This window comes from Deinococcus aquaedulcis (genome assembly GCF_019693445.1).
GTDB lineage: Bacteria > Deinococcota > Deinococci > Deinococcales > Deinococcaceae > Deinococcus > Deinococcus aquaedulcis.
On the sequence record NZ_JAHRBL010000011.1, the window covers coordinates 54,919 to 110,753 of the forward strand.

Annotated in this window: 51 protein-coding genes (2 of these 51 only partly in view); 20 read left to right on the plus strand and 31 right to left on the minus strand. The window is 68.8% G+C overall.

Going from position 1 to position 55,835, the window contains the following annotated elements; translation table 11 throughout:
• The 4 genes from KMW22_RS13165 to KMW22_RS13180 all read left to right on the plus strand — a co-directional run.
• On the plus strand, positions 1–583 hold the 3' portion of the coding sequence (locus tag KMW22_RS13165) for a nucleotidyltransferase family protein (RefSeq protein ID WP_221090503.1). 221 nt of this gene lie to the left of the window's left edge; the window shows 583 of its 804 coding nt (coding positions 222–804); the start codon falls outside the window, past its left edge; its stop codon occupies positions 581–583.
• Between the two features lie 119 nt (positions 584–702).
• A complete protein-coding gene (locus KMW22_RS13170) occupies positions 703–939 on the plus strand; it encodes a ferredoxin (RefSeq protein ID WP_084050657.1) in 237 nt (78 codons plus the stop codon).
• Positions 940–1,290: 351 nt separating this feature from the next.
• Positions 1,291–2,226, plus strand: a complete 936-nt coding sequence (locus KMW22_RS13175) for a magnesium transporter CorA family protein (RefSeq protein WP_221090504.1) — start codon at positions 1,291–1,293, stop codon at positions 2,224–2,226.
• Between the two features lie 32 nt (positions 2,227–2,258).
• Positions 2,259–2,672, plus strand: a complete 414-nt coding sequence (locus tag KMW22_RS13180; RefSeq protein WP_221090505.1) for a DUF4262 domain-containing protein — start codon at positions 2,259–2,261, stop codon at positions 2,670–2,672.
• Between the two features lie 46 nt (positions 2,673–2,718).
• On the opposite strand, the gene KMW22_RS13185 is transcribed toward KMW22_RS13180, so the two are convergent.
• From KMW22_RS13185 to KMW22_RS13205, 5 genes are all read right to left on the minus strand, one after another.
• The gene (locus KMW22_RS13185) at positions 2,719–3,078 is read right to left on the minus strand and encodes a DoxX family protein (protein ID WP_221090506.1); all 360 of its coding nucleotides are present in this window, start codon (positions 3,076–3,078) and stop codon (positions 2,719–2,721) included.
• A 59-nt stretch (positions 3,079–3,137) separates the two neighbouring features.
• A complete protein-coding gene (rph, locus tag KMW22_RS13190; RefSeq protein WP_221090507.1) occupies positions 3,138–3,887 on the minus strand; it encodes a ribonuclease PH in 750 nt (249 codons plus the stop codon).
• Positions 3,884–4,720, minus strand: a complete 837-nt coding sequence (murI, locus tag KMW22_RS13195) for a glutamate racemase (RefSeq protein WP_221090508.1) — start codon at positions 4,718–4,720, stop codon at positions 3,884–3,886. Before murI ends, rph begins: the two co-directional genes overlap by 4 nt.
• Before the next feature lie 207 nt (positions 4,721–4,927).
• Positions 4,928–5,263 carry a nucleoside triphosphate pyrophosphohydrolase family protein gene (locus KMW22_RS13200; RefSeq protein ID WP_221090509.1) on the minus strand — a complete coding sequence of 112 codons (336 nt, stop codon included), beginning with the start codon at positions 5,261–5,263 and terminating at the stop codon, positions 4,928–4,930.
• The gene (locus KMW22_RS13205) at positions 5,260–6,474 is read right to left on the minus strand and encodes an aminotransferase-like domain-containing protein (protein WP_221090510.1); all 1,215 of its coding nucleotides are present in this window, start codon (positions 6,472–6,474) and stop codon (positions 5,260–5,262) included. The genes KMW22_RS13200 and KMW22_RS13205 overlap by 4 nt, the downstream gene beginning before the upstream one ends.
• Before the next feature lie 221 nt (positions 6,475–6,695).
• On the opposite strand from KMW22_RS13205, the gene fba reads away from it, so the two are divergent.
• The 4 genes from fba (at position 6,696) to KMW22_RS13225 (ending at position 11,808) form a co-directional block, all read left to right on the plus strand.
• A complete protein-coding gene (gene fba / locus KMW22_RS13210; protein ID WP_221090511.1) occupies positions 6,696–7,613 on the plus strand; it encodes a class II fructose-1,6-bisphosphate aldolase in 918 nt (305 codons plus the stop codon).
• A 159-nt stretch (positions 7,614–7,772) separates the two neighbouring features.
• The gene (locus KMW22_RS13215) at positions 7,773–8,507 is read left to right on the plus strand and encodes a hypothetical protein (RefSeq protein WP_221090512.1); all 735 of its coding nucleotides are present in this window, start codon (positions 7,773–7,775) and stop codon (positions 8,505–8,507) included.
• Positions 8,508–8,609: 102 nt separating this feature from the next.
• Entirely contained in the window at positions 8,610–11,153 is a 2,544-nt protein-coding gene (locus tag KMW22_RS13220) for a S8 family peptidase (RefSeq protein ID WP_221090513.1), read from the plus strand.
• 238 nt (positions 11,154–11,391) lie between these two features.
• Positions 11,392–11,808, plus strand: coding sequence for a CBS domain-containing protein (locus KMW22_RS13225; RefSeq protein ID WP_221090514.1), 417 nt, complete (start codon positions 11,392–11,394; stop codon positions 11,806–11,808).
• Positions 11,809–12,001: 193 nt separating this feature from the next.
• On the opposite strand, the gene KMW22_RS13230 is transcribed toward KMW22_RS13225, so the two are convergent.
• From KMW22_RS13230 to KMW22_RS13255, 6 genes are all read right to left on the minus strand, one after another.
• The gene (locus tag KMW22_RS13230) at positions 12,002–12,916 is read right to left on the minus strand and encodes a DnaJ C-terminal domain-containing protein (RefSeq protein WP_221090515.1); all 915 of its coding nucleotides are present in this window, start codon (positions 12,914–12,916) and stop codon (positions 12,002–12,004) included.
• 49 nt (positions 12,917–12,965) lie between these two features.
• Entirely contained in the window at positions 12,966–13,697 is a 732-nt protein-coding gene (locus KMW22_RS13235; protein ID WP_221090516.1) for a VF530 family DNA-binding protein, read from the minus strand.
• A gap of 15 nt (positions 13,698–13,712) precedes the next feature.
• Positions 13,713–14,360 carry a nucleotide exchange factor GrpE gene (locus KMW22_RS13240; RefSeq protein WP_407928446.1) on the minus strand — a complete coding sequence of 216 codons (648 nt, stop codon included), beginning with the start codon at positions 14,358–14,360 and terminating at the stop codon, positions 13,713–13,715.
• A 169-nt stretch (positions 14,361–14,529) separates the two neighbouring features.
• The gene (gene dnaK / locus KMW22_RS13245) at positions 14,530–16,428 is read right to left on the minus strand and encodes a molecular chaperone DnaK (protein WP_221090517.1); all 1,899 of its coding nucleotides are present in this window, start codon (positions 16,426–16,428) and stop codon (positions 14,530–14,532) included.
• Between the two features lie 260 nt (positions 16,429–16,688).
• Positions 16,689–16,844, minus strand: coding sequence for a hypothetical protein (locus tag KMW22_RS13250; RefSeq protein ID WP_221090518.1), 156 nt, complete (start codon positions 16,842–16,844; stop codon positions 16,689–16,691).
• 99 nt (positions 16,845–16,943) lie between these two features.
• Positions 16,944–17,507, minus strand: a complete 564-nt coding sequence (locus tag KMW22_RS13255) for a PAS domain-containing protein (protein ID WP_221090519.1) — start codon at positions 17,505–17,507, stop codon at positions 16,944–16,946.
• Between the two features lie 336 nt (positions 17,508–17,843).
• On the opposite strand from KMW22_RS13255, the gene KMW22_RS13260 reads away from it, so the two are divergent.
• The 4 genes from KMW22_RS13260 (at position 17,844) to KMW22_RS13275 (ending at position 25,177) form a co-directional block, all read left to right on the plus strand.
• A complete protein-coding gene (locus KMW22_RS13260; protein ID WP_221090520.1) occupies positions 17,844–18,464 on the plus strand; it encodes a hypothetical protein in 621 nt (206 codons plus the stop codon).
• Positions 18,461–19,351 carry a hypothetical protein gene (locus KMW22_RS13265; RefSeq protein ID WP_221090521.1) on the plus strand — a complete coding sequence of 297 codons (891 nt, stop codon included), beginning with the start codon at positions 18,461–18,463 and terminating at the stop codon, positions 19,349–19,351. Before KMW22_RS13260 ends, KMW22_RS13265 begins: the two co-directional genes overlap by 4 nt.
• 57 nt (positions 19,352–19,408) lie before the next feature.
• On the plus strand, positions 19,409–24,715 hold the full coding sequence (gene dnaE, locus KMW22_RS13270; protein WP_221090522.1) for a DNA polymerase III subunit alpha: 5,307 nt from the start codon (positions 19,409–19,411) through the stop codon (positions 24,713–24,715).
• A 102-nt stretch (positions 24,716–24,817) separates the two neighbouring features.
• Positions 24,818–25,177, plus strand: coding sequence for an endonuclease domain-containing protein (locus KMW22_RS13275; RefSeq protein WP_221090523.1), 360 nt, complete (start codon positions 24,818–24,820; stop codon positions 25,175–25,177).
• A gap of 11 nt (positions 25,178–25,188) precedes the next feature.
• Here KMW22_RS13275 and KMW22_RS13280 read toward each other — a convergent pair whose 3' ends face one another.
• From KMW22_RS13280 to KMW22_RS13305, 6 genes are all read right to left on the minus strand, one after another.
• The gene (locus KMW22_RS13280; protein WP_221090524.1) at positions 25,189–25,668 is read right to left on the minus strand and encodes a DUF488 domain-containing protein; all 480 of its coding nucleotides are present in this window, start codon (positions 25,666–25,668) and stop codon (positions 25,189–25,191) included.
• Between the two features lie 128 nt (positions 25,669–25,796).
• Positions 25,797–26,873 carry a PilT/PilU family type 4a pilus ATPase gene (locus KMW22_RS13285; RefSeq protein ID WP_221090525.1) on the minus strand — a complete coding sequence of 359 codons (1,077 nt, stop codon included), beginning with the start codon at positions 26,871–26,873 and terminating at the stop codon, positions 25,797–25,799.
• Positions 26,874–26,900: 27 nt separating this feature from the next.
• Positions 26,901–27,521: a DinB family protein gene (locus KMW22_RS13290; protein WP_221090526.1), complete on the minus strand. Its 621-nt coding sequence runs from the start codon at positions 27,519–27,521 to the stop codon at positions 26,901–26,903.
• A gap of 33 nt (positions 27,522–27,554) precedes the next feature.
• On the minus strand, positions 27,555–28,115 hold the full coding sequence (locus KMW22_RS13295) for a 5-formyltetrahydrofolate cyclo-ligase (protein WP_221090527.1): 561 nt from the start codon (positions 28,113–28,115) through the stop codon (positions 27,555–27,557).
• Between the two features lie 78 nt (positions 28,116–28,193).
• Positions 28,194–28,397, minus strand: a complete 204-nt coding sequence (locus tag KMW22_RS13300) for a DUF2171 domain-containing protein (protein ID WP_221090528.1) — start codon at positions 28,395–28,397, stop codon at positions 28,194–28,196.
• Between the two features lie 190 nt (positions 28,398–28,587).
• Positions 28,588–29,082, minus strand: coding sequence for a YciE/YciF ferroxidase family protein (locus KMW22_RS13305; RefSeq protein ID WP_235692933.1), 495 nt, complete (start codon positions 29,080–29,082; stop codon positions 28,588–28,590).
• A 183-nt stretch (positions 29,083–29,265) separates the two neighbouring features.
• Between KMW22_RS13305 and KMW22_RS13310 the strand changes: the two genes are divergently transcribed.
• From KMW22_RS13310 to KMW22_RS13320, 3 genes are all read left to right on the plus strand, one after another.
• A complete protein-coding gene (locus KMW22_RS13310; protein WP_224607264.1) occupies positions 29,266–30,018 on the plus strand; it encodes a metallophosphoesterase family protein in 753 nt (250 codons plus the stop codon).
• A 26-nt stretch (positions 30,019–30,044) separates the two neighbouring features.
• A complete protein-coding gene (locus KMW22_RS13315) occupies positions 30,045–30,980 on the plus strand; it encodes a DNA polymerase III subunit delta' (RefSeq protein ID WP_221090530.1) in 936 nt (311 codons plus the stop codon).
• Between the two features lie 172 nt (positions 30,981–31,152).
• Positions 31,153–31,806 (plus strand): MBL fold metallo-hydrolase, encoded by a 654-nt coding sequence (locus tag KMW22_RS13320; protein ID WP_221090531.1) that lies wholly within the window; start codon positions 31,153–31,155, stop codon positions 31,804–31,806.
• A 242-nt stretch (positions 31,807–32,048) separates the two neighbouring features.
• Here the strand turns inward: KMW22_RS13320 and KMW22_RS13325 are convergent, their stop codons facing one another.
• The gene (locus tag KMW22_RS13325; RefSeq protein ID WP_221090532.1) at positions 32,049–33,416 is read right to left on the minus strand and encodes a S8 family peptidase; all 1,368 of its coding nucleotides are present in this window, start codon (positions 33,414–33,416) and stop codon (positions 32,049–32,051) included.
• Positions 33,417–33,655: 239 nt separating this feature from the next.
• Here KMW22_RS13325 and KMW22_RS13330 point away from each other — a divergent pair, with 239 nt between their 5' ends.
• Positions 33,656–34,330: a DUF2270 domain-containing protein gene (locus tag KMW22_RS13330; RefSeq protein ID WP_221090533.1), complete on the plus strand. Its 675-nt coding sequence runs from the start codon at positions 33,656–33,658 to the stop codon at positions 34,328–34,330.
• A gap of 122 nt (positions 34,331–34,452) precedes the next feature.
• Here the strand turns inward: KMW22_RS13330 and KMW22_RS13335 are convergent, their stop codons facing one another.
• The 4 genes from KMW22_RS13335 to KMW22_RS13350 form a co-directional block, all read right to left on the minus strand.
• Positions 34,453–35,169, minus strand: a complete 717-nt coding sequence (locus KMW22_RS13335) for a CDP-alcohol phosphatidyltransferase family protein (protein ID WP_328774701.1) — start codon at positions 35,167–35,169, stop codon at positions 34,453–34,455.
• Between the two features lie 86 nt (positions 35,170–35,255).
• On the minus strand, positions 35,256–35,618 hold the full coding sequence (locus KMW22_RS13340; RefSeq protein ID WP_221090534.1) for a hypothetical protein: 363 nt from the start codon (positions 35,616–35,618) through the stop codon (positions 35,256–35,258).
• Positions 35,615–36,508 carry a hypothetical protein gene (locus KMW22_RS13345; RefSeq protein WP_221090535.1) on the minus strand — a complete coding sequence of 298 codons (894 nt, stop codon included), beginning with the start codon at positions 36,506–36,508 and terminating at the stop codon, positions 35,615–35,617. The genes KMW22_RS13340 and KMW22_RS13345 overlap by 4 nt, the downstream gene beginning before the upstream one ends.
• A 191-nt stretch (positions 36,509–36,699) precedes the next feature.
• A complete protein-coding gene (locus tag KMW22_RS13350) occupies positions 36,700–37,407 on the minus strand; it encodes a YqhA family protein (protein ID WP_221090536.1) in 708 nt (235 codons plus the stop codon).
• A 109-nt stretch (positions 37,408–37,516) separates the two neighbouring features.
• Here KMW22_RS13350 and KMW22_RS13355 point away from each other — a divergent pair, with 109 nt between their 5' ends.
• Complete coding sequence (locus KMW22_RS13355) at positions 37,517–38,296, plus strand: APH(3') family aminoglycoside O-phosphotransferase (RefSeq protein ID WP_407928447.1); 780 nt, start codon at positions 37,517–37,519, stop codon at positions 38,294–38,296.
• 33 nt (positions 38,297–38,329) lie between these two features.
• On the opposite strand, the gene KMW22_RS13360 is transcribed toward KMW22_RS13355, so the two are convergent.
• The gene (locus tag KMW22_RS13360) at positions 38,330–38,719 is read right to left on the minus strand and encodes a hypothetical protein (RefSeq protein WP_221090537.1); all 390 of its coding nucleotides are present in this window, start codon (positions 38,717–38,719) and stop codon (positions 38,330–38,332) included.
• 180 nt (positions 38,720–38,899) lie between these two features.
• Positions 38,900–39,277: a helix-turn-helix domain-containing protein gene (locus tag KMW22_RS13365; protein WP_221090538.1), complete on the minus strand. Its 378-nt coding sequence runs from the start codon at positions 39,275–39,277 to the stop codon at positions 38,900–38,902.
• Positions 39,278–39,421: 144 nt separating this feature from the next.
• Here KMW22_RS13365 and KMW22_RS13370 point away from each other — a divergent pair, with 144 nt between their 5' ends.
• Positions 39,422–41,644 carry an MMPL family transporter gene (locus KMW22_RS13370; protein WP_221090539.1) on the plus strand — a complete coding sequence of 741 codons (2,223 nt, stop codon included), beginning with the start codon at positions 39,422–39,424 and terminating at the stop codon, positions 41,642–41,644.
• A gap of 82 nt (positions 41,645–41,726) precedes the next feature.
• Here KMW22_RS13370 and KMW22_RS13375 read toward each other — a convergent pair whose 3' ends face one another.
• The gene (locus tag KMW22_RS13375) at positions 41,727–42,335 is read right to left on the minus strand and encodes a DedA family protein (RefSeq protein WP_221090540.1); all 609 of its coding nucleotides are present in this window, start codon (positions 42,333–42,335) and stop codon (positions 41,727–41,729) included.
• Between the two features lie 86 nt (positions 42,336–42,421).
• Between KMW22_RS13375 and KMW22_RS13380 the strand changes: the two genes are divergently transcribed.
• Complete coding sequence (locus KMW22_RS13380; RefSeq protein WP_221090541.1) at positions 42,422–43,078, plus strand: HAD-IA family hydrolase; 657 nt, start codon at positions 42,422–42,424, stop codon at positions 43,076–43,078.
• 52 nt (positions 43,079–43,130) lie between these two features.
• Here KMW22_RS13380 and KMW22_RS13385 read toward each other — a convergent pair whose 3' ends face one another.
• The 6 genes from KMW22_RS13385 to KMW22_RS13410 form a co-directional block, all read right to left on the minus strand.
• Positions 43,131–44,315, minus strand: coding sequence for a sugar ABC transporter substrate-binding protein (locus tag KMW22_RS13385; RefSeq protein ID WP_221090542.1), 1,185 nt, complete (start codon positions 44,313–44,315; stop codon positions 43,131–43,133).
• Between the two features lie 301 nt (positions 44,316–44,616).
• Positions 44,617–46,020 (minus strand): RtcB family protein, encoded by a 1,404-nt coding sequence (locus KMW22_RS13390; RefSeq protein WP_221090543.1) that lies wholly within the window; start codon positions 46,018–46,020, stop codon positions 44,617–44,619.
• Between the two features lie 789 nt (positions 46,021–46,809).
• Positions 46,810–47,403 (minus strand): hypothetical protein, encoded by a 594-nt coding sequence (locus tag KMW22_RS13395; protein ID WP_235692934.1) that lies wholly within the window; start codon positions 47,401–47,403, stop codon positions 46,810–46,812.
• A complete protein-coding gene (locus KMW22_RS13400) occupies positions 47,397–48,335 on the minus strand; it encodes a CapA family protein (protein WP_221090544.1) in 939 nt (312 codons plus the stop codon). Before KMW22_RS13400 ends, KMW22_RS13395 begins: the two co-directional genes overlap by 7 nt.
• Positions 48,336–48,459: 124 nt before the next feature.
• On the minus strand, positions 48,460–50,508 hold the full coding sequence (locus KMW22_RS13405) for a DUF3160 domain-containing protein (RefSeq protein WP_221090545.1): 2,049 nt from the start codon (positions 50,506–50,508) through the stop codon (positions 48,460–48,462).
• Between the two features lie 59 nt (positions 50,509–50,567).
• Entirely contained in the window at positions 50,568–52,022 is a 1,455-nt protein-coding gene (locus KMW22_RS13410) for a UDP-N-acetylmuramoyl-L-alanyl-D-glutamate--2,6-diaminopimelate ligase (protein WP_221090546.1), read from the minus strand.
• 686 nt (positions 52,023–52,708) lie between these two features.
• Here KMW22_RS13410 and KMW22_RS13415 point away from each other — a divergent pair.
• Positions 52,709–55,835, plus strand: the 5' portion of a protein-coding gene (locus KMW22_RS13415; protein WP_221090547.1) for an AAA family ATPase. It continues 155 nt past the right edge of the window; only the first 3,127 of its 3,282 coding nucleotides appear in the window; it begins with the start codon at positions 52,709–52,711; its stop codon lies off the right edge, out of view.

A 55,835-nucleotide genomic window follows, 5' to 3' on the forward strand; every position in this document is an offset into this window, starting at 1 on the left:
CGAGCGGGTCACCGACCACGGCACCCTGCTGAGCAACCTTGAGGCCGGTGTGGAGGCCCTGCGCGCCGCTGGGCTGCAGCCCGGCGAGCGGGTGCTGGTGGTCACCGCCGACATTCCGCTGCTGAGCGCTGAACAGGTGCGCGACGTGCTGCGCGCGGCCCCGGACGCCGCGCTGGTGTACCCAGTGGTGCGCCGCGAGGCCTGTGAGGCGGCCTTTCCCGGCGTAAAACGCACCTACGCCCGCCTCAAAGACGGCGTGTTCACGGGCGGCAACCTCTTTCTGCTGGACCCGGCCCTGATCGGACAGTTCCTGCCCCGGCTGCGCGAGGTGCTGGCCGCCCGCAAGGCCCCGCTGCGACTGGCCGCCCTGATTGGCCCCGGCATTCTGTTGCGGCTGGTCACCGGGCGCCTGAGCGTGGCGGCGCTGGAAGCGAAAGTTTCGGCGCTGCTGGGGGTCACGGCGCGCGCCCTGGTCACGCCGCACGCGGCGGTGGGCACCGATGTGGACAAGGACAGCGACCTTGAACTGGTGGCCCGGCACCTGACCGGGGCGGCCAGCGATCCTGCCCCGCCGCCGGCCTGAACCGCGTTCCAATCCTGACCCAGGGGGTCGGTTTTGCGCGCCTGAACGTGAAAAACGTCCAGGCATCCTCTGGGGTTTCGCCCTTGCAGCGGCCCCGTGCCGTGTGCATACTGTCCCCCATGCCTCACGTGATCGTCAGCCCCTGCATCGGTGTCAAGGACCAGGCTTGCACCGAGGTCTGCCCGGTGGAATGCATTTACGACGGTGGTGACCAGTTTGTCATTCACCCCGACGAATGCATTGACTGCGGCGCGTGCGTGCCCGCCTGCCCGGTGAGCGCCATCTTCCCCGAAGAGGACGTGCCCGGCGGCGAGGAAGAGTTTATCGTCAAGAACCGCGCTCACTTCGGGCTCTAAGGCCCCCCGCCACCTGCTGGCCCTCTCCACCCGCTGGGGAGGGCCTTCGCCTTGGCCCTTGCCGCCCTGCGCCCGGCGGGGCTAGCATGGCAGCGCTGCGCCGGAAGTCGGCGCTGAAGCTTGTGACGAACAAGGGAGGTGATGACGTGACCCCAGACCCCTTTACCCTGGACGGCGAACCGCCCAGTTTGGCCCGGCCCCTGCGAGTCTTTCTTCTGTGTCCGGAGGTCGCGTCATGCGCCGTTCCCTGTTGTGCTGCACCCTAAAGCCTTTCAATTGCCCCCGCAGTTTCCGGCCCCCTCTCACCCGTCAGGGCCGCCGTAACGGCCCTCTGTCGCTCCGGAGGCCCGCATGCTGACGTACTACCGCAGCATCGGCGGGAAGCTCACCACGCTGGACCAGTACGTGGACGGCTGCTGGATCAACGCCGCCGACCCCACCCCCGAGGAACTGGCCCGCGTCAGCCGCGAAACCGGGCTGGAGCTGGATTACCTGAGTTACCCCCTGGACCCGGATGAGCGCTCCCGCTTTGAGCGCGAAGATGGGCAACTCCTGATCATCATGCAGACGAGTTACCGCCTGCCCGAAGACAGCGATATCCCCTACGACACGGTGCCGCTGGGCATTCTGCATACCGACCACTGCCTGGTCACGGTGTGCGCCCTGCCGGAAAATCCGGTGGTCAAGGACGTGCTCAGCGGGCTGGTGCGCCGGGTGAGCACCGTCAAGAAAAACCGCCTGACGCTGCAGCTGTTTCTGCGCAACGCCCAGCGCTTCCTGATTGACGTGCGGCAGATCAACAAGCGCGTGGACACCATTGAGGACAAGCTGGAAAACAGCCAGCAGAACCGCGAACTGCTGAACCTGCTGAAACTGGAAAAGAGCCTCGTGTACTTCCTGACCGGCCTGAAGGCCAACGAGGCCATGATGGAACGGGTCAAGCGCGACCGGATTTTCGAGATGTACGAAGAAGACAGTGACCTGCTGGACGACGTGCTGATCGAGAACCTGCAGGCCATTGAAATGGCCAGTATCGCCAGCAACATTCTGACCAGCATGGCGGGCGCCTTTGCCAGCGTGATTTCCAACAACGTGAATCAGGTGGTGAAGGTGCTGACGGTGACGACCATTCTGGTGGCGATTCCCACGCTGGTGACCAGCGTTTTCGGGATGAACGTGCCCATTCCCTTCGCCGAAAATCCCAATGGCATCTGGATTGTGCTGGCCCTGGCAGTGGCCCTGGCCGGAACGCTGGCCGGCATTTTCTACCGCCTGCGCGTGCTGTGAGCGGCACGGAGGCTGATCCGGTCTGGGCCAGGATGCTGGCCGATGTCCGCGCCTGTGGCTGGCATGTCGTCATGGTGCCCGAGGACGCTGAGGGCCCAGCCTTGGCCTACACGGTCGGCTTGACGCAGACGTTCCGCCATCCAGAGTTGATTCTTTTCGGACTGCCGCTGCCCACCATGCAGGCCATCCTGAATCTGGCAGCGGCGCTGATTCGAGAAGGGCAGCGCTTTCCGGCCGGAACCCATTCAAAGCAACTGTTGGAGCAGACCGAAGTGCGGTTTGAGCAGGTCAATGCGCGGCACCATGATGAGTTTCTAGGGATGGCCCGGCGCTCTACGGGGAAGGTGCCGTTCGCCGCGCTGCAGATCATCTGGCCCAATCGGGCTGGACAGTTCCCCGGCCCCGGTCTGCCCGTTTCGGTGACCCGTCAACCGCTGCTTCAATGAAACGAACCAGAGGCTCCTGCCCCTGGCTCGCGGTGGACCGAGCGACTCAGTCCTGACTGGTGACCATCAGCAGCGCGCCCAGCAAGGCCAGATTCTTCAGAAACTGCGTCTGCTGCTGCTGGCGCTCCTTGCCGGACTTGTCCCAGAAGGGGTGGCCGATGACGCTGGTGGGGATCAGGCTGGCGGCCAGGGCGGTGGCGCTGACGCGGGGGGCCAGCCCCAGGGCCAGCAGGGCGCCCGCCCCCACCATGACGCCGCTGTTGACCTTGACGGCCAGTTCGGGTTCGGGCACCTCGGCGCCGCGCGCGGCGCGCACGATGGGTTCGGGGTGCTGCAGGTGGTCCAGGCCGCTCTTGATGAAGATGCTTGCGAGCAGCGCCCGCCCGATGAATCTCGTCACGCTCATGCCTTCTGCCCTCCTTTGAACTGCCCCGGAGTGTAGCGCAGCCCGCCCCCGGGCGGTCTTCAGAGCCCCTGAATCACCGCCAGCTGCCGGGTGATCTCGCGCATCACGTCCTGCACGGCGGCGGTGCCGGTGGACAGCAGGCGCACATATTCCTCGTGCGTCAGGGCGCCTTCCTCGGCGCCGCCCTGCACCTCCACGATCAGCCCCGCGTCGGTGGCGACCACGTTCAGGTCGGCGCGCGCGGCCTTGTCCTCGGCGTAGTCCAGGTCCACGCGCACCTCGTCGCCCAGCAGCCCCACGCTGATGGCCCCCACATTGCGCGCAATGGGCCAGTCGGTGAGTTGGCCTTTCTGAATCAGGCGGTCGCAGAAGTCGTGCAGGGCGGCGTGGCCGGCCAGAATGCTGGCCACGCGGGTGCCGCCGTCAGCCACCAGCACGTCGCAGTCCACGTACAGCGTCTGGTTGCGGAAAAACCGCAGGTCCATCCCGGCGCGCAGGGCGCGGCCCAGCAGGCGCTGAATCTCGTAGCGGCGCCCGTTTTGCAGGTTGCGCTCTCGGGCCTGCCGGTCCGTGGTGGCGCGCGGCAGCATGGAGTATTCCGCCGTCAGCCAGCCCTCTTTCTTGCCGCGCATGTGCGGCGCAGGCTTTTCTTCCAGGGTCACGGTGGCCAGGATTTCGGTGCGCCCCATGATCAGGTGCGCGCTGCCCGGCGCGTGCGGGTTCACGCCGCGCTTGACGGTCACGGGCCGGGGGGTAAGGGGGTCGCGGCCCTCGCGGGCGGGAAACTTGCTGGATTGGGGGGCAGTCATGTGTGCAGGCGCTCGATTCTGGGCGCGTGGGCCCGGTGAAGTTCTTCCCCATTGTGCATGGTTTCGGCCAGCAGCGCGGCGAAGACTGGGGCAGAGCGCGCCGGGTCGCCCGTCACGGCGTAGCGCACCGTACCGGCCGTGGTGTCGGGGGCAAGCAGCCCGGCGCCCTCCAGCACGCGGCGGGTGTGCCGCGCCACGGCCGCGCCGCTGTCCAGCAGGGCGAAGGTGTCGCCAAATTCTGCGCGGATGCTGGCGGCCAGAAAGGGGTAATGGGTGCAGCCCAGCACCAGCTGATCGGCCCCCGCCTGGGCCACCGGGGCCAGGATGTCGCGCAGCACCGCCCGCGTCTCTGCATGGTCGGCCTTGCCCGCTTCCACCAGCGGCACCAGTTCGGTGCTCACTGCCCTGAGCACCTGCACGCCCGCCGGCTCGGCCCACTCGCGGATCACATCGGCCAGCAGGGTGCCGCGCAGGGTGCCGGGCGTGGCCAGCACGCCCACCACGCCGCTGCGGGTGGCCTGCACGGCGGGTTTCACCGCCGGGACCAGCCCAATGATGGGCATGTCGAACCGTTCGCGCAGGTGCGCGAGGCTGAAGGCGGACGCTGTATTGCACGCCACCACCACGGCCCCCACCCCCTGCGCGTGCAGCGCCGTCACGGCGCGTTCGGTCAGGGCGCGGATCTCGTCGTCGGGGCGCGCCCCGTAGGGCACGTGGGCGGTGTCGGCCAGATACAGCATGTCCTGGCCGGGCAGCGTGCGGCGCAGGTCGGCCAGGACACTCAGGCCGCCCACGCCGGTATCGAACACGCCCAGGGGCGGGGGAGGGGTCATGGCTGCCAGTGTAGAAGGGCCGCCCCTCTCGCCCAAGGGGTGAGGGCTCATGCAGGGGTTTGCAAGGGGCTCGACCCCGCCTCAGCGACCCTGGGCGTGACCTCAGGGCCACTCTGGTGGGAAAGAGGAGAAGGCTCGCGGGAAACAGTGGCCCCGCCAGTTCACCTGCGCCGCCTGTGGAGTCCGGGGTGGCCCAGTCTGCCGGTCTCAGACTGGGCTGGGCGCCGCTGTCGCCTGGGCCTCCAGCGCCTGTTCGGCCCTCGCCCGCTGGCGGTCCAGGCTTTCCACCGCCGACACCGCCACCGCTGCCACCTGAATCAGTTCGGCGCGGTAGTCGTCCAGGCTGCGCGCGCCGCGCACGCTGGCCTGCTTGTCGCAGTGGGTCATCAGGGCTTCCAGGGCCGCGTTGTTCGCTTCACCCACCTCTTCCCCCAGCACCATCAGCCACACGGCGGGCTCCAGATTCTGCTCGCCCCACTTGGCCTCCTGGCGCTGGCGTTCGCGCCCCACCTCGGCCAGCACCCCCGGCGTGGCCTGGGTCATGCGCCCAGCTCCTCGCGCAGCAGCCCACCCAGGGCGCGCATGCCGGTGTCAATCTGCCCGGGCGTGGCATTGGAGTAACTCAGGCGCATGGTGTTCTCGCCGCCGCCCAGCGCGTAGAAGGGGCTGCCGGGCACGTAGGCTACTTTGCGCTCCACGGCACGCGGCAGCAGGGCCCCCGTGTCCACGCCCGCCGGCAGCGTGAGCCACAGGAACATGCCGCCCTGCGGGGTGGTGTGCTCCACCTCGGCTGGAAAGTGCTCCCCAATGGCCGTCAGCATCAGCCCGGCGCGCTCGCCGTAGGCCTGGCGCACCCGCTCGATCTGGCGGGGCAGCACCTCGTGGACCAGTTCGGCCATGATCATCTGGTTTAGCGTGGGCGTGTGCAGGTCCGAGCCCTGCTTGGCCTGAATCAGCTTGGCGATGATCGGCGCGGCGGCCTGCACCCAGGCGTCACGCAGGCCCGGGGCCAGGGTTTTGGAAAACGAGCTGGAATACACCACGTGGTTGCGGTCCGGGTCGCCGTGCAGGCGCAGGCCCAGTTCGTAGAGGCTGGGCGCCGGCTCGCCAGAAAAGCGCAGCTGGCCGTAGGGATCGTCTTCAATGACCAGCACGCCGTACTGCGCGGTCAGTTCGACGAGCCGTTGGCGGCGCTCGGCGCTGAGGGTGCGGCCCGTGGGGTTCTGGAAGTTGGGCACGGCGTACAGCAGTTTCGCCCGGCTGGTCTTCAGCACCTCTTCCAGCGCGTCCACGTCAATGCCGCCCTCATCGGTGGGCAGCTGCACGTAGCGCGGCAGGTAAGGCTGAAAAGACTGCAGCGCGCCCAGGTAGGTCGGGGCTTCGACCAGCACCACGTCGCTTTCGTCCAGCAGCACCTTGCCCAGCAGGTCCAGGCCCTGCTGGCTGCCGGTCACGATCTGCACGTTGGCGGCCGGAATGCCCGCCTGCGCACCAATCCACTCGCGCAGCGGCGGGTGGCCTTCGGTGGTGGAGTACTGCAGCGCCGCCGCGCCGGCGCGGTCCAGCACCGCGTTCGTGGCCGCGCGCACCTCTTCTATGGGAAACAGCTCGGGCGCCGGCAAGCCGCCCGCGAACGAGATCACGTCCGGGCGCTGGGTGATTTTCAGAATCTCGCGGATGGCGCTGGCGTTCATGGTGCGGGCCCGGCGCGACAGGGCGCTGGCCGGATCAAACGCGGCGGGGGAGCGGCTCATGGGGCCCATGCTACGCCGCCCGGCCGGCTTCCTGCCCAGTCGTGTGGACGCCCTGGCGGCACCCGGCCCCGCGAGCCGGTAAAGTGGGGTCGCTCACAGTGACCTGTGGGGCCGCTGGCCTCGCCTGCGCCCGCCCTGGCCACTGCTGAACACGCGCACGCTCTGCCCGGTTCCGGCGGCCCCCACGGCCGCCCCCCCCGCGCCCCCAAGGAGGCACTCACATGCTCGTCACTGGTAACGACATTCTGGTTCCCGCCCGCGCTGGCAAATACGGCGTGGCCTCGTTCAACACGAACAACATGGAGATCACGCAGGCGATCATTCACACCGCTGAAAAACTGCGCAGCCCCGTGATGGTGCAGATGAGCGAAGGCGCCATCAAGTACGGTGGTCAGGATCTGGCCAACATCGTCATTGATATTGCCCAGCGTGCCACAGTGCCGGTGGCGCTGCACCTGGATCACGGCTCCTCCTATGCGTCGGCGCTGAAGGCGATCAAGATGGGCTTTACCAGCGTGATGATTGACGCCTCGCACCACCCCTTCGAGGAAAACGTCAAGGAAACCCGGCGCGTGGTGGAAGCCGCGCACGCCATGGGCATCAGCGTGGAGTCCGAGCTGGGGCGCCTGGGCGGCATTGAAGAGCACATCGTGGTGGACGAGAAAGACGCCTTCCTGACCGATCCTGAGGAAGCCGTGCAGTTTATCGAGCAGACCGGCACCGATTACCTCGCCATTGCCATCGGCACCAGCCACGGCGCCTACAAGGGCAAGGGCCGGCCCTTCATTGACCACGCCCGCATCGAGAAAATTGCGCAGCTGACCAGCATTCCCCTGGTGGCACACGGCTCCAGCGGCGTGCCCGCCGAGATCGTGGAGCGCTTCCGCACGGGCGGCGGCGTGATCGGCGACGCGGCCGGCATTGCCGACGAGGACCTGCAGCGCGCCACCGGCCACGGCATCGCCAAGGTGAACGTGGACACCGACCTGCGTCTGGCCAGCACCGTGGCCATCCGCGAGGCGCTGAACGCCAACCCCAAGGAGTTCGACCCCCGCAAGATCTTTGGCCCCGCCCGCGACCTGATGAGCCAGATCGTGGAGCACAAACTGACCGTGCTGGGCAGCGTAGGCAAGGCCTGAGCCGCACCTTCTGAACCCCCCCTGGGCGCGCCCGCTTCCTTGACAGGGAGGCGGGCGCGCCCGGCTACCAACCACCTGACGGCCACCTGATGGGGGATTCATCTTTCTGCCGCCCGGCAGCGGTGAATTCTCACCCTGGGGGTCTATGCTCGCCAGTGCATGACGCTGGCCCGGCTCCTCTGTGCAACTGCTCTTGTGTCTGGCCTGCTGGTGGCCGGCCACGGCTTTGGGGCGTCCTCGGCGCCCAGCCCGGCGTCGCTGTCCCCCGCGCTGCTGACCAAGCTGAGCGCGTTGCTGCCGCAAACCGCGCAGCCTGTAACCCTGCTGGAGCGGCGCGCCAGTATTTCCACGGTGCAGCTGGAGGTGCAGGTGGCCAGCGCGGGCGGCGACCCGGCGGTGCTGCGCCAGATCGCCGTGAGCGCGGCGCGCGGCATCAAGCCTGTGTACGACGAGCGCCTGAACATCTCGCGCGAGGAATTCAAGAAGTACGTGGTGTTCCAGGAAACCCTGGCCTCCACGGGCAAGAGCTTCCGGCTCGCAGTCACGCGCGACGCCACCCGCGTGACCTTTGGCGACGGCCCTTCCATGAACGGCGTGCTGCGCGGGGTCAGCATTGACCTGAAAACTGGCGAGATGCGCTCCCCGGAGGGCTTTGGCGCCCGCCCCGTGCCCGTGCCGCCCAACACCGACCCTAGCCGGGGCCTGGAGGTCAGGGCTGGCTTTCAGTGGCGGGTGTTTGGCACCAACGTCGCCCAGGGCCGGGGCTTGAACGGCACCCTGAGCCTGCTGCAACTCAGCAGCGGGCGCATCGTGCTGGCCTACAACCGCATCAGCATGATGGACAACAAGGTGGGGGACCGCGCCGAGTTGATCGTGGACTACACCCGCCCCTGAGGGCGAGGCCCGGGGCGGCCCTGATGCCCGGCTGACCGCAGGTCAAGGTCTCCTCACCTTCTCTTCAGGGCACGTCACGGCCCGCCCCCTACCCTGGGCGACATGAAGAGGAATCTGCTGATGCTGGGCGCGGCCCTGACCCTGGGGGGCCTGTCTCAGGCCCACGCCGGCCGCCTGTCGCCCACCCTGCTGCAGCGCGCGCAGCAGGGCGACCAGACGCCCGTGGGCGTGATCGTGCGCTTTCAGTTCGCCAACGACGAGCGTGGTCGGGCGCAGTTCAAGAACCTGCGCAGCCAACTCAATACCCGTCTGGCGCAGCTGGGCCCGGCCGCTGGCTTTATCAACCAGGCCATCAGCTCGGGCCGGGCCACGCAGCTGTGGCTGGACCAGAGCATCTACCTGCCCATGACCCCGGTGCAGGCCCGCGCGCTGGCGCTGCTGCCCTTCGTGTCGGACGTGTTCGAGAACTTCAAGGTGCAGATTCCCAAACCGCAGCGCGCCGTGGCCCTGAGCGCCGCTGCCGCCGCGCCGGGCGAGGCGTGGCACCTCGCCAAGATTGGCGCGCCGCAGGCCTGGGCCGCCGGTTTCAAGGGCCAGAACGTGAAAATTGGCCACCTGGACAGCGGGATTGACGCAGGCCACCCCCAGCTGAACGGCAAGGTGGCCGCCTTTGCCGAATTCAACGCCGCCGGGGACCGCGTGCAGGGCGCGGCCACCCGCGACACCACCAACCACGGCACCCACACGGCGGGCCTGCTGGTGGGTGACACGGTGGGCGTGGCCCCCAGTGCCAAGGTGATCAGCGCGCTGGTGCTGCCGAACAACGAGGGCACCTTCGCCCAGGTGATTGCCGGGATGCAGTACGTGCTGGACCCTGACAACAACGCCAACACCGATGACGGCGCCGACGTGGTGAACATGAGCCTGGGCATTCCCGGCACCTTTGATGAATTCATCGTGCCGGTGCAGAACATGCTGCAGGCGGGCGTGGTGCCGGTCTTCGCCATCGGCAACTTTGGCCCGTCCCCGGCCAGCACCGGCAGCCCCGGCAACATCCCCGACGTGATTGGCGTGGGCGCCGTGGACAAGAACGGGCAGGTGGCGAGCTTCAGCAGCCGTGGTCCGGTGAACTGGACCAGCACCATCAAGGGCGTGTTCGTGAAGCCGGACATCGCCGCGCCCGGCGTGGAAATCACCAGCGCCTTCCCCAACGGGCAGTACGGCGCGCTCAGCGGCTCCTCGCAGGCCAGCCCCATCGCGGCGGGCGCTGTGGCCCTGATGCTCTCGGCCAAGCCTGGCACGGGCGTGGACGCCATTAAAAACGCCCTGTATACCAGTGCCAGCAACGCGGGCAGCAAGAACAACAACGTGGGGTACGGCCTGATCAGCGTGCCCGGCGCCCTGGGCAAGCTGGGCGTGGGCGCAGGTACGCCTGCGCCGGCCCCGACGCCTCCAGCACCCACCCCCCCGGCGCCCACCCCCACACCCCCTGCACCCACGCCTCCGGCCCCGACCCCGCCCGCGCCGACGCCCCCAGCGCCCACCCCCACGCCGCCCACGGGTCCGGCTGGTTACACCCTATGCGCCATTGAGGGCAGCAAGTGCGACTTCAGCGGGCAGAAGGACGCCGCTTTCGGTACGGCCGGCAAGTACCTGACCGGCGTGGGCACCGACGGCTTTAACTGCACCGTGGCCGAGTGGGGCCGCGACCCCGCGCCCGGCCAGCGCAAGGGCTGCTTTATCAAGGACCGCCCCGGTGCGGGCCCGGCCCCCACGCCGCCCGCCCCAACCCCCACCCCGCCCAGCAGCAGCAAGAAGCCGCGCGTGCTGCTGGTGGACGACGACATGGGCCAGGGCGCCGACGTGACGAACGCGCTGCGCGAGGCCATCAAGGCCAATGCCGTGAGCGGCGGGGCCTTCGTGTGGAACACCCAGAGCCAGGGGCAAGTGCCGCTGAGCGAACTGAAGCGCGCCGATATCGTGGTGTGGGCCACGGGTGAGCAGTACCAGAACACCATCACGGCGGCCGATCAGAACGTGCTGCGCCAGTACGTGGAGGGCGGCGGCAACCTGCTGATCACCGGCCAGGACATCGGCTACGACATTGGCACCAGCGCCTTCTACACGGGCGTGCTGAAGACGCGCTTTGTGGCCGACAGCAGCGGGCAGGCCAAGTTCGTGACGCGCGGGGCGTTTGGCAACACCGCCTTTACCCTGAATGCGGACAGCAGCGCCAAGAACCAGTACTACCCCGACGTGATCGCTGACCAGGGCAGCAGCAGCGTGGTGGCCTCGTGGGGTACGGCCAACGCCACGGCCGGCACGATTACCGCCCAGAGCATCCGCGTGGACCCCAACCGCAACCGCGCGGCCCAGAAGGTGCAGGACCCGCGCGGGCTGGTGGAGCAGATCGCGGCCAACCTGATCGGTGGCATTCTGAACCAGATTCTGGGCGGCAACACCCAGGCCCAGACCCGCAACCAGCCGCGCGTGAGTGCACAGAACGCCGGTGAAAACGCCGGGGCCATCGTGGCGAACGACGCGGGCAAGTACCGCACCGTGACCATGGGCTTCGGGCTGGAGGGCCTGACCCCCAACAGCCGCAACATCCTGATGAAGACCGCCTTCGACTGGCTGATGAAGTAAAAGCGGTGGTCTGAACGCAGAAACTGGAGCCGCCCCGGGATATCCCTGGGGCGGCTTTGGCGTGCATCAACAAGGTGCTCGGCAGCACGGGTGGCGGTGAGGGGCTCTGGGGTCCAGCGGTTGAGCCTGGCTTGGGCGGTTCCCCTCTTCCTTCCCTCAAGGCTGGCTGTGGAGTTTGTGCGGCTGGCCTTTCTGGTTTTCCCATGCGGCGCTGTGGGGCAGCTTTTACCTTCAAACCATGCCGACCCTCAAAGACATCATGACCCGCGACCTCACCACCACCGACCCCCGCGCCACCCTGAAGGAAGTCGCCACCCTGATGCGCGAACAGGACATTGGCAACGTGCTGATCATGGACGGCGAGACCCTGCAGGGGATCATCACTGACCGCGACATCGTGGTGCGCGCCGTGGCCTACGGGCACGACCTGGGCAGCGTGGCCAGCGACTACGCCACCGGGGGCGTGTTTACCCTGGAGTCGGACACCGATGTGCAGGACGCCGCCCGCCAGATGGCCCAGCGCCAGGTGCGCCGCCTGCCGGTGACTGAAAACGGTCAGGTGGTGGGCATCGTGAGCCTCGGCGACCTCGCCACCCGCACTTCTGGCGGCGCGGACGAGCAGGCGCTGCAGGGCATCAGCCAGCCCACGATCTGAACCCAAACAAGCAGGCCACCTCTCCCGTTATTCAGGAGAGGTGGCCTGCTTGTGGGTGAAGGGGCGCCCGCTTCTACAGGACTCGTCCGATGACAGAGCAGAGTGGGAAGAGCGCAGGGATGCTTCTCAATTGCCGTAGCCCTGTCCGTTCATCACTCTGCGAGTCCGCTTACTCCTCGCCCTGCGTACCGGCTTAGCCCAGGTCGCGCAGCTTGCGGTACAGCTCTTTTTGCTCCTCGGTCAGCTGCGAGGGCACGGTCACGTTCAGTTTCACGTACAGGTCGCCGCGTGTGCCGTCCTTGCGGGGCCAGCCCTGGCCGCGCAGGCGCATGCGGCGCCCGCCACTGCTGCCCGGGGGAATGCTGAGGTTCCCCTTGCCAGAGAGCGTCTGCACCGTCACGTCGCCGCCCAGGGCCGCCACCGGAGCAGGCACGTCGACGCTGGTGGTCAGGTGGTCGCCGTCCAGGTCAAAGCGGGCGTCTTCCAGCACGCGGATGGTCAGCAGCACGTCGCCGCCGCCGGGGCCCTGGCCCGCCAGCCGCAGCCGGGCGCCGTCGCGGGTGCCGGCGGGCACGCGCAGCGACAGGCGCTTGCCGTCCACGTTGATCACCTCGTCCGAGCCCTGAAAGGCTTCTTCCAGCGTGACCTGCAGCTCGCCTTCTACGTTCTGCACAAAGCGCCGCCCCTGCCCGGCGCCCCCTAAGCCCCCCAGCAGGTCTTCCAGGTTCACCTGCGCGCCCTGGAAGCCGGGCCCCGGGCCGCCCCCACGCCGCCCGGCTTGGCCGAACAGCCCCTGAAAAAAGTCGCTGAACTGCCCCGGGTCAAACCCCGAGAAGTCCCCGCCCTGAAAGCCGCCTGCGCCGGGCCCCGCGTAGCCGGGGGGCACCTGCCCGGTGTGCCCGAACTGATCGTACACCTTGCGCTTTTCCGGGTCCGAGAGCACCGCGTAGGCCTCGCCAATCTCCTTGAACCGTTCGGCGGCTTTCTCGTCCCCGGCGTTCTTGTCGGGGTGGTACTGCTTGGCCAGCTTGCGGTAGGCACTTTTAATGTCCGCGTCAGACGCGCCGCGCGACACGCCCAGCACGTCGTAGTAATCCTTGTAGGCCATGAACACCTCCTTTCAGTCGGTGGGTCTAGGGGTCAGAGGGTCGAAGGGTCTAGAGATCAGCCGGGCCCAGCTTGTTCAGCACAGCTTTCAGGCCATATGCACTGGCGATGTCCAGGGCGGTATGGCCGCGCTTGTCGCTGGCATCCGGGTGGGCGCCGTGCGAGAGCAGCAGGTCCAGCACATCGGTGCGGGGGGCGCGGCGGCCGGTCTGGTAGGCCAGTCCTTCCACATCTACGGTGTGCAGCAGCGGCGGCCAGTAGCGGGGGTCGTTGGCGTCGGCGCCCTTTTTCAGCAGCTCGCGGACAAAAGCGGGCGGCGCGTCCCGGTCAATGGCGAGGTTCAGCAGCGGCAGCCGCTCGCGCTCGGGCCAGAAGTTCACGTCGTGCACAAAGGCCAGCAGGGTGCGCAGATCGGTCTCGGCGGCGCCGTGGCGCAGCGCCCAGGCCAGGGCCTCGTGCGCCCGGGTCTGGCTGGGCGCGGGCAGGTCGGCGCTCAGGGTGCCGGCCTTCAGCGCCGCAATCAGCGGATTGGCGTCTTCGCGCCGCACCAGCTTCAGGTACTCGCCCTCCACCTGCTCGCGTGCCCAGCCCACCTTGCGCAGAAACTTCAGGCTGCTGCCCACGCTGGGGTTGGCCTGGAAGCACTTGACAGGAATGCGCCGCGCCAGTTCCTCCCAGCCGTATTCTCCGTGCAGGTGCGTCACCAGCCGCTCTAGCGTCACGCCATGCAAGGGGTCGCGGGCCGCTGATGGCTGACGCTCCTGCTTTTCTCCATCACCCATCAACGGTCCTCCCCATCACGCTTTTTTGCTCACGACCACGCGGGCCGGGCGCACCAGCCGGTCCCCCATACGGAAGCCCACCTGGTACACCTGCACCACGACGTCGTCCTGCTCGCCGTCCACCACCTGCAGCGCCTCGTGCCACTGGGGGTCAAAGGCCTCGCCTTCCTTGCCGGTGGCTTCCAGGCCCAGCCCCGAGAACACGCCCAGCACCTTGCCCTGCACGGCCTGCATACCGGGAATCAGCTTGGCGGGGTCGGCGGCGCCCATGCTCACGGCGCGGTCCAGGTCGTCGTAAATGGGCATCAGGGCCTCGGCGGCCTTGCTGACGCCCTGCCCCTGGGCGGCCTGCACGTCGTCCTGGGTGCGGCGGCGGTAGCTTTCGAAGTCGGCGGCGAGGCGGGCGAGCCGGTTTTTCAGCTCGGCGTTCTCCTTTTCCAGCTCATCGGCGCGCTGGAGCTTGTCCATCATTTCCTTGACCTGGCCCAGCATGCCTTCGTCCATGCCGTCCAGGCCGGGGAACGCCGTGTCCTGGTCTTCATCCATGTTGTCGGTGTCGGTTTCGGGCACGTCCAGTTCGGTCTCGGTGCCCTGAGTGTCGGTGTCAGGCGTCTGGCCGGGTTTGTGTTCGTCGGTCATCTTGGGGCCTCGCTTTCGGAACATTGGTTCCAGAGTAGTGGAGTGGAAGAGGGGAGAGGCGGCGCGCTGGCCGTCCTCTCCCGGGAGAACCCCTCCGCCCCTTCGGGGCACTTCCCCTGAGAGGGGAGGCAGGGGGGCTGTGTCGTCTCCCCTGGGCGGGGAGCGGTCGCCGCAGGGCGACTGAGGGGTGGCCTTATTCCGCCGGCTTGAAGTCCGCGTCGATCACGTCGTCGTCGGCCTTGTTCGCCTGGGGCTGGCCCTGGGCGCCCGCGCCGGCGTCCTGCCCCTGCGCACCGGCCTGGGCGGCCGTCATGAAGCTGCGCAGTTCCTCTTCCAGCCGCTTCTGGGCGGCCTCGATCTTGGCGTCGTCGTCGCTGCGCACCGCTTCCTCGGCCTCGTCAGCGGCGGCTTTGAGCTTGTCCTTGGCGTCACCTGCGGCGCCTTCGTTTTCCTCGATCTGGCCCAGGGCCTGCACACGCATGGAGTCGAGGTTGTTGCGCTTCTCGACGCGCTCGCGGCGCTTCTTGTCGGCCTCGGCGTTCTGCTCGGCTTCCTTCACCATGCGCTCCACATCGCTCTTGTCCAGCGTGGTGGTGTTCTCGATGCGGATGCTGGCTTCCTTGCCGCTCTGCTTTTCCTTGGCGGTCACGTGCAGAATGCCGTTGGCGTCGATGTCGAAGGTCACTTCGATCTGGGGCTGACCGGCGCGCATGGGGGGAATGCCTTCGAGCTTGAAGCGGCCCAGGCTCTTGTTGTCGGCGGCCATGGGGCGCTCGCCCTGCAGCACGTTGATCTCCACGCCGGGCTGGTTGTTCTCGGCAGTGGTGTAGATCTCGGTCTTCTTGGCGGGGACCGTGGTGTTGCGGGTGATCATCGGCGCGATCATGCCGCCCTTGACCTCCACGCCCAGCGTCAGGGGCGTGACGTCGACCAGCACAATGTCGCCCAGCGCGCTGTCGCCCTGAATAATCCCGGCCTGCACGGCGGCGCCCAGCGCCACGGCTTCGTCGGGGTTCACGGACTCGTTCGGGGTCTTGCCCACGATGTCCTGCACGATGCGCTTGACGGCGGGAATGCGGGTGGAGCCGCCCACCAGAATCACTTCGTCAATCTTGCCCGCGTCCAGCTTGGCGTCCGCCAGGGCCTGCTCGACGGGCTTGCGCACGCGGCGCAGCAGGTCGGCGGTCAGTTCCTCAAACTTGGCGCGCGACAGGGTGCGCTCCAGGTGCATGGGGGTGCGGGTTTCGGGGTCGAAGGTGATGAAGGGCAGGCTGATGGTGGTCTCAGAGGCGTTGCTCAGCTCGATCTTGGCCTTTTCGGCGGCCTCGATCAGGCGCTGCAGGGCCTGCTTGTCCTTGCGCAGGTCGAAGGAGTTGTCCTTCTGGAATTCGCCGGCCAGCCAGTCCACGATGCGCTGGTCGAAGTCCGCGCCGCCCAGGTGGGTGTCGCCGGAGGTGGACTTCACCTCGAACACGCCGTCACCCAGTTCGAGGATGGTCACGTCGAAGGTGCCGCCGCCCAGGTCGAAGACCAGCACGGTCTCGTTGCCCTTGCGCTCCAGGCCGTAGGCCAGGGCAGCGGCGGTGGGCTCGTTGATCACGCGCAGCACGTTCAGGCCCGCGATCTCACCGGCCTGCTTGGTGGCTTCGCGCTGCGAGTTGTCGAAGTACGCGGGCACGGTGACCACCACGTCCTTGATCTTCTCGCCCAGCTTGGCGCTGGCGTCCTGCACCAGCTTACCCAGCACCTCGGCGCTGACCTGCTCGGGGGCGAGGTCCTTGCCGTTCACTTCAATACGCACGGAGCCGCCGGGACCTTCTTTCACGGTAAAGGGGCTGCGCGCGGCTTCTTCTTTCACCTCGTCCCAGCGGCGGCCGATGAAGCGCTTGACTTCAAAGAGGGTCGCGGCGGGGTTCAGGGCGGCCTGGCGGCGGGCAATCTGGCCCACCAGCCGCTCGTCGCCCTTGTAGGCCACAACGGAGGGGGTGGTGCGCGCGCCTTCGGCGTTCACGATCACTTCGGGGCGACCGCCTTCCATCACGGCGATCACGGAGTTGGTGGTACCAAGGTCAATTCCGACTGCTTTGGGCATGTTGACTCCTGTAAGTATGGGGATTTGCCGCCATGTGGGCAGCAGTTCTGACTGCCATCAATCATAGGGCCACAGTTCAGGAGTGTCAATAGAGTTGAGTGCAGTGCGCTCAAGTTTAGGGCGGGTGAAGAGGGAGCCAGGTCTGGCAGGTGGGGGTTACAAAGGGGGCGGGCCTGTTGGGGCCGGAGGCAGGGACGTCAGAAGCCGCGTGGGATGGTTGAGCTGTTTCTCCGGCCCCAACCGCTCACAAGCAGGTCTGTTCAGGGATGGGTCACGAAGTACAGAAATTCGCCCGTGGCCCGCCCAGCCAGGAAAATGGCCACCCCAGACGCGATCACAAGGAGGGGCAGCCGCAGGCGCGACAGCTGCGGGTACCGGGTCAGCAGTTTTGAGGAGGCTTCGAGAAGGAACTTCACCCCCGCAGCTTAGCGGCGAGCAGGGAAGGGCCGCCTGGGTTCCCTCTGCCTGGCCTGTCTGCTCTGCCGCCGCAAACCTGCCTTGGCGCTGAAACCCCTTTACCCCAGTTCCTGAAGGGGCACCACCGCTGCCACATTGCCCACAATGCGGCCTGCATGCCAGCGCGGGGTGCCGGTCACCACCACGTCCACCAGCACCCCGTCGGGGCGGCGCAGGCGGGTGCGGTAGGACGAACTCTGGCCGCCCCGGCGCTCGGCACGGGCCGCCTGCAACCGGGCATGGTCCTCGGGCAGCGTGAACTCAAAGGGCGTGCGGCCCAGCACGCGCTCCGGGGTGGTCCCCAGCAGCTCGGCGTAGGCGCGGTTCACGTACACAAAGCGGCCGTCCTCGTCGGTGACCGTCAGGCCGTGTTCCACGCTTTCCATCAGCTGCCGGGCAAAGGCGAGTTCCTCGGCGTAGGATTCCTGCAGCAGGCGGTGGCCGCGCACCATGCGCACGATGCGCGGGGCCAGCCACGCGGCAATCAGTTGCACCGCCACCAGCGGTCCCAGCACCCAGAACGCCTGCGGGCGCGGCACCAGCCACACCACCAGAAAACTGTTCAGGGCCAGCAGGGCGAACAGCAGGTACGCCCAGCGCAGCTCCAGCAGCCCCGGTCTCATGGCCGGTGTGGACCGCCTGGATGGGAAACAAGGGGCCGGGCCATGCGGGCGCCCGGCGGCAGGCCAGACCCACGCCGGAAGGAAAGCGACAGCGCCGCAGCCCGCTCCATGCCTTAGGGTGCTGGGCCCGGGGTTACAGGGCTCTTACAAAAGTCTGACTGAGGCGCGGCAGGTGCGGCACGGTGAAGCGCCGCCCCCGCCTAGACTGGAGCCATGGCCCGTCTGCGTCATCTGCTCTCCTCCCAGAACGCAGTGCTCTTGGCGATGGCGGTTTGGTTGACGTTTTCCCTGGTTTCACGCGTTCGAGAGGCACCGGAGACGTGGGCCGACCTGCTCATGTTGGCCCTTCAAGCCGGGGGAACCGCGCTCCTGTGGGGCGTGGTGACCGGGCAACTCCTGCTGGCGGTCTGCCCTGTTCCGCCGCCTGAGGCAGCCCAGTCGCAGACACCGCCTACTGTGCCGCCACGCCAGGGCCACGCCCTGATGAGCGGTTCGGTGGGACTGGCGTTTCTGGTGATGGCGGCCGTGATGGTCCTGCCCATCCGTATCTGGCTGTCACCGCCGCCGCAGGTCGTGGAAGGGGCAACCTTCGAGCTGAGCGAAGTGTTGCGTGACGCGGGCTGGCAGCCAGTCCCCTGCTCGGCCTTGAGGCCAGTCCCCAATTCTGCGGGCCTCTGTTTTGGGGTGTGGGCCGATGGCCCTTCTGCTGCCCAGCGGCTGACCAGTACCCTGAAGGCGGTCTACGGCACTCCAGAAGCCACGCGGCTTCAGCGGCAAGGCAATCTGCTGACGGCCCAGGTGCGGCTGCAGGTGCCTCTGAACCTGTGGAGAGCTGTGCCGGTTGACCTGACGGCCCAGGGCCTGATTTTTGTGAACCAGCGTCAACCCCTCTCGGCCACCGAGCGCTGGCTGGCAGGCCAGGCCACACCCACCTTCCTGCAGGTGAGGAGGCCATGACGCGGTCGGCCCTGGACCCTACAATCGCCCGATTCGTGGCGCAGCCGCGCCGCATCGGCGCACGCCTGATGCTTGTTTGTTTTGCGCTGCTGCTTGTGGTCTTGGTGCTTATGCTGGGCCTGCTGTTCACCGATTCCTGGGGCAGAGCGGGGCAGCGCCTCGATCTCGTCATGGAGGCGTATATCGTGCTGCAGGCACTCCTGCTGGCAGCGGCTCTGCACGCCCAGCTGGGCGCAGCAGCCGGCCCGGTGGCGCCGCTCTGGCAGCTCTGGCGCCAGCCGGCGCTGCGCGATCTGCCAGAACTGCCCCCACTGCCCCGCTGGAAACTGGCGCTGTGTTACGCCCTGCCTCTCCTGGCAGCGGCGGGCCTGCTCACCATGATGGCGCAGACTTCCGCCCGCCTGGAACGCGCCTGGGTGCCGGTGCAGGAGCGTTATGAGCTGGAAGCCATGCAGGGCGCCGGCCTGGCCGCGCCCCTCATTCAGCTGGACTGCGCGGCGGTGCCAATCCCGACCACCACCGAGAGCCGCTGTTTCATTCTGGCGCCGAAGGCGGCGCGGCCAGATCCGGAACGTTTCCTGAGGGCCTGGGTCGACGATATGCGCAGCTGGGTGGACTGGAGCGGCCCGGAACCCGTTCGGCGCGAGGCCCCACCCCTGCGCCTGAAGCTGTGGCAGGGGGGCGGCTTTGCCGGGGCTGATCAGCGCGTGGACCTGCGGGTCAGCCGCGGAGACGGGCCCGAGGAGATCCCTGTGGACCACCGCCTGCTGTTCGTGACCCGCGTAGGGGAGCAAACGGGCACTGTTCCTGCGGCCTCAGAAGCCCTGACCAATTGGCTGGGGCAGCAGGTCTTTCACACCCTGCTGGTGGTGACGCCTGAGGAGTAGCGCCGTCAAGAGACGCGCGTCGCGGTCACAACTGCCGCTGCTCCCTATCCTGGGCAGGTGACCGCCCCCGACGCCGCTGCCCCCCACATTCACCTGCCCGACGGCTCCTGCTGCAAGCCCAAACGATTCGCCCACCTGCACCAGCACACGCAATACAGCCTGCTGGACGGCGCGGCGAAACTGAAGGACCTGCTGAAATGGGCCAAGGAGGTCACGCCGGAAGGCTGCACCCCGGCCCTGGCGATGACCGACCACGGCAACATGCACGGGGCGGTGCATTTCTACAACTACGCGACCGGCATGGGCGTCAAGCCGATCATCGGGTACGAGGCGTATGTGGTCCCCGGGCAGGGCACCCGGCGCGACCGCACGCGCGGGCAGGACGGCGAGAAGGGCATCTTTCACCTGACGCTGCTGGCGCGCGACTTTGAGGGCTACCAGAATCTGTGCCGCCTGAGCAGCCGGGGCTATACCGAAGGCTATTACTACAAGCCGCGCATTGACCACGAACTGCTGCAGGAGCACCACAAAGGGGTGATCGCCTTTTCCGGCTGCCTGGGCAGCGAGGTGCAGCAACTGCTGCTGCAAGGCCGCGAGGACGACGCCAAAAAGCGGCTGCTGTGGTACCGCGAGCTGTTCGGGGAAAACTACTTTATTGAGATTCAGGACCACGGGCTGCCGGAACAGAAGAAGAACAACCCCATCCTGAAAGCCTGGGCGCAGGAACTGGGCATTGGCCTGGTCGCCACCAATGACGGCCACTACGTGAAGAAGTCCGACGCCACCGCCCATGAGACGCTGCTGGCCATTCAGACCAAAGCCACGCTGGCCGACGAGAACCGCTTCAAGTTCCCCTGCGACGAGTTCTATGTGAAGGACCTCGAGGAAATGCAGCGCGCCCTGCCGGTGGCCGACTGGGGCGAGGAGCCCTTTGACAACACCGCCATGATTGCCGAGCTGTGCAACGTGGACCTGCCGGTGGGCAAAAAGCGCGTGTACCAGATGCCCGCCTTGCCCATCCCCGAGGGCCGCACCATGGCCGAGGAACTGCGGGTGCAGACCTACCGGGGCACGGTCAAGCGCTACCCCGGCCACGCCACCGAGAACCTGCTGCGCGACTACGCCCAGCGGTCCCTGGCGGCCCTGGGCGAGGACGCCCCGGCCGTGTTGAAACGCGTGGACGGCTGCGACGCCCGCACCTGCGACCTCGAAACGCTGCTGACGCTGCTGGCCTTCATGGGCAGTGTGTGGGAGGCGCGCGGCAAAGCGGCCGGCGAGAAGTACACGAAATACCCCGCGCTGGAACTCATGGAGGCAGAAGCCGAGGCCGGGGCGCTCCCCGCCTACGCCCACGAGGACTGCCGCAAGGCCAGCCAGAAGGACAGCGACACCGCCATCGAACTTGACCCCGCCGCGCCCGACGAGGAGACCACCCGCGCCCACCACAAGCACGCCCTGGTCATCCTACGCCGCGCCGAGTACGAGCTGAGCGTGATCAACAACATGGGCTTTCCCGACTACTTCCTGATCGTCGCGGACTACATCAACTGGGCCAAGGATCAGGACATCTCGGTGGGGCCGGGGCGTGGTTCGGGTGCCGGGTCGCTGGTGGCGTATGCCATGCGCATTACCAACCTCGATCCGCTGGAATTCGAGCTGCTGTTCGAGCGCTTCCTGAACCCCGACCGCATTTCCATGCCCGACTTCGACATTGACTTCAACGACGCCCGGCGCGGCGAGGTCATTGCCTACGTGCAGGACAAGTACGGCGAGGACAAGGTGGCGCAGATTGCTACCTTCGGAACGATGGCGAGTAAGGCGTGCCTGAAGGACGTGGCGCGCGTGATGGGCCTGGAATACGCCAAGGTGGACAAGGTCAGCAAGCTCATTCCGATCAAGTTCGGCAAAAGCTACTCGCTGGAACAGGCGCGCGAGGCCGTGCCAGACATTCAGCAGTTCCTGGCCGAGGACGCCCAGCTTCTCGAAGCCTACGAGTTCGCGCAGAAGCTGGAGGGCCTGACCCGCCACGCCTCGGTGCACGCGGCGGGCGTGGTGATCGGCAAGACGCAGCTGACGGACCTTGTGCCGGTGATGCGCGACACGTCCGGCGAGGGCATGGTCTGCCAGTACGACATGAAGGCCGTCGAGGACATTGGCCTGATCAAGATGGACTTCCTGGGCCTGCGCACCCTGTCGTTTCTGGACGAGGCCAAGCGCATCCTCAAGGAATCCGGCACCGACTTCGAGGACACCTACGGCACCTTCGACCACATTCCCTTCGACGACGAGAAGACCTACGCCCTGATGAGCCGGGGCGACACCAAGGGCGTGTTTCAGCTCGAAGGCGCCGGGATTGCCGATGCCTCCCGCCGCCTGAAGCCCCGCCGTCTGGCCGACATTATCGCGCTCTCGGCCCTGTACCGCCCGGGCCCCATGGAAAACATTCCCACCTATGTCCGGCGCCACCACGGCCTGGAGGAGGTGGACTATGTACGCGACGGCTTTCCCGCCAGCGCCCAGCACCTGGAAAAAATCCTGGCCGAAACCTACGGCATTCCCGTGTACCAGGAGCAGATCATGCAGATCGCTTCGGAGGTCGCGGGCTTCTCCCTGGGCGGCGCCGACCTGCTGCGCCGCGCGATGGGCAAGAAAGACGCCGAGGAGATGAAGCGACAGCGGCAGATCTTTGTGGACGGCGCCGAAAAGAATGGCGTGCCCAAAGAAGAAGGCAATAAGCTCTTTGATTTGCTGGACGCCTTTGCGAATTACGGGTTCAATAAGTGTTTGACGGGCGACACGCGCGTGCCGGTGGCGGGCGGCGAACTGCGCCGCATAGAGGACCTGTACCGCGAAGGCCAGCAAGTTGAGCTCCCCAGCGTGAACGCCGCGTACCGCCTGGAATTGCGCCCCACCGGGCAGTTCTTCGACAACGGCGTGAAACCCGTGTTCAAGGTGAAGACCGCGCTGGGCCGCGAACTGACGGCTACCGGGAACCACCCCCTGCTGACCCTGGACGGCTGGCGAAACGTGGACGACCTGACGGCGGGCGACCGGATCGCCGCGCCGGCCCGCCTGCCGGAACTGGGCACCGACCACTGGCCCGAGCACGAAGCGGGCCTGCTGGGCTGGGTGCTGGCCGAGGGCAACACCTGCCACCCCTGCGGCGCCTACCTGTACTCGCAAAGTGAAGCGCAGGTGGCCGACATGGTGGCGCTGGCCGGGCAGTTCCCCAACACCCGGCCCAGCGTGAAGGCCAGACCTGACCGCCACAACGTGCACGACGTGTACCTGGGCACTGGCCTGCGCGGCAGTGCGGCGGGCAAGTCGGGCGTGCGGCTGTGGCTGGAAGGGCTGGGGCTGGTGGGCGTGAAAGCCACCGAGAAGGCGCTGCCCTCTGCCGCCTTCCGTCTGAACAACGCTTCTCTGGCGGTGCTGGTGGGCCGCTACTGGTCGGGCGACGGGTTCCTGTCTGGCCCGGGGAACACCACGCCGTTCGCCGCCACGGCCTCGCGCCAGCTGGCCAACGATCTGGCACATGTGCTGCTGCGCCTGGGCATGGTGGCCAAGGTCAGCGAGAAGCACTTTGCGTATGCGCGTGGCGAGGACACCGCTGGCCGCACCGGGTACACCGTGCATCTGGTGGGGCGGCGTTCCATTGACCAGTTCCTGACGGTGGTCGCGCCGCATCTCGTGGGCCGCGAGGCGCAACTGGCTGCGCTGCGTGCTTACTACGCGGGCGTGCCACAGGGCCGTGAGACGGTGGACACCTTGCCCGCCAGCATCAAGGCCCGCGTGCAGATCGCCAAGCAGGCCAGCGGCCTGGGCTGGCGCGAGATTGAAGCGCAGACCGGGGTGTGCACCAAGGAGTTTTACGGCGCCCCCAAGGCCCACAAGAAGGGCTTCCGCCGCGCCACGATTCAGACGCTGGGCGAGTTTTTCGAGGATGCCGCCCTGCTGGACGCCTGCTCGGATGAGCTGTACTGGGACACCATTGTCAGCATTGAACCTGCGGGCGAGGCCCAGACCTACGACCTGGAAGTGCCGGGCACCCACAACTTCGTGGCGAACGATCTGGTGGTGCACAACAGCCACTCGGCGGCGTACGGGGTCATCACCTACCAGACGGCGTGGCTCAAAGCCAACTACCCCGTTCAATTCATGGCCGCGCTTTTAACAGTAGAGCGCAAGGATTCAGACAAGGTCGCGGAATATGTCAGTGACGCCCGCAAGATGGACGTGCGGGTGCTGCCGCCCGACATCAACCGCTCCAGCGCCGACTTTGCGGTGCAGGGTGAGGAGATTCTGTTCGGTCTGTACGCCATCAAGGGCCTGGGCGAGGCCGCCGTGCAGAAGATTCTGGAAGAGCGCGAGCGCGCCGGGCGCTACAAGTCCCTGGCGGACTTCTGCTCGCGCCTGGGCAATAAGGTCTGCAACCGCAAAGCTCTGGAAAGCCTGATCAAGAGCGGGGCCTTTGACGAGTTTGGCGAGCGCAACCAGCTGCTGCACAGCCTGGAAGATGCCCTGGCCGACGCAGCTGGGGCCGCCGAGGTGAATGCCCGTGCCCAGAGCGGCATGGCGATGATGTTCGGCATGGACGAGGTGAAGCAGGAGCGGCCCCTGCGCGCCGGCATTGCGCCCTTCACCGACCTGGAACGCCTGAGTATTGAGAAAGAGGCGCTGGGCCTGTACATTTCCGGCCACCCGCTGGAACAGCACGAGGGGCTGCGCGAGGCCGCCAGCTGCCGTATCTCCGACCTGGATACGTGGTTCCAGACGCAGAACGTGGCGCCCGGCAAACGCATCAAGGCCGTGCTGGCCGGCATGATCGAGAGCGTGGTCAAGAAACCCACCAAATCGGGCGGCATGATGGCCCGCTTCATCCTGGCCGACGAATCCGGGCAGACCGAACTGGTGGCCTTTTCACGGGCCTACGAGCGCATTCAGGACAAGCTGGTGAACGACACCCCCGCCCTGGTGATCGTGGAACTGGAGTCCGAGGACGGCGGCCTGCGCGCCATTGCCGAGGAAGTGGTGAGTGTGGAGCAGCTGGCCGACGTGCCCAAAGTCATGTACGTGACCATTGACCTGGAGAACGCCACGCCGGATGCGGTGGGCGAGTTCCAGAGCGTGCTGGACGAGCACGCGGGGTCTATGCCCACCTACCTGCGCCTGGAAACGCCGGAACAGTTCGTGCTGTACCAGCTGGACCACGGCATGGGCAGCCCGGACGCCATTCGCGTGCTGAACCAGACCTTCCCCTGGGCCGAAGCCTACCTGGCCTACGACCAGCAGACGATCCTGGGCCGCTTTGCGCCCAAGCCGCCGGCGTGGATGCAGCGGCAGGGTGGTGGGATGCGGGCGTAACCCCTCCGCCCCTGCGGGGCACCTCCCCTCAAGGGGAGGCTAGAGCTAGGTGCCCAAGCAAAATTGGATGCGGAGGCAAAGGGAGAAGCGTAGCGTCTGCTCATGCGCGACCTGTACTCCCAGCACCTTGTCTCACGGGCGCGGGAATTGCGAAGAAACATGACACCCGCCGAGCGCAAGCTCTGGTATGACGCGCTGCGCTCGCATCCGGTGAAATTCCGGCGTCAGGTGCCGTTGGCGGGGTACATCCTCGATTTCTACGCACCTTCCGTCCGAATCTGTATTGAGCTGGACGGCGCTTCGCACGATTCACCAGAGGCGCAGGCCTATGACCGCGAACGCACGAGGGTTCTGGAGGGCCTTGGCATCTGTGTAGTCCGCTTTCGTAACGAGGAAGTTTTGGAGAAGCTTCCCGCTGTCCTGACGGCCCTGGACATACTTGTGAAGGGGAGACAGGCCTGACCAGCCTCCCCTCAAGGGGAGGTGCCCCGCAGGGGCGGAGGGGTCCCCACCACCAAGTCCACCACGTCCCCCACCCATCCCAGCGTCTGCAACCGCCCAGCAATCAGGCTGCGGTGACACTCGCCCGCCTCGCGCTCGTAGCACAGCAGGGCCACCCGCTCCCGTGCGGCCAAAGTACCCAACTCATCCAGCGCCTCCCCCTTCGTAGCCAGATGCAGGGTGTACCCCACCCTCAGCGCGGCAAAGTCCTTGTCCAGCTTGTACGCCTTGCGCAGCGCGGGGGGCGTGCCCAGCGCGCGCAGGTGCCGGTAGCTCATGCCCTGTTCAGCCAGCGCCTGCCCCAGCGCGGTTTTGCTGTAGCCCCGGCGGCGGCTCTGGGCGCGCTCGCGGGTGTCCACCAGCACCGTCACCCCCGCCGCCTTCAGCGTGTCCAGAAAGGCGTGCAGCTCGGCGTCCTCGTAGCCAATCGTCCAGAGGGTCGGGGCACTCATGTCCCGCAGGGTAGGGGAGATGCCACCGCGCCACCGTGACCCCCATCCACCCCCACAAAAAAAGGCGAGCCCCACAGGCCCGCCCTCCTCTTTTCCCACAACCCACTGCCGACTCTCCACAACCCGCTTTACGCGTACTGCGCCCGCATCATCATGATCTTCAGTTCGTGCGGGCTGGTGGCGCTGGCCAGGGCGTCTTCCTCGGTCATCAGGCCGCCCTGTACCAAGTTGGCGAGGTGCTGGTCGAAGGTGTGCATGCCGCGCGCCCCACCTTCCAGGAGCGCCTGCTTGATTTCCTCGGTGCGCTCCGGGTCCTTGATGCACTCGCGCACGGTGGGGGTGCCCAGCAGAATTTCCAGGCCCAGCACACGCCCGCCCCCCGCCTTGGGCAGCAGGCGCTGACTGATAATCCCCACGATGCTCTCGGAGAGGCCCTGGCGGATCTGGTCGCGCTCGTGCGGGGCGAAGAAGTCAATGATGCGGTTGACCGTGCGGATGGCGTCCTGGGTGTGCAGGGTGGAAAACACGAGGTGCCCGGTCTGCGCGGCCGAGAGGGCGGCTTCCACCGTTTCCTTATCGCGCATCTCGCCAATCAGGATCACATCGGGGTCCTGGCGCATGGAGGCGCGCAGGCCGTTGGCGAAGGTCAGGGTGTCCATGCCCAGCTCGCGCTGGCTGATCATCGCCGTCTTGTCCTTGTGCAGCACCTCAATGGGGTCCTCAAGGGTCACGATGTTCACGGGCTGCGTTTCGTTGATGTGGTCCAGCAGGCTGGCCAGGGTGGTGGTCTTGCCGCTGCCGGTGGGCCCGGTGACCAGAATCAGGCCGCGCTCGTGCTGGGCCAATTGCTCAAAGGTCTCCTGGGGCAGGCCCAGCTGCGCAAAGCTGGGAATGGGTTTTTCCTCAATCACGCGCATGATCAGGCCAATGCTGCCGCGCTGCCAGTAGGCGTTCACGCGAAAGCGCGCCAGCCCGGAGATGCCGTAGGCAAAGTCGGCCTCGCGGCGCTGCGTGAACTCTTCCCACATGGCGGGGGTCATCATTTCCCGCGCAAAGCCCTCCACGTGGTCGGGGGCCAGCTTGGTCTCGCCGTAGCGTTTGATCAGACCGTTCACGCGCCCGGCGGGCGGGCTTCCGGTACGCAGGTGGATGTCGCTTGCCCCTTCCTTGACCAGGGCAGTCAGAACGCTGTTGAGGACACTCATGGCGCCCTCAGGGTAAGCGGCGGCCTCTTACAGTTTTGCTGCAGGCGAGGGCAGCGCCCCTGTCTGCTCCTGCGGCGGGGTCTGGGCCGGGGCGCCGCGCAATCGCCGGCTCTCAAAGTCCGCGTGCTGCGACAGGTAGCGCAGCCACGCCTTGAGGCTCAGGTCGCCGTACTGGTTGTGCGGGGCGGTCAGGGTGTCGTCGGGGGCGGCGCGCTGCAGGCGCCGCGCGAGGTCCACGGTGGCCGCGCGGGTGGTGCTCACCTGCGCGCGCAGTTCGGGCATGGAGGCGTCCTGCGGCGGGCGGTGGGGGTGGTAGGTGTCCTCGGTGGGCGATTGACCGCGCAGGGCCGCCTCCATGCGGCTCTGGCCCCAGCGCTCAATGCCGATGATGTGGCCCAGCAATTCGCGGTTGGCGTGGGTATCGGCGGCGCGCTCGCTGCGGCCCGCCAGAAAGGTGCCAGAGCGTTCCAGGCTCTGCGCCAGATCGGCATAAGAGGACCGGGCGGCGGGACGTTCCAGCACGCGGCTGACCACCAACCCCGTCACCTCTTTCTTACGGGTGCGGGCCAGGTAGGCCGCGCCGGCCGCCACGCCAACCGTGGCGACCGTAACGAGGGCGGGCACGTAGGGACTGGCGCGTCGGCTCATGCCGCATGGTACGCGCTGGGGGTCAGGGGGGTTTCAGTCTGGACCACACTCCACCACGCTCCCCGGGGTGCCGATCAGGGCCACCACAGAGTCGGCGGGGCAGGGCAGACGCGCGGGCAGCATGAGGAGGTGGGCCAGCGTGTATTCGGGCAGGCCCAGCCCCAGACCCCGCGCGCCCCAGCCAAAGCCCTTGCCCAGCCGCCCGCCCTGGGGGTCGGCCGCCACGCAGGCCAGCACGGCGGCCTGGGCGCCTTCGGGGCTCAGCTTCGGCTCGCCGTACGTGGGCATAGCACTCAGGCGCGCGCCCCGGGGGTCGGTCAGGCGCCAGTACCAGCCTTCCTTTTTCTGGTGGGGCACATACAGCGCCATGCCCGCCTTCAGGGCCAGGGTGCGCAGCGGGTACAGCGCGCGCTCCGGGCCCACGATCAGGGTATGCAGCGCCGCCACCTGCGGGTGGGCCAGCAACTGGGCGGCGGCCTTGCGGGCATGGGTAAAGTTGGGGCAGTGCCCGTGCGGCGGCAGCGGGTAGGCGCAGGCGCGCCGGGCCTGCAACTCGTCCCACACCTGCTCGCGGTAGGCCCCAGCGGTCAGCATGGGCGCGCGGGCCCAGCCGGGTGACCCAGAATGGCGGCGGGCCCACGACGGGGCCCGCCTGTGCCCAGCAGGGGCACCTTACAGGGTCGCCAGCAGGTCGTGGTGGCTGAGCTTCAGATGCACCGCGCTGTCCACGCCAGCCACCGTGTCCAGCGGCACGAAATGGTCGCGGTTGTCGTCCGGCAGCCGCATGCGGATGTATTCACGGTCCACTTCCACCACTTGACCGTGCTGCACGCCGTCGGCGCAGAAAATGGGCATTCCCTGGGTAATCTCGTTCATCACGTCACCTCCGGTCTGGGCCGCGCCCGGGGGCGGGCCAGGCTGGCTTCTACTGTGTGGCCGCGCGGCCGGGCGCAGATGAGCCCCGCGTTCAGCCCTCCCAATGGTTGGCCGGCACTGGTCGGCCGGCAGCGCCGCCAAAAAAGCCGCCCCAGGGCCGAAGCCCGGGGCGACGCAGGGGGTTTCTCCCTCAGGCGCGGGCAGCGGCCTGGTTGATGGTTTCGGCCAGCATGGTCAGTTCCTTGTCGGTGGCCTTTTCCTCGTTCTCGGTGACGCGCAGCACTTCCAGGTGGCCCTGCTGGCCCAGCACCTCGGCGTAACGGGCCACGGTGCCGTAGCCGGCGATCTCGTAGTGCTCCACACGCTGGGCGCAGGCGATCAGGCCCGCGTCCTTCACTTCGGGGGCGGCCTGCTCCTGAATCATCTCGTTGCCTTCGGCAATCAGGCCCTGCATGGCTTTGCAGGTGTGACCGCCGGGGGTCATACCCAGGTCGTCAAACACCGTTTCCAGGCGCTGCACCTGCTGCTGGGTCTGTGCCAGGTGCTTGAGAAAGCCCTGCTGCAGTTCGGGATTGCTGGCGGCCTGCGCCATCTTGGGCAGGGCTTCGACCAACTGGGTTTCGGCGGAATAGAGATCCTTGAGCTGTTCGACGTAAAGATCGTGCAGGTTCTTCATGGCCGTCATATGTACCCTCCTTGGCGTTCTGCCGAATCATCGGGCGCGGGGTCTAAAGCTCCTGCCCAGTTCGGTGAAGCCCGCTTCACCCCGTTCATGGGCCAGCACAGAGGCGTGTCAAGGGCCGCTCAACAGGCGCGCCCGGACAGCCGACCGGGGACGGCGGGGCCGGGGGCGCGGTATTATGGGCGCGTGCGGCTGCTGCTGCTGTCTGACATTCACGCCAACCACACTGCCCTGCAGGCGGTGATGGCCGACGCTGCCACGCGCCGCTACGATCAGGTGATCAGCCTGGGGGACGCCGTGGGCTACGGTCCCCACCCGCGCGAAGTGCTGGACGTGCTGCGCGACCTTGACGCCGTGTGCATTCTGGGCAACCACGACGACATGCTGCTGCAATACGCCGATGGCCGCCGCGAGGCCAAGGACAGCGTGGTCTCTATGGCCCTGCGCTGGCAGCTTGAGCGCCTCTCGGAGCGCGATATCGCCTGGGTGCGGCTGTGGCGCGACGGCATTGACGACCCCGATGTGGGTGCCCGCTACCGCCACGGCACCCCCAGCAGCCTGGACGACTACACCGATTCGGTGCCCGCCGCCCGCGAGGCCTTTGCCCAGTGGCAGGGGCGCCTGGCCTTTGTGGGCCACACCCACAACCCGGCCGTGTACGCCACCCTGAATTCCCCGGTGGGCGACTGGATCAAGGTGCAGCACTTTCAGGACGGGGGCAGCTACATGGTGCCGCCCAGCACGCGCGTGATCCTGAACCCCGGCAGTGTGGGCCAGCCGCGCGACGGCAACCCGCAGGCCAGCTACGCGGTCTACGATTCCTCGCGCGCGCACTTCGAGGTGTTCCGCGTGACCTACGACGTGGAGCGCGCCCAGGAAGCCGCGCTGGAGGCCGGCCTGCCCCAAGTGCTGGCCGCGCGCCTCGCCATTGGCAAGTGAGCCCGGATGTCCTGGGGCACGGGGCCATGAGCGCCCTCCTGCCAGAGCCGCACGCCGCGCTGCTGGAACAGACCGGCACCTTTGCGGGCAACGCCCTGCTGCTGACCGGCCCGGCGCGGGTGGGCAAGCGCGCCCTGGCGCAGGCGGTGGCCGCGCAGCACAACTGTCAGGGGGTGCGGGGCATGTACGGCGAGGCCTGCGGGGCCTGTCCCTCCTGCCGGGCGCTGGCGGCGGGCGCGCACCCGGACCTGCTCCAGATCGAGCCGCGCGCCACGACCACCACCGGCAAGGCCGCGCGGCGCAAGCTGATTCCCATTGGCGCCATTCTGGAGGCCCGAGACAAGGGCCGCGAGTACGACACCCACGTCTTTGAGTTTCTGGAGGTGCGCCCCACCTTCACCCGGCGCGTGGTGATTGTGGACGGCGCCGAGCATCTGGGCCAGGAAGCCGCCAACGCCCTGCTGAAGCTGGTGGAAGAGCCGCCCCACCGCGCCCTGTTCGTGTTTCTGGCCGAGGACCTGCGCGCGGTGCTGCCCACCATCGTCAGCCGCAGCGCCCGCCTGAATGTGGCGCCGCTGCCCGACGCCCTGCTGGAACGCGCCCTGGTGCTGGGGGGAAGCGCCCCCGATCCCACCCTGGTGGCCTTTGCGGCGGGCCGCGCCGGGGTGCTGGCCGACCCGGCGCCCGTGCAGGCCGCCCTGGAGGACGCCCGCACCCTCTCGCAGGGCCTGGAGCGCGGCCTGCTGAGCGCTCTGGAAGCCGCCGAGGGCCTGGAAAAACGCTGGGGCCCCTGGCACCCCGAAGCCCTGCGCTTTTCCTGGCGGGCCGCGCCCCCCCACGAGCGCGCCCGCGCCGACGCTGCCCTGAGCGCCCTGCAAGACGCCCTGGAAGCCTACGCCAGCCCCAGCCTGAGCTTTCAGGTGTTCGCCCTGGCGCTGCGGGACGCCTTCGGTTACAGCTGAGACGGGATGAACATGGCTTGCTTCTCTCGTGATCGCTTGCGGTGCTCCCCTCTCCCCTTGTGGGAGAGGGAGGGAGGAGCGGAGCGACGGAAGGGTGAGGGGGCCACCGCGTGGCTCGGACGGGTGTGCAATCAATTTAGTTCCGTATGACCCAGCACGTACACTGCCGCACATGACCCGCTTCCCTGCCCCTTTCACCCACGGCGCCGCGCGCGTGTGGACGCTGCCCACCGGACCCCTGCAAGAAAACGCGGTACTGGTGGCGGGGCCACAGCACGAAGGCTTTCTGATTGACCCGGGCGACGACGCGGGGCGGCTGCAGGCCCTGGTGGAGGCCAGTGGCGTCACCGTGCGCGCCATTCTCCTCACCCACGCGCACTTTGACCACATTGGCGCGGTGCAGCCCCTCCGGGAGGCCCTGGGCGTGCCGGTCTATCTGCACCCGGCCGACCTGCCCCTGTACCGTCTGGGGGCCGCCAGCGCCGCCCGCTGGAACCTGCCCTTCACCCAGCCTGCCGACCCTGACCACGAGATCGCCCCGGGCCAGACCTTCCAGGCGGGCGACCTGACGCTGCACACCCGCTTTCTGCCTGGTCACGCGCCGGGGCATGTGGTCTTCCTGGGCGAGGGGTTCGTGGTGGCAGGCGACACGCTGTTCCAGGGCGGCATTGGCCGCACCGACCTGCCCGGCGGCCACGGCCCGCAGCTGCTGCAGGGCATTCACGAGCAGCTGCTGACCCTGCCCGACGACACGGCGGTCTACCCTGGCCACGGCCCCCGCACCACCATCGGCGCCGAGCGCCGCACAAATCCCTTTGTGCGCTGAGACGGAGCTCAGGTGAGCCGAAGGCGAGGGGGAAGCGGACTCGCGGAAGCCGCAGCGCAGACTCAGAGAGCTCCGCAGGAGAGCAAACACGAGAGCGTACGGGATGACGGCGGTGGAACAGCCTCCTTTCGCTCGCCCACGCTGCTTTGGTAGTAGAGGAGGCCGGTATCAGCGCTTGCGACACTCAGCCCAACAGGCGCGCGGCCCCCTGCACAGGAGGCCGCGCCCAGGGAAGCTGAACGTTAGAAGCCGCTGACGTTCAGGCGCCCGCCCGTGACCGTCTTGCCGTTCAGGCTGGCGGTGGGCACGGCGCTGCCCAGAATGGCGGCGCGGATGCTCTGGGCGCTGGCGCCCGGGTGGGTGCTGGCGTACAGCGCGGCGGCGCCCGAGACATGGGGGGTGGCCATAGAGGTGCCGTTGTAGCTGCTGTACTTGTTGTAGGGCACGCTGCTCGTGATCGCCACGCCGGGCGCGCCGATGTCCACGCTGGTCTTGCCGTACTGGCTGAACGAAGCCAGCGCGCCGGCCTTGTCAATGGCGGCCACGGCGATCACGGCGTCGTAGCCGGCGCCGGCCGTGGTGTCGTAGTTGCTGGGGTAGCTGGCGGTCGTGTCGTTATTGGTGCCGCTGTTGCCCGCCGCCGCGATAAACAGGATGTTGGCCTTGGCGCCGCGCACAATCGCCTCATACAGGGCCTGCGAGTAGCCGCCGCCGCCCCAGGAGTTGTTGGTGGCCACGATGTTCAGGCCGTGCCGGGTCTTCAGGTCGGTGAAGTAGTCCACCGCCTTGATGGCGTCGGCGGTGCTGCCGCCCCGGCGCCCCAGGAACTTGCCGCTGATCATGGTGACGTTGTGGTTCACGCCCACCACGCCGCCGTCGTTGGCCGTGCCGCCAATGGTGCCGGCCACGTGGGTGCCGTGGCTGTCCTGGCTGCCGCGCGTGCCGCCGTCGTAGACGGTGTTGTCGCTGTTGGCAAAGTCCCAGCCGCGCGTGTCGTCCACGTAGCCGTTGCCGTCGTTGTCGCGGCCGTCGGCCGGATCAAAGGGGTTCAGCCAGACGTTGCCCTTCAGGTCCGGGTGGTCAAACTGATAGCCCTCGTCAATGATGCCCACGTACACGCTGTCGCTGCCCACCGCGCCGCGTGCCCAGGCTTCGGCGGCCTGGCTACCGTAAGCGTTGGCAGGAGTGCTGGCGTCGCCCGCCATGCCCCACAGGGTGCCGTTGGTGTAGTACAGGTCCGAGGCCGTGGCCTGGTGCTCGTAGAGCCAGTTGGGCTCGGCAAAGCGCACCAGGGCGCTCTGCGCCAGCTGGGCCACCTTGGCGGTCACGCTCTGGCCGTCGGTGATCTGGGCGCGCAGCAGGGCCGCGCCGTTGACCGTGGCCAGGGTTTCAAGCGACTGCACACCCAGGCTGCTCAGGGCGCTCAGGCTCTGGGCACTCAGGCCGCCGCGCAGCTGCACAATCACCTCGCCCGCCACATACTGCCCGGCGACGGTCACAGGTGCGCTTTCCGTCGCTGCACCCAGCTCCGGGGCCGAGGTGGTGGGGGACTGGCCGCAGGCGGCGAGCAGGGCGGTCAGGGTCAGCAGCAGGGGCAGACGTGCATTCATGAAAACCTCCGGGGCAGCGCGCTGGGCGCATGCGAACAGGGGGACCGGGCGGGGTCTCCTGCCCACCTTGCGTTTTGAAAAGAGATAACGGGCAATGTAGCGATCCGCGCCCCCCAGGGCTGTGAAATCTTCGGCATATGAGAACGGCTCCGGTGCCCGGCAGGTGGCCGCGCTACAGTGCCGGGCATGAACGCGGTGGGCGGGCGCGGGGTGGCCAGCGGGGCCAGGGGGCAGGGCTGATGCCCGGCACCGGGGGCGGCCCCGGCGCGGCGGCGGGCGGCGGCCTGACCGATGTCAGCTACACCACCAACGCCGCCAACGCCCTGATCCACCTGTACCGCGCCGAGGTAGGCAAGATGACCGCCTACCGCCAGCGGCTGGACATGACCACCAACTGGTCGGTGGTGACCACCGCCGGTCTGGCGTCCTTTGCGCTGGGCGACGTGAACAACAGCCACGCCACCTTTCTGTTCGCCATGTTCATGAACTACTTTTTTCTGCGTCTGGAAGCCCGGCGCTTTCGTACCTTCGAGATTGCACACCACCGCGTGCGCATCATGGAGCGCTTTTTTTACCCGGCCATGCTGGGTGACCGCGTGGACCCGGGCTGGCACCAGTTGCTGCTGGCTGAACTGGGCAAGCCCCGCAGCCCCATGACCCGCGCCGACGCCCTGGGCTGGCGCCTGAGCCGCAATTACCTGTGGATCTACGCCGCTGTGCTGCTGGCGTGGCTGGCCAAACTGGACCTGGGGCAGCCCAAGGGTTGGGTGATGACCTTCCCCGAGGCCTTTTCGCTGGCCGATATCGGCAACTTTCCGGGCTGGGCGGTGTTTCTGGGCGTGGGCCTGTTCTACCTGCACCTGATTTTCCTGGCCGCCCGCGCCGCACAGACCTATCCGCTGGAAGAGGGCTAAGTCTCTCGCAGGTGATCTTTAGATCTACCAAGCGGACAGGGACAGCGGCGCCGCAGAGCGAGGCACGAAAAAAGGACCTTGGACCGGGAATGGAAACGTTGATGGGGTGAAGGGTGCGGTCCTTATGTCTCTGCCCGTGCCCGTCCCTGCCTCACCCGGGCCTCGCGCCACAGCTGCGTGCCCAGCAGAGCCGCCGCCTGCAGGCCCAGGCTGCGGTGATACCACCCGGGCCGCCCCGCCAGCAGGCACAGCCCCAGCCCCAGCAGTTGCGTGGACAGCCCCAGGTTGGCGCTGAGGGTCAGGGCGGCCCTGGGGGTGTAGGCGCGGCGGTCAGCAGCGGTGGGCGGGTGGCTCGCCGCGCGGCGCAGTCGGGTCTCGAACAGGGCGCCCAGCACCCGCTCCTGCGGCGTAAAATACGCGGCGTACACCGCTTCCAGCGCGCGCAGCACCAGCGGATGATCGCCGCCCTGCGCTGGCGCGTCCCGGAAAGTTTGCCCCCGGGCCCCACGGTACTCGCGCTCCCACAGGTAATCCACGCTCAGAATCAGGCTTTGCAGCAGCGTCAACGCCCAGCCTGCCCGGCCAGCCAGAGCCACGTTCAGGGCGGCATTCACCACGAGGTCCATCTCGGTGTCCAGGTAGCGGCCGGTGGCGGTGGTCTGCCCGGTGGCGCGTGCCAGCTGGCCGTCCAGGTTGTCCAGTAGGGTTTTCAGCTGCAGCAGCAGCGCCGGGGTCAGGCGGTCGCCGCGCCGGATCAGGCCCGCTGCGCACAGGCCCAGCGTGGTGTGCACCAGCACCACCTGGGCCGGGTTCACCCGCCAGCGGGCCAGCGGCGGCACGAACTGCTGCGCGGCGGGGCGGAACAGCGCCTCGCAGGCCCATTCCCGCGCGGGCCGGGCCTTGAAGGTGTGGGCGGGGTCCGGGTCTACCGGCGGCCCCCACGCGGGGCGCTTTTGCGCACGCCGGCGTAGCGGTTGCGCTCCTTGCGGCGCTGGGCCCGCGTGGTGCGCCCGGCGGCGCTGCGGGCGTCCACCTGGGCCTGCAGGCGCCGGGGCACAAAGGTGTCCACGTTCAGAAAGCGCGACAGGGGCAGGTACAGTGCCAGCACGAACAGCAGGCTGCCCCACCACGTGTTCAGGTAGGGCCGCAGCGGCGTGAGTTGCAGCAGGCTGCTCAGCAGTGTGGCCAGCACCGCAAACAGCATCACGCGCACCAGCAGTTTCAGCAGCTTGGGCGTGGTGAAGCCGGGGTGGGGGTCCGGCGTGGTCAGCCAGCGCCAGGGGTTCATGGGGTGGCCTCTGGGCCTGCCGGGCGCGTGCTGGCCCCCAGCGTCAGGCGCTCGCGGAAGGCGGTTAGCTCGGGGAACCTGGCGCCTTCGGGGTCGTCCACGGTCACGATCAGGGTGGGCTTGTGCTGCGCCGCCGCCAGCCGGGCCGCTGCCGCTTGCGCCGCGCCGTCACGGGCCGGCACCACAAACACAAAGCCGCGCACGGCGCCCTTGCCGCCCAGCAGCGAGGTGGCCCCGAACAGTTCCAGGTCCCCCGGGGCCGCGCGCTCGCCCGCCGGCAGGCGCTCGGCGCGCTTGAGCACCTCGGGCACGGCCAGTTCGTGGCTGTACACCGCGTGCAGTTCGGCCTCGTCCAGCGCCGCGCGCAGCGGCGAGAGCAGGTGCCCCTCGCCCAGCAGGGCGCGCGGGCCAATCACGGCCGCCGTGACCCGGCTGGCGCGGCTGAGGGCCGGGGGGGCCACGCGCGGGTCACTGGCCAGCGGCTTGACTTTTTCCAGCGCCCGGCGCACCTGCCCGGCATTCTGGGCCACACGCATGCCCACCTCGGCGGCGGCGCCTTCCAGGGTCTCGGGCTGGTCTGGCACCGCCAGCAGCGTGGGCAGGCCACTGATCCGCCGCGACAGCAGTTCCGGCAGCGCCTCGCTCCAGCTGTCACCGCTGACCCAGGCCCACTGCGGCAGCAGGGCCAGATCCACCTTCGGCAGCGCCAGGATGCGCCCCAGCGCCAGCTGCACCGTCACCGGCTCGCCGGGCAGGCTCTCGCGTCCCAGGGCCAGGGCGCGGGCATCGTCCAGGGCGGGTTTGACGGGCTGGGCGCCCAGTTCTTTCAGATACGCCGCCCAGTACCCGGGAAGCCGCGCGGCGCGAGATTCAAGCAGACCAACCCTCATTCTGCCCAGTGTACGCGCAAGGGGTTGTGGGGTGTGGGTTGTCGGGTGTGGGAAGGGCGGAGGGGCTTCAGGCGTTCATGGTACCAGCAGGCCTTTTGCCTTTTCAGGGCTTAAACCGTGCCGCCGCTGCCCCGGTCTTTCCCCTGATCCTGCTTTTCCTACACCCCACACCCCACGCCCCACAACCTCCCTTACCCACTGCCCTCCTCCGCATCGGCCTTGCCTTCCAGCTTGGCCTGGGTGGCGGCTTCGGCCAGTTCCACGTCGCGGTCGTCAATGTGGCGCTGTTCGGTGTGATATTCGAACAGTTCCTGGCGGGCGCGCAGCTTGGACTGCGGCTGTTCCAGGTCGCCGCCGCTGCCCCGGTGCACCCGCTGAAAGAACACCAGCGCCCCCCCGGCCAGCGCCAGGGCGCCCGCGAAATACAGCGTGTCCAGGGGCTTTTCCCAGCGCACAAAGTGTTCCAGAAAGGTGACGCCCAGAATCACGATGATCACCGACACGACCTTCTGCTCCAGGTCGGCCAGACTCTCGACCCCCAGCGCCGAGGTGAGGTTCAGCGGCGTGATGAACAGCGAATACAGTCCCACGCCAATCAGGTAGAACACCACGGCCTTGAGCATGGTGCTCACGATTTCCAGAAATTCCACGGCCAGTTCGCCCTTCTGGCTGGAAATGCCCTGGGCAAAGGTGTCGCGCCAGGATTCCCAGATGGTCTGCAGCGCCAGCAGTGTGCCCTGCAAAAAGAGACTGAACGACACCAGCAGCACGGCGATCACGGCAATCAGCACCACGAAGCGGGTGCGGCCAATCACCTCGCTGAACCACTCGCGTTTGGACGGCTCGGCGGGGGGCGGGGCGGCCGGGCCCGGGGCAGAAGAACGGGTCACGCCGCCCATGATGCGGTGGGGGCGCCGCCGCGCGGGTGGGGCCCGCCTTTACGCTTGCCTGACCCTCGCCGCCCACTGGCCTCCCAGTGTGGCCGCGCGGCGCCCTATGCTGGGCCGCGTGAACACCGAGCCCCGCCTGACCCTGCCGGACGCCCTGCGGCGCGTGTTGCCGGCCGCGCGCTGGGAGAGGCTAGATGGCGGCCAGAGCGGCGCGCAGGTGTGGCGCTCGACCCGGCATGTGGTCAAGGTGCAGCCCCGGGGCCAGGGGGCCCCCAGCCTGCAGCAGGAGCGCGAACGTCTGCGCTGGTTCGCTGGGCGCCTGCCGGTGCCCGCCGTGCTGGGCTTTGAGGTGACCCCGGAAGCCGAGTACCTCGCGATGACGCGCCTGAGCGGCATCCCCATGAGCCACCCCGACGCCCTGCTGCACCCGGAGCGGGTGGTGGGGCTGCTGGCGCGCGCCCTGCGCGAACTGCATGCCCTGCCGGTGCGCGACTGCCCGTTTACCGCCACCCTGGCCGTCACCCTGCCCCTGGCCCGCGAGCGCGTGCAGGCTGGGCTGGTGGACGAGGCCGACTTTGACGAGGAGCGCCAGGGCCGGGGCGCTGTGAGCGTGTTCAATGAGCTGGCCCGCACCCGCCCCGCCCACGAGGATCTGGTGGTCACCCACGGCGACGCCACGCTGGACAACCTGATCGTCAGCGGAGAATACGTGGAGGGCCTGATTGACCTGGGCCGCGCCGGCATTGCCGACCGCCACGCCGACTTGGCCCTGGCGCACCGCAGCGTGCGCGCGGACCTGGGCCCGGTGTACGCCGGCATGTTCCTTGACCTGTATGGCCGCGCCCTGGTGGATGAGGGCAAGCTGGCCTATTACACGCTGCTGGACGAGCTGTTTTAGATTGCCAGCATCCCAGCTTCGGCCGGTGGGGCTCTAGGGGAGGGAGCGCCGCATGCCCCAGTCCTGGGCCTTCAGATCCGCCTCAAACTCGGCCCGGGAAGCGAACCCCAGGCGCTGTGCCGCCTCGAAGTAAGGCTGCACCTCCACTTCGGGATCGTGAATGGAGATGCCCCACAGCAGCGAGATCACGTGCCCCAGCCACGCTGCACGGAAGGGATAGGCGCGCACATACGTCAGGCGCTGCTCCTCCGTCCACACCTGCTGCCGCCACCATTTAGACCAGGCCATCTTGTAAAGTTCACCAGCACCCATTCGCCACCCGATGCTGTAGGGATGAAGGTGTGGGTAGGCCGTCCAGAGAGGCGGCACCGTTCCATGCGCCTTGAGAATGGCATCCAGTGTCGCAGCAATCTCGGGGTGCATGCCCACAAGTGTAGAGGGCGCGCATTCTCGCCAGAGAGGCACAAATGCCACCAGAAAGCAGGTCGTGGCGGTCTGGTCTTCAGGCTGCGGACGTGCCGGTACAACAGCACTGGCGGGCACCCCCTCTGAGGAAGGCCCGCCAGTGGAAAGAGCCTGCGCCCCCTATCGCCTCTCTGTGCCCTACGCCTTGACCCACTCGCGCAGATAGTTGGCCACCAGTTCACTGACATTCACGCCCTCGCGCGCCGCTTTATCCAGTTGCGCGGCCTTTTCCTCACGGGTGATGGGCAGCCACAGCGCCACATATTCCTGCCCGCCTTCCTGCTTGAATTCGCCGCCCAGCTCGTCGCGCTGCACAAAACCAGTCTTGTCCATGTCGTCCCCTTCGGTGCCGGCCCGCATCAGCCAGTCCACCACGCGCGCTTTTAGAAAGCGCCATTCCCGCCCGACCTTGCGTCCGGGCACCTCGCCGCCGCGCACCAGGGCGTAGGCGGTCGTTTCGCTCACCTTCAGGAAGGCGGCGAGTTCTTCGAGCGTGAGCACCTCGTCTGTGGTCATGCCTTGATTCTGCCACCTCCTCTCAGGTGAGGTTATCTTGCGGCAAATTGCACTAATTGTCAATAGATAGCGCAAGTTGATATCAGTTGCTTCTGTAAGCCTGGGTGAAGTCGGGGGGGCGGGGGGCCGTGGTCTACTCCGGGCATGGTGACCCTGGGGCGTCTGGTGGCTCGTCATCCGTGGTTGACCCTGCTGGCGTGGGTGCTGGCGGCGCTGCTGAGCCTGCCGTTTGCCGCCCGCGCGCCTGCCGCCCTGAACGCCGACCCGGCGGGCGGCCTCACCCACGCCGAAGCCACGCGCGTAACCGCGCTGCTGCGCGACCGCTTTGGCGAGCGCGACACGAACACGGCGGTGCTGGTCACCCGCAGCCAGCCGCCCCTGAGTACGGCGCAGGGCCGCGCGGCCTACAAGCGGTTTGTCGAGGGGCTCCGGGGGGTAGAGGGGGTCAGCCGTGTGGTGCCCGCCCAGGCGGGGGGCCCACTGCCCACCCAGGACGCGGCCGGCACCCTGGGTCTGACGCTGGCGCAGATTCCGCTGGAAGACGGCGCCACCGAAACCCTGGCGCGCGTGCGGGCCTACGCGGCGGGCGTGGACAGTGCGGCGCTGGACGTGCGGGTGACGGGCGGGCAGGCCATTGCCGACGACTTCACCTTCTTTGCCGAGCAGGACACCAAGCGCAGCGAACTGACGGCCCTGCCGCTGATCGCGGGGCTGCTGCTGCTGGTCTTTGGCGCGCTGGTCGCCACGGCGCTGCCGCTGGCGGTGGGCATGCTGAGCATCAGCGTGGCGATGGCCACCCTGTACGGCCTGACCCATGTGATGCAGGTGAGCACCTTTGCCCAGAGCGTGATCACCATGCTGGGGCTGGGTGCGGGCATTGACTACGCCCTGCTGATGGTCAACCGCTTCCGCGAGGAACTGCGCCGCGACCCGGACCCCCGCCGCGCCGCCGCGCGCACCGTGCAGACTGCCGGGCGCAGCGTGGCCTTTAGCGGCCTGACGGTGGCGATTGCCATGGCGGGGCTGATTCTGCCGCCCATCGCGTTTGTGCGCTCAATTGGGATTGGCGGGGTGCTGGCGGTGCTGCTGACCGTGCTGGCCAGCCTGACCGTGCTGCCTGCGCTGCTGGCCCTGCTGGGGGAACGAGTGAACAGCCCGCGCATCCTCAAATTCACCTGGGCCCAGAGTGGCGCGGCCTCGGCAGCCTGGACCGCCTTTGCGCGGCGGGTCACGGCCCGGCCCTGGGCGGCGGTGCTGGGGTCCTCGGCGCTGCTGCTGCTGCTGGCCGCCCCCGCCCTGACCATGCGCACCGGCTACGCGGGCGCCTGGGGCCTGAGCCCGGGGGTCGAAAGCCGCGACGCCCTGAAAGATGTGGAAGCCCTGGGGGCGGGCGGCCTGCTCAGCCAGTTCGAGGTGGTGCTGGACCTGCAGGGCCAGCGCTACGGCCCCGAAGACCGCGCGAGGTTTCAGGCGCTCGTGGAGCAGTTGCGCGCCCTGCCCGGCGTCAGGGGCGTCCTCAGCCCCTTCCTGACCCCGGCCGATCTGGCCTCGGCGGGTGGGAGTGATGCCGAGGGCCTCGCCGCCCTGAGCGTCCTCACGCGGCGCTCGTTCAGCGCGGACCGCACCCTGCTGCGCGTGACCGTGGTGCCAGAGCGCAACCTGCCCGCCGCCGAGATTCCGGCGTTCGAGCGGCAGCTGCGCCAGACCCTGCAGGCCAGCGGGTACCTCTACCTGCTGGGCGGGGCCCCCATTGGCGGCGAGGAATTCAGCCGCGCGATCACCGGGGCGCTGCCCGCCGTGATTGCCGCCGTCTTTGCGGGCACGTTCCTGCTGCTGATGGTGGCCTTTCGCAGCCTGCTCATTCCCCTCAAAAGCATTCTGATGAACGCCCTGACCGTGGCCGCCGCCGCCGGCGTGGTGACCCTGGTGGTGCAGCACGGGTTCCTGGCCGGCCCCCTGGGCATTCCCGCCGATGTGGGCGTGCTGGACGCCAGCCTGCCGGTGCTGCTGTTTGCCGTGATGTTCGGCCTGAGCATGGACTACGAGATTTTCCTGCTTTCCCGGGTGCAGGAAGAACATCTGCGCGGCGCCAGCAACGATGAGGCCGTGGTGCTGGCCGTGGGCCACACCGCCCGGATCATCACCAGCGCGGCGATCATCATGTTTATCGTCTTTGCGGCGTTTGTGTTCGGGCGTGTGGTCGCCAGCAAGAGCATTGGCCTGGGGCTGGCGGTGGCGGTGGTGCTGGACGCCACGCTGGTGCGCCTGGTGCTGGTCCCGGCGTTCTTAAAGCTGGCGGGACGCTGGAACTGGTGGCTGCCCCCGTGGCTGGAGCGGGTGTTGCCCCGGATTCGGCTGGAGCATTAGGGGGTGTGGGGCGTGAGTTGTGGGTTGTAGGAAAAACAGCAAGGCGCGTGGGGTGCGGGCCGCTTTGCCCACACCCCACACCCTATCCCTGCGCCTGGGCCTTTTTGCGCCGCACGAACCACACGATGGCGGCCACCACTACCACGGCCAGGATCACCTTGCTGGCGGGGCCCACGTACTGCTCCACGCGGTCGTAGTTTTCGCCCAGCAGGTAGCCGGCGCCCGCCAGGATGGACGCCCACACCGCCGAACCGATGGAGCTGTAAATCAGGAACTTGGCCATGGGCATTTCGCTCATGCCGGCGGGCAGGCTCAGCAGGCTGCGGATGCCCGGCACAAGGCGCCCGAACAGCACCGCCTTGGTGCCGTGCTTGTCGAACCAGTCGTCGGCCTTGCGGATGTCCTTGCCGCTCAGGGTGAGCCACTTGCCGTATTTGTCGGCCCACTTCACCAGCTTTTCCTCGCCAAAGGCCCGGCCCAGGTAGTACAGCGGCAGGGTGCCCAGCACGCTGCCCGCCGTGCCCACCAGAATCACCAGGGGCAGGCTCAGATCCCCGCGCGAAGCCGCAAAGCCGGCTGAGGGCATGATCAGCTCGCTGGGAATGGGCGGAAAGATGTTTTCCAGGATCATCAGCAGCAGGATGCCCACATAGCCCATGCTGTCCATCAGGTTTTGCACCCAGTCGGCCATACCCCCGAGGGTAGCGGCTTTTGCTCAGCCTTCACGTCCGCCGAAAGTGAAGTCCGCTTTACGCACCTGCCCCCTACACTGCCCCCATGAACGCCCTGCGCGCCGTGATCTTCGACTTCGACGGCACCATCTTCGACACCGAAACCCCCGAATTTCAGCACTGGCAGGCCCTGTACCGCCGCCACGGGCGCGAACTGCACCTGCAGGACTGGCAGCGCGGCATTGGCACCTGGGACGCCTTTGACCCCTGGGCTGGGCTGCCGGAACACGTGCAGGCCCAGCGCGAGACGGTGCATGAGGAACTGCGTGGGGCGGTACACGCCGCCCTGGAAGACGCCGACGTGCGCCCCGGCGTGCGCGCCGTGCTGGACGAGGTGCGCGCCCGGGGGCTGGCGCTGGGGCTGGCCACCAGCAGCGACCGCGCCTGGGTGACGCGCTGGCTCTCGCAGCATGGCCTGCTGAACCACTTCAGCGCCCTGGCCACCCGCGACGACGTGCGCCGGGTCAAGCCGGACCCCGAACTGTACGTGCTGGCCGCGCAGAGGCTGGGCCTGGACCCTGCCGCCTGCCTCGCCGTGGAAGACAGCCTGAATGGGGCCACCGCCGCCGTTGCAGCCGGCATGGGCGTGGTGGTGGTGCCCAACGAGGTCACCCGCACCCAGCCCTTTCCCCCGGCGTGGCCCCAGTTGCACGGTTACGAGGGTGGCCTGGACGCACTGCTGCAGGCGGCGGGACGGAACTGAAACGGGTGCGGCCCCTGAGACCGTTCCCAGGGGCCGCCTTGCGAACGACTTATTACTTGATGTTCTTCTGCATGGTCTGCACGGCTTTTGCCAGCAGGGCCGAGGCGTTGGTGCCGGGCTTCTTGACGCCTTCGGTAATCGCCTCCGTCCAGGGCGTCCAGACCTGGCCCATTTCCGGCACGTTGGGCATGGGGGTGCCGCTGGTGATCACGCGCCCGAAGCCGTTCACAATCGGGTTGGCCGCGAGGTTGCGCCGCACCGTCACGTTCACCGGAATACGCCCGCCCGCCTGGTTAAAGGACAGCTGCGCCACGCCCGTCACCATGCCACGGGCGAACTCGGCCGCTGCCGCCTTATTGGGGCTGTAGGCGTTCATCACGATGCCCTGCACGCCCACGAAGGGGCTCCAGGGATTCGGCGCCCCGGGAGGGGTGGGCAGCGCCGTGATGCCGTAGTTGATGCCCGCCTTCTTGATGTCGCCCATGTCCCAGGGCCCGGTCACGATCATGGCGGCGTCGCCCTTCAGGAAGGCGGCCTTGGCCTTGTCGCCCGTCATGCCTTCGGGCACCAGCTTGTACTTGAAGCGCAGGTCGTTCAGCAGGTTCAGGGCGCGGGCGGCCCCAGCGTTGGCGAGGCCAATGTCCTTCACGTCCAGCGTGCCGCTGTTGTTCTTAAACACGTAGCCGCCATAGGCGCTGATCAGGCCGTACTGCATATAGGCGTTGCTCAGGTCGGTCACGAAGCCGTATTTGCCGCCGCCCGTGTTCTTCTGGGCCACGCGGATGAACTCGTTCCAGCTGGTGGGCGCGGTGGGCACCAGTTTCTTGTTGTAGACCAGCGCCACCGACTCCGCGAACATGGGCAGGCCGTACAGCTTGCCCCGGTAGGTCAGGGCGGTGAGGGTGGTGCGGTCAAACTCGCCCCGGCGCGCCACGTAGGCGTCCATGGGTTCCAGCACGCCTGCCGTGACCAGCTGCCCAAAGCGGTCCTGGGGCAGCGTGACGATCAGGTCTGGGCCCTTGCCCTTCTTCGCGGTGGCGATCAGCTGGTCGGCCAGCTTGTCCAGCGGCACGTTCACGATTTTGACCTGGTTGCCGCTGAGGCGGGTGTAGCTGGCCGTCTGGGCCTTGAGCCACGCCACCTCGGCGGTGTCGGTGAAATGGCTCCAGACGGTCAGGGTGACGGCCGAAGCGGGGGTGGACAGGGCCAGCAGGCTCAGGGTCAGCAGTCGGTTCATGGGGCTCCTCGTCCCCCGGATGGACACGGCGCGCCCCTCCAGGCATCTGGCCTGGAAGAGGGATCAGCCACGCGGCTGGCAGCGGTTCCACAGGGGTTCCGAAACGCATCTTCTCCCCTGAATTCTTACGAAATTGTCAACGCCACGTCAGCCAATGGGCTTTCATCTGGCAAGACAGCGCCCCATCGGGCTTTCTCATGACTGAGAAATACTCTTCTTCCTTTGCGAATGGCGCTGTGCTGTCAGAAAGCGGGGGCGGAAGTCAGTCCGACCCCTGCCCCCGTCATGCTGGTTTTAGGCTCTACACGTCCTCGCTGCCCGTGTCCATGCGAACAATCCGGGGCTGGAAGGTGCCGACCACGTCCACCAGATCGCGCTGACGGCCAATCACCTCTTCAATGCGCTTGTAGGCCTGGGGCGCCTCGTCAATGCCGCCGCCCAGCAGGGTGACGCCGCGCTCTTGCAAGTAGGCCTGCACGTCCTTTTTGGCCAGGGTGCGCTCGGCGGCCTTGCGGCCCAGCACGCGCCCGGCGCCGTGGCTGGCGCTGCCCAGCGCCTGCGGGTTGCCCCGGCCGCGCACCACGTACCCGGGGTCGGCCATGCTGCCGGGAATCAGGCCCAGTTGCCCGGCCTCGGCGGGGGTGGCGCCCTTGCGGTGCACGATCAATTCCTGCTCGCCCACCGTCTGTTTCCAGGCGAGGTTGTGGCTGTTGCGCACCTGCGCCAGCGGCTGCACGTTCAGGGCGCGGGCCAGCCGGGCGTGAATCAGTTCGTGGTTGGCCAGCGCGTAGCGGCCCGCCAGATTCATGGCCTGCCAGTAGGCCTGCCCCTCTTCGTGGTCCAGTGGCAGCCACGCCAGCTTCTTGGCCTCGGGAGCCAAGCCAGGGTGCAGGCGCTCGGCCAGCCCTGTGAAGTGCCCCGCCACCTGCGCGCCAAAACCCCGGCTGCCGCTGTGCGACAGCACCGCCAGATACTCGCCGGCCTCCAGGCCCAGGTCACCTTCCGGCAGGGTGAAGGTGCCGAACTCCACGAAATGGTTGCCGCTGCCCGAGGTGCCGATCTGGGTGGCGGCCTTGTCGAACAGATGGCGCAGCAGCGCCTGATCGCGCCACGTGCCTTCGTGCAGCACCTCGTGGTCGGGGCGGTCACGCTTCTCAAAGGCCACGCCGGCCCCAAAGCGGGTGTGCTTGAGCAGCAGCGCCTTGCCGTCTTCGGCGTGCAGTCCCTGGGGGGCCAGCGGCAGCACGCTGAGCATCATGGAGCAGCCGATGTCCACGCCCACGCCGTAGGGAATCACCGCGTTTTCGGTGGCCAGCACGCCGCCAATGGGCAGGCCGTAGCCCACATGGGCGTCGGGCATCAGGGCGCCGGCGCGGCTGACCGGCAGGCGCATCGCCACGTCCATCTGGGTGCGGGCGCCCGCTTCAATCAGGTCCTCGCCCCACACCGGGTAGGGCAGAGGCGTGGGGCGCAGCTCGGCGCCCTTCTGGGCGTCGCGCTTGGCCTGCTGCGCGGCCAGTTCAGCGGCCAGCTCGGCGTAGACGCCGCCTGCAAGGTACGCTTCGGGGTTGGCCTGCACCGCACGCAGTTCCGAGAGGATGTCCTCACGTTCCAGGCCCGCTTTTTCACGGGTAGTGGCGGCGGTCTGTGCCAGGGCAATGGCTTTTTTCTCCAGGCCAAGTTTTACAAGGTGTTTGCCGTTCATGGGGGTCTCGTTTCAGGGAGGAGAGGGGGCGGGAGGGCGGGCTGGGGGCATTCGGGAACCGGTATCGGCTGGATCGGGCATGGCGTACCTCCGCCCTGCACTGTGGCGCGCGTGGCCCCGGCCGGGCATCGGCCAGACGGCCGACTCTGCCCTAGCGCAATTCACCAGCCGGACAAACGAACATGGCCCATTTCATCCCTCTTTCCCCCAGGCGGGGATGAGGCGGCGCTGGCCGGGCGTAAAGCTTGGCGGGCCAGAGAAGGGGCTGGCCGCGCAGGCCTACAGTTTTTGGTGGACGCTCTCCTGGCGCCTTCTTCCTATTCTCCGTGTTGGAGGTGCCCTCTGCGTTCAGGCGTGGTGATCTGCGGGCTGGTGCTGGGCGGGGCGTTCCTGTTGGGCGCTCAGCCGTCGGCCCGTCATCTGGCCCTGCAGCTCAGCTCTGCAAAGACCCTGCGGGAGCGGGCATGGTCAGAGGCGGCCACCCGCGCGGCCTGTACGGACACCGCGCACATCGCCATTCGCCGCGCTTCGGTGGTCAGGCTGGTGTTCACCTACCCCATTGAACACGTGGGCGAAACCTGGACAGCCCGGGGTGTGGTGTTCCTGAAGGAAGGCCCAGACGGGTTGACCCGCATGCCGTTTCACTGTGCGTTGAGCGCCACGTCAGACCAGTTCTCTGTGGGGGGGCCAGCCCTCACGATGGGCCCGTCAATGGTGAGTGTGCGTCCCGGCGCCGTCAGGCACGCACCGGATGACCTGGGGGACAACGCTTGGTCCATGCCCACTCTTTCAGCGCACGGCGGGCCAGCCGCGTGCATCCAGCGCCAGTTGCCGCGCTTGCACCGGCACGCGGCGCAGCAGGCGAAAACCGAAGCTGGTCCAGCGCCATTCGCTCAGCGCCTGCCCCGGAGCCTGCGGGGCCGCGTAGGTGACTTCCAGGGTCACCAATGTGCCGTCCGGGCGCACCGTCAGTGCCGAGACGGGCTGAAACAGCGCGCTGCCCACCCAGACTTCCTGATAGCGCCCCCCGGGCCGGGGCCGCAGCACCGCAATATGGGCGCTGCGGCCCTGGGCGTCGCGGTTGCCGGTGATGGGCGTGGGGGCCGCCGCCCAGCGCCCTATGGGCCAGTCGCGCCAGGGTCGCCAGAGGGCCAGCACGCATTCGGGCTGCCGGTCGCCCGTCACGTCGGCCCAGGCCTGGCTGCGCACGTCCCAGGCCGGGGGCAGGGTCAGGGGCGGGCAGGAGGGTGCGGGGCGCACCTGGAACGCTGGCCCCCACTGGCCCCCCGGGTTCAGCGCGCGCCAGGGGGGTGACCCGGCGCCGCCGGCCAGGGCCACTGGCAGCGCCAGCAGCAGGGTCAGCCCCCACTTCCGGGTCAGCATGGGGGCAACCCCAGGCGGCGCAGGGCGGTGCGGCGATCCTCGCCCGTGGCGGGCCCCACGCGCCCGGCGCGGATACGGGTGGGCACGGCGCAGGCAGCGCCCACCTGCCGCAGCGGAACGCGAACCACCGCGCCCACGCGGGTGGCGGGCAGCGCCTGATCGAACAGCAGATTGCCCAGGCTGTAGAGCACCAGCGCAGGTCCCCGGGGGCCGCGCAGCACCTCGTGGCCCTGCAGGACATGGGGCCCGCTGCCCGCCACCACCGTGGCCCCCGCCGCCACCAGCGCCCGGGCCTGCGCGCGCTGCCGGGCGGTGGTCAGGCCGTATTCCTCGCCCCAGTGCGGCAGCACCACCACCCACGCCCCGTGCGCCGCCGCCCGGATGGCCGCCAGGGGGGGCGGCGTGCGCCCGTCGTCCAGATAGGCCACAAACGCCACGCGTTCGCCGCCCACGCGGCTCAGGGTGGGCGTGCGGGTCACGGGCACTACCCCGGCGGCGCGCAGGGCCCCCTGCGACTGCGCCTGCCCGGCCGGGCCACCGTCGCGGGCGTGGTTGTTCTCGGTGCCCAGGTGGGTAAAGGGGGCCAGCGCGGCCACCCCCGCTGGCGGCGCGCGCAGGTCAATGCCCGGGGTCTGGCGCGGGGTGGTGGTCAGGGGGGATTCCAGGTTGGCCGCTGCGACGTCGGCGCGCAGGGCCGGGGCCACCGCCGCCAGCGCGGCGGGCCAGTCGCTGGCATTGGCTGCCGCCACCCCGCGCGCGAGGCTCACGTCGCCCGCCACCGCGAGCACTGGCCCCGCCGGGGCCGTGTCCCGCCCACCCGACACCAGCAGGGCGCCCAGCGCGAACAGCAGCAGGCCGGCCCCTCCCGGCCAGAGGATGCGCACGTTCACGGCGTTCTGGCCTGCCCCGCGCTCATACGGACTGCCGTCCATGTCCGGAACAGCCAGAACAGAACAGGCTGTTCCTCTCCTGCGGAGCCTTCCAGGTCTATTTCCCGGACATCCGTATTCCTTCTCTGCTGCGCCGCTCTGCTAGGCCCTCCGGTCGGAGACCGTCTCACTTCACCACAATGCCGCTCAGCCACGGGTGCAGGGGCGGCACCTTGCCGCTGCGCAGCTGGGCGCGCCACGCCTCGTTGGTCAGGCGGCTGCCGGCCGGCACGGTGAATTCGTACTGGCTGTACACGCCGCCGCGCGCCACCTGCAGGCCGCCCCGGCCATCGGGCACCACGGCGTACAGCTCGTGGATATAGCCGGTGGCCTGTTCCAGCGCCCGGCCGTTGCCTGTGGCGACATCGGCCACCACTGCCGCCATGTCGTTTTCGTCGAACTGGCTGGCGTTCTCGCCGTCCTGGGGGTCGGCGCTGGCCAGTTTCATCTGCTCCAGCCAGCCGCCGTACAGGTGCAGCCGCTCGTAGTCCTCGGCGCTCAGGGCCTGCCCGGCCAGCTGCCGGGCGGTGGCCGCATTCAGGAACGTCAGCATGGCGCGCAGCTCATCCAGGTTCTGCTTGGTGCGCGCCGACAGCACCCCCTGGCCGGCCAGCACCCGGCGGGTCAGCGCCTCCAGGGTCAGCAGCCGGGTCCAGACGGCCGCGTTGGGCTCCACGTAGCCGCGCGCGGGTTGGGGTTCTTCTATGCCGCCCATCTCGGCCATCGTCTGCTTGGCGTACAGGATGGTGTCGTGGCGCAGTTCAGTCCACGAGCCCAGGGCGGTGAGCATCTCCTTGCGGGTCCAGGCCGCCGTGCGCATAAAGGCCGGGTAGCGGGCGTCGCGCGCGGCCGGCTTGGCCAGCGGCTGCAGGGCGTACAGCCAGCCGCTGTACACGTTGGCGGTCCAGTCGGCTTCTTTCAGGGCGGCAAAGCTGGCGCGCACCTTGGCCATCTGCGGCAGGTAGTTGGCGTAGCGGTCCTCGCCCGAGCGGCGCAGCTCGTTCAGCGCGGCGTCGCTGCCCAGGGCGGCCAGCAGGTCCAGGCCACGCGGCAGCCAGCGCTCCTGGCCCTGCTTGCCCACCTCGCGGTACACCAGCCGCTGAAAGGCCGCGCCGTCTAGGGTGAAGCGCTGGCCCATCATGCGGAAGCCCAGAGTCTCGCGCTCGCGCACCTCGCGGCCCTCGCCGGGCCGGGCCTCCACGAACAGGCTGTTCACCTGGGGTAGGGGCAGCTTGGCCAGCGCCGCCTGGAAGGTGCTCAGGACCGCCGGGTTCGCCAGCCGGCGCACCTGCCCGCCCGTGGCGGCCCTCAGGGCGGCGGCGTACTGGCGGTAATCCAGGTCGTCGCTGCGGCCAATCAGGAGGGCGGTGGGGTCATAGATGCGCGCCCAGAGTTTCTGGGCCTCGGGGTTGCCGCTGATCAGGTTGGTGAGCAGCGCGGCCACGCGGGTTTCGCCGGGGCTTTTTACGCGCAGGTTCAGGCGGCCCAGCCACATCATGGTGCGGAAATAGCGCTTCAGGGCGTCGCTGCGGGTGTAGTGGCCGCGCGGCACGTACTGCGAGTAATCCTCTTCCAGTTCCGTGGCGGCAAAGATAGGCGACGTGGCCTGGCCCTGGTGGGCGTCAATCAGCCGCACCTCCTGGGCCACCAGGGCCGCCACCTCGGCCGGGGGGGTGGTGGCCGGGTCAATCAGTTCCTGCGCCACCGCCAGGTAGGCCAGGGCGCGCCGGGCGTCGCCTTCCAGGGCCGTGCCTTTCAGGGCGGCGTGCTGGCGCCGGGCGTCCGCGACCAGCAGCGCGGTCATGCGGCGCAGGGCGGGTGACAGGGCCTCGCGTTCCAGGTCGCGCAGCAGCTTGCTGAACACGAGGTGGTAGGCGTGCAGCATGGAGTCGGTGGTCACGAACACCGGCTGGTTCAGGTAGCGCGTGGCCTCGTATACGCCGTCGAAGTGCGCCCAGGTGGCGGGCGCGATCACGAAGCCGTTCTTGCTCAGGGCCGCGCGCTGGGCGGGGCTCAGACCGCTGGTGCCGACCTCGGGGTCCGAACGCAGCAGTTCCTGGTTCTTGATGGCCGAGAGGTTGACCGGCAGGGTGTACGAACTGGGAGCGGCCAGCGCGGCAGGCAGCAGGGCCGCGCCGGGCAGGGCCAGCAGCAAGGTGAGGGTGAGGCGGCGCATGGGGCTGTCATACCACGCCGCCTTCTGGTCTTTGTCGGTAAATGCCGGGAGGGGGGCGCCTAAGCCCGCAGCGCGGCTTCGGCCTCGGCGGTCTCGTTCCAGGGCAGGGTCTCGGCGGCGCGTTCCAGGGTGTCTTCGGGGCCCTTTCCGGCCAGCAGCACGGTGTCGCCGGGCCGGGCCCCGGCAATCGCCGCCCGGATGGCCTCGCGGCGGTCCGGGACGCGGGTGAAATTCGTGCGACCCGCGTCCCGCGCTCCCCGTTCCATCTCGGCCAGAATCTCGTCCAGCGGGGTGTCACGGCAGTCTTCTTCCGTGAAAAAGGCGTGGTCGGCCAGCCGGGTGGCAACCTCGCCCAGCGGCGCCCGCTTGCCGGGGTCGCGCGGGCCGCCCGCCGATCCGAGCACCACCAGGAGTCGCCCCGGCGTGGTGGCGCGCAGGGTGCCCAGGGCCTTGTCCAGGCTGGGCGGCGTGTGGGCAAAGTCCACGATGACCCGGCGCCCCTGCGGGTCGGGCACCAGCTGCATGCGGCCGGGCACGCCGGCAAAGGTGGCCAGCCCGGCGCGCAGCTGCGCCACATCCGCCCCCAGGTGCGCCGCCGCCGCCATCGCCGCCAGGGCGTTGGCCACGTTAAAGCGGCCGATCATGGGCAGCTGGGCATCGAACTCGCCGTGCGGCGAGACCACATGAAAGTGCAGGCCGGTTGAGCGCTCTTCAATGCCCCCGGCGCGCCAGTCGGCGTGCTGGCCTTCGGCGGAGTAGGTGGTTTCCTGGGGCGCCACGCCGCGCAACTGGGCGGTCCAGAGGTCGTCCACGTTCAGCACGGCGAAGGGCGAACGCTCGATCAGGCGCCGCTTGTCGGCAAAGTAACGGTCCATGGTGCCGTGAAAGTCCAGGTGTTCGGGGCTCAGGTGGGTCCAGATGGCCGCCGACCACGCCACGCCGCGCACCCGGTCCAGGGCCAGGGCGTGGCTGCTGGCTTCCAGCACGGCGGCCTGCGCGCCTGCCGCGATCATCTCGGCCAGGGTGGCCTGCACCTGCGGCGCCTCGGGGGTGGTGAAATGTGCGGGGAAATGGCGCAGTTCACCGTCTGGCAGCTCGTAGCCGGCGGTGCTCAGCAGGCCGGTACGCAGGCCAGCGGCGCGCAGCAGGTGGCGGGTGAGCCAGCTGGTGGTGGTCTTGCCGTCGGTGCCGGTGACCCCCACCACGCGCAGTTCCTGGCTGGGGTGCCCGGCCAGCGCGGCGGCAGCGTCGGCCAGGGCGGCGCGGGCGCCCGGCACCGTCAGGTAGGGCAGGGGCGAGGTGACACCTTCGGGCAGCCCCTCGCCCAGCACCGCCACCGCGCCCGCCTGGGCCACCTGTGCCAGAAAACTGTGTCCGTCAAAACGCGCGCCGCGAATGGCCACGAACGCGAACCCCGGCTGCACCCAGTCGGCGTTGTGGGTCACCCCCGTGACCTCGGGGTTGGCGTCGGGGGCACTCAGGTGCAGGGCAGCGGCCAGCTCGGCAAGGCGCATGGGGCGCATGATACGGAAAGGCGGTGGCGGCGGGGCCAGGGGGCGTGGTCTGGAGGGGTGCCCAGCGCCTGAGATGCGCCACTGTGGCCGTCCACATGCTGCAGAGAGCCCCCGGCCAACCCCACTGCTTTTTCTTCTGCCCTTGCGAGGGGCTCGCAGAATGGCGGCCCAGATAAAGGAAACAGGCCAAGCGCCCCACACGATCTTTTCGTCACGGCCACCGCAGCCGCCTCGCACACTGGCCGAGTCCCTGTTCAACCATCGTTCGGACCGTGTTTAAGCGAGGCGAGTAAGACCATGAGAGAAACGTCGTCTGACAGCGGTCTTCCGTTCCATTGAGGGAAGGCAGGGACCTCCCTCAACGCCACGCTAACCGCTGTCTGTCGCGGTCACTCGCGCCGCTCGCACCACCTGACCTGAAGGTGAACCCTGCAGGTCTTGTGGTGACCGCTATGAGACGCTGGGCCCGCTCACCTCCTCCCCACCTCTGCTGCGCAGCTCTACGAGTCCGCCGCAAGAGCGGAGGAGAAAAACAGCGTGTTCGTCGGGCCGCTTGACGCGAACTGCCCAAATTATCCGAGCGGTGGTGTACACGGTGCCGTTCCTGGGGGACCAGGGCCCCTGATGGCCGCTTGTGGCCTTCAGCTGACCTGCGGCACACTGGGCGGCAGGAGGCCCGCCGCACCTTGTCCGATCCCATTCATCCCCACACCCTGGCCCAGCTGCAGGCAGCGTGGGCGGGGGTATGCACGGGCGGGGGACCGGCCCTGGTGGTGCTGTCGGGCGCGGCGGGCCTGGGCAAAAGCCATCTGGCGCGCGCCCTACAGGATCACGCCGCGCGCGACCCGCAGGCCGCTGCCGCGCTGGCCACGCCGCCCGCGCTGGTGGGGCCGCTGCTGCGCGCCCTGCCCGAACTGCTGACCTCACGCGACCCGGCCCTGATCGCGGCGGCCCGCCCGCACCTGGACCACCCCTGGCCCGCCGTGCTGCCGCCCCCGGCCGGGCCCAGCGACCCGGCCGCCACCCTGGCGCGCGCGGTGTCTGGCGCCCTGGGGCGGGCGCGGCCCCTGCTGCTGATCGCCGAGGACCTGCACGACCAGCCCCCCGAAGCCCGCGCCTTGCTGAACACCCTGTGGACCCGGGTGATGCTGGACAGCGCCCCGGCCCTGCTGCTGCTCACCACCCGCCCCCTGCCCGAGCACCCGGACGCCGCGCGCACAGTGGAGGACCTGGGCCGCAGCGCCCAGCTGGCCCGCGCCGCCGAGGCCAGCAGCGTGCAGCACCTCACGCTGGCGCCCCTGGACGCTGACGGGGTCGACGCCTTACTGCGCGCGGTGCTGGGCGGGCCCGCCCCGCCCGAACTGGGCGCGTGGCTGCTGGCCCACGCCGAGGGCCACCCCCTGCGCAGCGCCGAACTGTTGCGGGTACTGCGCGAACGCGGCGCCCTGCAGCGTGCCGAACACCACTGGCAGTTCACGCCGCCGCCCGCCGGGTCACTGCCCGCGTCGCTGGAAGCGGTGCTGCGCGAGCGGCTGCGCCCGGTGCAGGCCGCGCGCCCCCCCTGGGCCGCCCTGAGCGCCCTGGCGGTGCTGGACGCTCCCACGCCCCCGGCCGTCTGGCGCCGGGTGGCGGGGCTGGGCGAGGGACCCTTTGCCCAGGCCCGCGACTGGCTGCTGCACCGGGGGCTGGTGCGCCTGCCCCCAGACGCCGCCGGCTATATCTGCGCCCATCCCCTCTACCCGCCGCTGGTGCGCGCCGAGCTGGACTGGGCCGAGGTCGAGGGCCTGCACGCCCGCGCCGCCCAGGTGCCGGGCCTGGACCCGCTGGCCCGCGCTCGCCACGCCCGGCACGCCGGGCTCCCCGAAGCCCGCACCCTGACCGAACAGGCCCTGGCGCTGGCCCAGGCGCGCGCCGCCCCCCACGACGTGGTGGCCGAGGCCCGCGCCCTGCTGGACGAGGAACCAGACCACCCCGGCGCCCAGGACGCGCTGGTGGCCGCCCTGGACGCCCTGGGCGAGTGGCAGGCGGTGCTGGCCGCCACGGCGGACGACCCGGCTGCCCTGCCGCTGGCGCCGCTGGCTTTCCGGGCCCAGGCGCTGGCCGAACTGGGCCAGCTGCCCCAGGCCCTGGCGGCGGCGCGGCTGGGCCTGGGGCGGCTGGCCCCCGAAGACCAGAACGGCCGCGCCCACCTGCACCTGGAAGACGTGCTGTACCGCACCCTGCTGAACCAGGGCGAACTGGACGAGGCCGAAGCCGGCCTGCGCGCGGCCCTGGGGGTGGCCCAGGACCCCCTGCGGCGCATGGGGCTGCTGGATATCCTGTCGCGCCTGTACCAGCGCCGGGGCGACTACCACCTGTCCCTGCACCTGGGCCGCGAGGCAGCCGCGCTGCTGCTGGCTGTCCCTGCGCTGTCCGGGGCGGCGGCCGAGCGCGCGTGGCGCACCCTGAGTTCGCTGGGGGGCAGCGCCATTCACATGTCGCTGTGGGCCGAGGCCGAAACCCACCTCCGCGCCGCCCACGAGCTGCTCATGCGCCAGGGCCATGTGGCCAGCCTGATGGTCGTGGAGGGCAACCTCGCCTACCTGGCACTGATGCAAGGCGATTACCCGGCTGCCGAGGCCGGCTCGTGGCGCCAGCTGCACCGGGCGGTGGCCAGCGGCAACGCGCGGGTGGAGGGGGCCCTGCTGTGGAACCTGGGCATCTGCCGATTGTGGCGCGGCGACCCCGAACAGGCCCTGGCCCTCATGCGGCGCTCGTACGCCGCGTGGCCCAGTGTGGGGGCGGCCAATCCCAGCGACTTTGCCGAGGCCCTGGCCCTGCTGGGCCGCCTGGACGAGGCCCGCGCCGAACTGGCCCAGCCCGATCACGACTTTTACCCTGAACACCCCAATTCGCGCGCCCGCGTGTACCTGCTGCTGGGCGAGCCAGAGGGGGCCCTGCGCGAGGTGGCCCGCCTGCGCCCGGACGACGGGGTGGGCTTACAGGCCCGCGCCGCCCTGATCCGCGCCCAGGCCCACCTGCGGCGCGGCGACCCGGAGGCGGCGGGCCCGGAACTCGCCCAGGCCTTCACGCTGGCCCACGCCGTGCAGCACCGCAGCGTGCTGGGCGAACTGCTGCTCACCCGCGCGGTGTGGCGCGGGCAGTGCCCGGGAGAACAGCACGGCGAGGTCGCCGCCGACTGGCACGCCGGGCTGGCCGCGCTGCAGGAGGTGGACGGCCAGGGGCACCTGCAGTTTGTGCGCGCCTGCTTTCCGGCCCAGGTGGGCGCGCTGGACACGGCGCCCGCGCCGGGCCCTGCCCAGGCCCCCCGCGCCCGGCTGCGGCTGCTGGGTAACGTGGGTGTGGAGCAGCCCGGCGGCGCGCGCCCCTGGCGGGCGCGCAAGGTCAAGGAACTGCTGGCCCTGCTGGTGTGTGCCCACTACGGCGGCGCCCGCCCGGCCCTGGGCCGCGACGCCCTGGCCCTGGCCCTGTGGCCCGACGCCGACGAGGCCAGTGCCGAGGCCAATTTCCGCAAGACCCGCACCCGGCTGCGCGAGGCGCTGGCGGGCGCCGCCACGCTGACCCACACCCCCCAGGGCTACGTGCTTTCAGGCGTGCAGGCCGACCTGGACGAGTTTCTGGCGGCCCTGCAGGCAGGCCAGGATGCCCAAGCCGCCGCCGCCTACACCGGCCCCTTCCTGAACGATGTGGACCTGCCCGCCGCCGCCGAGCTGCGCGACACCCTGCACGCCCGCTGGCGCGCGGCGGTGCTGCGCCTGACCTACCGCGATCCCCAGGGTGGCCTGCCCCACCTGCGCCGCCTGCTGGCCCACG

Bases quoted from the DNA above. Each gene is read 5' to 3' on its own strand.
- KMW22_RS13330 (WP_221090533.1), top strand. From the start codon at position 33,656: ATGCCCGGCACCGGGGGCGGCCCCGGCGCGGCGGCGGGCGGCGGCCTG.
- KMW22_RS13275 (WP_221090523.1), top strand. From the start codon at position 24,818: ATGCGCGACCTGTACTCCCAGCACCTTGTCTCACGGGCGCGGGAATTG.
- KMW22_RS13405 (WP_221090545.1), bottom strand. From the start codon at position 50,508: ATGCGCCGCCTCACCCTCACCTTGCTGCTGGCCCTGCCCGGCGCGGCC.
- KMW22_RS13200 (WP_221090509.1), bottom strand. From the start codon at position 5,263: ATGACCCAGGCCACGCCGGGGGTGCTGGCCGAGGTGGGGCGCGAACGC.
- KMW22_RS13180 (WP_221090505.1), top strand. From the start codon at position 2,259: ATGCTGGCCGATGTCCGCGCCTGTGGCTGGCATGTCGTCATGGTGCCC.
- KMW22_RS13325 (WP_221090532.1), bottom strand. From the start codon at position 33,416: ATGAATGCACGTCTGCCCCTGCTGCTGACCCTGACCGCCCTGCTCGCC.
- fba (WP_221090511.1), top strand. From the start codon at position 6,696: ATGCTCGTCACTGGTAACGACATTCTGGTTCCCGCCCGCGCTGGCAAA.
- KMW22_RS13315 (WP_221090530.1), top strand. From the start codon at position 30,045: ATGAGCGCCCTCCTGCCAGAGCCGCACGCCGCGCTGCTGGAACAGACC.
- KMW22_RS13225 (WP_221090514.1), top strand. From the start codon at position 11,392: ATGCCGACCCTCAAAGACATCATGACCCGCGACCTCACCACCACCGAC.
- KMW22_RS13385 (WP_221090542.1), bottom strand. From the start codon at position 44,315: ATGAACCGACTGCTGACCCTGAGCCTGCTGGCCCTGTCCACCCCCGCT.
- KMW22_RS13215 (WP_221090512.1), top strand. From the start codon at position 7,773: ATGACGCTGGCCCGGCTCCTCTGTGCAACTGCTCTTGTGTCTGGCCTG.
- KMW22_RS13265 (WP_221090521.1), top strand. From the start codon at position 18,461: ATGACGCGGTCGGCCCTGGACCCTACAATCGCCCGATTCGTGGCGCAG.
- rph (WP_221090507.1), bottom strand. From the start codon at position 3,887: ATGACTGCCCCCCAATCCAGCAAGTTTCCCGCCCGCGAGGGCCGCGAC.
- KMW22_RS13365 (WP_221090538.1), bottom strand. From the start codon at position 39,277: ATGACCACAGACGAGGTGCTCACGCTCGAAGAACTCGCCGCCTTCCTG.
- KMW22_RS13395 (WP_235692934.1), bottom strand. From the start codon at position 47,403: ATGCTGACCCGGAAGTGGGGGCTGACCCTGCTGCTGGCGCTGCCAGTG.
- KMW22_RS13290 (WP_221090526.1), bottom strand. From the start codon at position 27,521: ATGAGCCGACGCGCCAGTCCCTACGTGCCCGCCCTCGTTACGGTCGCC.
- KMW22_RS13375 (WP_221090540.1), bottom strand. From the start codon at position 42,335: ATGGCCGACTGGGTGCAAAACCTGATGGACAGCATGGGCTATGTGGGC.
- KMW22_RS13175 (WP_221090504.1), top strand. From the start codon at position 1,291: ATGCTGACGTACTACCGCAGCATCGGCGGGAAGCTCACCACGCTGGAC.
- KMW22_RS13320 (WP_221090531.1), top strand. From the start codon at position 31,153: ATGACCCGCTTCCCTGCCCCTTTCACCCACGGCGCCGCGCGCGTGTGG.
- KMW22_RS13220 (WP_221090513.1), top strand. From the start codon at position 8,610: ATGAAGAGGAATCTGCTGATGCTGGGCGCGGCCCTGACCCTGGGGGGC.
- KMW22_RS13345 (WP_221090535.1), bottom strand. From the start codon at position 36,508: ATGAGGGTTGGTCTGCTTGAATCTCGCGCCGCGCGGCTTCCCGGGTAC.
- KMW22_RS13255 (WP_221090519.1), bottom strand. From the start codon at position 17,507: ATGAGACCGGGGCTGCTGGAGCTGCGCTGGGCGTACCTGCTGTTCGCC.
- KMW22_RS13400 (WP_221090544.1), bottom strand. From the start codon at position 48,335: ATGGACGGCAGTCCGTATGAGCGCGGGGCAGGCCAGAACGCCGTGAAC.
- dnaK (WP_221090517.1), bottom strand. From the start codon at position 16,428: ATGCCCAAAGCAGTCGGAATTGACCTTGGTACCACCAACTCCGTGATC.
- KMW22_RS13230 (WP_221090515.1), bottom strand. From the start codon at position 12,916: ATGGCCTACAAGGATTACTACGACGTGCTGGGCGTGTCGCGCGGCGCG.
- KMW22_RS13295 (WP_221090527.1), bottom strand. From the start codon at position 28,115: ATGCTGACCGCTGGGGCCTACCGCGAGCAGGTGTGGGACGAGTTGCAG.
- KMW22_RS13380 (WP_221090541.1), top strand. From the start codon at position 42,422: ATGAACGCCCTGCGCGCCGTGATCTTCGACTTCGACGGCACCATCTTC.
- murI (WP_221090508.1), bottom strand. From the start codon at position 4,720: ATGACCCCTCCCCCGCCCCTGGGCGTGTTCGATACCGGCGTGGGCGGC.
- KMW22_RS13305 (WP_235692933.1), bottom strand. From the start codon at position 29,082: ATGACGGCCATGAAGAACCTGCACGATCTTTACGTCGAACAGCTCAAG.
- KMW22_RS13300 (WP_221090528.1), bottom strand. From the start codon at position 28,397: ATGAACGAGATTACCCAGGGAATGCCCATTTTCTGCGCCGACGGCGTG.
- KMW22_RS13340 (WP_221090534.1), bottom strand. From the start codon at position 35,618: ATGAACCCCTGGCGCTGGCTGACCACGCCGGACCCCCACCCCGGCTTC.
- KMW22_RS13390 (WP_221090543.1), bottom strand. From the start codon at position 46,020: ATGAACGGCAAACACCTTGTAAAACTTGGCCTGGAGAAAAAAGCCATT.
- KMW22_RS13410 (WP_221090546.1), bottom strand. From the start codon at position 52,022: ATGCGCCTTGCCGAGCTGGCCGCTGCCCTGCACCTGAGTGCCCCCGAC.
- KMW22_RS13360 (WP_221090537.1), bottom strand. From the start codon at position 38,719: ATGCACCCCGAGATTGCTGCGACACTGGATGCCATTCTCAAGGCGCAT.
- KMW22_RS13370 (WP_221090539.1), top strand. From the start codon at position 39,422: ATGGTGACCCTGGGGCGTCTGGTGGCTCGTCATCCGTGGTTGACCCTG.
- KMW22_RS13280 (WP_221090524.1), bottom strand. From the start codon at position 25,668: ATGAGTGCCCCGACCCTCTGGACGATTGGCTACGAGGACGCCGAGCTG.
- KMW22_RS13240 (WP_407928446.1), bottom strand. From the start codon at position 14,360: ATGTTCCGAAAGCGAGGCCCCAAGATGACCGACGAACACAAACCCGGC.
- KMW22_RS13285 (WP_221090525.1), bottom strand. From the start codon at position 26,873: ATGAGTGTCCTCAACAGCGTTCTGACTGCCCTGGTCAAGGAAGGGGCA.
- KMW22_RS13350 (WP_221090536.1), bottom strand. From the start codon at position 37,407: ATGGGCGGCGTGACCCGTTCTTCTGCCCCGGGCCCGGCCGCCCCGCCC.
- KMW22_RS13260 (WP_221090520.1), top strand. From the start codon at position 17,844: ATGTTGGCCCTTCAAGCCGGGGGAACCGCGCTCCTGTGGGGCGTGGTG.
- KMW22_RS13170 (WP_084050657.1), top strand. From the start codon at position 703: ATGCCTCACGTGATCGTCAGCCCCTGCATCGGTGTCAAGGACCAGGCT.
- KMW22_RS13185 (WP_221090506.1), bottom strand. From the start codon at position 3,078: ATGAGCGTGACGAGATTCATCGGGCGGGCGCTGCTCGCAAGCATCTTC.
- KMW22_RS13235 (WP_221090516.1), bottom strand. From the start codon at position 13,697: ATGGGTGATGGAGAAAAGCAGGAGCGTCAGCCATCAGCGGCCCGCGAC.
- KMW22_RS13205 (WP_221090510.1), bottom strand. From the start codon at position 6,474: ATGAGCCGCTCCCCCGCCGCGTTTGATCCGGCCAGCGCCCTGTCGCGC.